Raw genomic sequence first — 44,191 nt, 5'->3', positions numbered from 1 at the left:
CAGAAGTTTATTAAGCTTACCAGAGAAGCGGAAAAGCTCTAATAACGTTCCGTACATTTTGCGGAGGACTGCCCCTTTTGCAAACGCCCTCTTTGCAAATTGTGAAAGAGAGACGCTTACAAAACATATCTATAAGAGACTTATGAGAATAAATTTTGTATAGTACCCTACTCTTGTGTTCTACATTACCTGTTCCAAGATGACAATATCCCCAGGATTCCACGATTGTGCAATAATATAGAACTTGCCATCAATTTTGCGGATCACTGCGCCGTGCAGATGCTGGAAGGTCTCTACCCCTAACTCTTCTTTTAGCATAACGGTTGAGACGAGATTATTTCCCTCCAATATATAAAGCGGCGCGCCTTTATCTCTGTTCGGTCCGAAGAGACACGCAACGACAGCATACCCTGCCTCGTAATCAATACTACATGGAAATGAGCCTTTGATAAGCGAAAGCGTCTCCAGATAGGTGCCGTCCGGTGAATAACGTTCGATTTCTGCGTTCGCCCGATCGGAAGCATCCAATCGATTGGTTCCATAAGGCACTGTAATGTGATGTCCTGTCCCGAATTGCCCGGGTTCATCGCCTTTGCCACCGAACGCCAACGGATACCAACTTGCCTTAAGGGGTTCAAGACTTGTGAGTTTCGCTCCGAGAATGTAGTCTAAATCAGAGTAACCTGTTGTAACGTAAAGCATTCCGTCAATATGTGTTACGCCAGTGGGTACAAACTTACCTCCCTCACTGAAATAGGTGTTGACTGCCTGATGTTTGAAATCCGTCATTGCGTCAGGTGCTTCCAGCGTATGAACGAGCTTTCCATCCATGGTTGTCGTGAAGATTTTACCGACATCATTAGCAGGAAAAGAGAGGTAGGGGGTACCAGCAGCGGTCGTCCAGACGGTTACATAGTGCGCATTCGCCGGTTTTAGCCCAGCAGGTGTTTCAATCAGTCGCGTTGTTTTCAGATCAGCACTAATTTGGATAATACCAACGCCGGGGAGTGCGAAGTAAGTTTCACCTTGTCCATCTCGCCGATCCACGTCGAACCCACCGTGTGCTTTGTCAATTGCGGCGACGACTTCTGCGGGGAAATGGTCGCGCGTATAAAGAACTTTGAACTTAAGCGCGCCCTGCCCGCTGGTGAGTTTCATATCAGGTGCTTCATGGTGTGCAACGAATTGAAAGTTTTCCGTTTCAGCCGATGGATGTCCCGTCACATGTGCATGAACGTGTCCAATTATAAAGGTAAGGACAAAAATTAAAAAAACAACCTGTCTCATTCCGCAATCTCCTCTCTATGCTTGTATCATCGCTCGAAACTTTTTGGTAAATTCGCAGCTGCGTTTGATGCTTGCTACATCCTCCATCTTATACTGAACAACGAGCGGACCTGAAAAACCGATCTCCTTCAAGCCTTGCGCAAACGTTTCAAAATCGAAAACGCCGCCACCGGGTTCACCGCGATTGCTTCCCGATATATGTACATCACCGAGGCATGCCTTCATCGCGTGTGCCGCTGTGTGCGGTTCAGCACCATCGTTGAAAAGATGGTATGTGTCACAGGTCAAATAGACTGACAACCCTGTGTCCTTGATAAATGCGATACCTTCGCGATAGTTATCAAGCGGACATCCTTTCTCAAATTCAAGCGCGATCTTCATTCCGTTTTCATTGCAAGAGGGAATCATCTGAGACAGATTATCGGCGAGTGCGTCCAGAGATTCTTGTCGCGACACACCCTCTGATGGATTCACCCACACGCCGATGACATCGGCGTGGAATCGTCGAGCGACTTCAAGGACAATCTCAAAGTGTTGCAACGCCTCATCTTTTCGGGCAGGGGTTGTCAAAATGTGATTACCGAAGCCGATTGTTGGTGCGACAAGTTCGTGTTTTTCGGCGAGGTTTACCGCGTCGTCTATCTCGGCAGTTGAGAGTTCACCGAGAAAACCAGAATGGACAGGAATGTTGATGCCTTCGTAGCCTGCCTCAGCGACAAGTTCAAATACCTCGGCACGCGCAAACCTACCTAATGTACCCGAGTACGGATCGTAACAGACAGTTAACATTTTTCCTCTTTTGAATCCGTTTCTTTTGATAACGGATACGGGTCTTCTTTCGTTAGTTCACCATTAGGGAGTTCATAGTAAAGATGCCCGTTGAAATCATACACATTCGGAATCCCTTTTTTGCGGTTCTCCTCTTGTGCTCTTTTAACAGCGCGATTGCCGATTCGTAGGAGTTCGAGGGTCTGTTTATGAATATCAACAGAATCCGATTTGTCTTGGTGCATTATGCTTCTCCATCATGAAGGTCTCGTATAAACAGTTGAAAATAATCTTCGTTTATCACTGTAACCTGATTGTATTTACCAAAGGCAACCGCCTGAAAATATTCCACAGAATTGTAAAACATGTGCCACTGATCTACCAGGTTTCTATAAGTGTTCCAAAAGTTTTGCTTGCTCCGGTAGAAGCGACGCACAACATCTTCTGTTGGCACATGGTGTCCGCCAGCACTTACTCGATTTCGCACACGAGCAACGCTCGTCTCAGGGGATTTAAGAAAAATAAAGACGATTGTGACTGTATAGCCAGCACGTTTCAATTGAGAGATAGTTCTTGCAAACCCTTTTCCAGCAAGCGTCACCTCTACAATAAAATCTGTCCCTGATTGGATAAGCCCATGGATTTCTCGTATAAAGAGCCGACCTGCCTGAATTTTGACGCTGTCCATGTCCTCCGGTCGGGATACCAGTCTTTCCGCGATTGCATCGGCACTGATGTATTCAGAAATCTCTGACTCTCGAAGATATTCGGAAACAAACGTCGTTTTGCCGGACCCGTTTGGACCCGCTACGACTATTACATTTTTTGACAAAATTGTGCCCTTTCACGCAGGAGGCTGGCTTACGTTTTGTTTAAACAACACTGTTTATACTTTCGACCGCTGCCACACGGACACGGTGAGTTCCGTCCGACTTTCTGTGAGACTTTTGCGGCTATCGGGGTGTTGCCTTGTGCTTTTTCCTGCCGACGCTGCCGTAGAATCGGCATGATGCTATTTGCAGGTCGTCCTGCTTGCAGTGCAGCAGCCATCATCTTCATCGGTTCGTCGATGTGATTGAAAAATTGCTTATAGCCAGCACAGAGGTAGTTCAAACCGTCTTCACCCGTGGGCGTTTTGATGAATCGGTTTTTCGGACAACCGCCATTACAGACGAACTTCACTTCGCAGCTTCGGCAGTATTCGGGGAGCGTATCTCGTTTATCGGTCCCGAATTTGCGTTGGAACGTTGAATCCACCATCTCAGCAATAGTGTTCTCCTCAATGTTCCCAACGTGGTAGTCGGGCGTAACGAAATGATCGCAAGAGTAGAAATCCCCGTTATGCTCAATAGCGAGGGCATCACCGCAGGTTTCATTGAAAACACAGAGACTTGGGTTATAGCCCAACCACGCCTCTAACGCCACATCGAAAATCTGGACGAAAATTCTGCCAATGTCGTTCACGACCCATTCATCGAAGATGGCACACAGAAATTTACCGTACTGCCGTGCCGTAACGGAACGCGGGGACACGTTTTTTCCACCGAAATGCTCAACTGCAGGAATGAACTGCATAAACTCTGCGCCAAGCTCTTTGAAGTAGTTATAGACTTCCTTGGGATACTCGGCGTTGTGTTTATTGACGACACACAGTATATTATAATCGACGTTGTGTTTCTGCAAAACACGCAACCCCTTGATTACTTGCTCGGAGGAGGGTCTACCGCGTTTATCGTAGCGGTATTTATCGTGAGTTTCCGGCGGTCCGTCGATACTTACGCCGATTAGAAATTTGTTCCGCTTAAAAAACTCTCCCCATTCATCGTCAAGGAGTGTGGCGTTTGTCTGAAACGAATTCTGAATCTGCATGCCGGGACGTCTGTATTTCTGCTGGTATCTGATTGCTTGTCGGAAGAAATCCACACCCATCAATGTAGGCTCGCCGCCTTGCCATGCGAATGTGACTTCGTTGACCTCTTGTGCCTCAATGTATTGTTTGACGTAATTTTCCAAAATCGCATCATTCATTCGGAAGGAGCGCGTTTCGGGGTAAAGTTTCTCTTTATCGAGATAGAAACAATACTCGCAATCCAGATTACATATCGGTCCGATCGGCTTTGTCATTACATGAAATGCGCGCGGGGCATTGTGTTGAACCATCTGATTGTCCTCTTCTTGCGTGACCTTATAGTACGGATTCCAAACATGCGTTAAAGTTTAGCATATTCCGTGTGAATCTACAAGAGAAAATGTAAAATGCTTCTGGCAGAAGAAAAAGAAACGTGTTATAATGTTTTGTACAATGGGAATACAGGGAAACCTGTTCACTTAACATCTTAAGATTTTTTACCCAATAAGACTTTGGGATTTTCGTATCTCATGGAGGAATTCAGAATGAAATTGTTGAGTATAGGTGTCGCATTACTCTTATGTTTTTGCGCCGGTTCATGGGCATTAGAAGAAGACGATCCAGCGATTGTTGGTGTATGGCTCTTTGAAGGCGACGTTAAAGACTCATCGGGCAACGACAATGATGGAAAGATTGTTGGAAATTTTAAATTTGAGAACGGCAAATTTGGTAAAGCCGTCGTCGCTGGGGGCGGTGGCAGCATTGACGTCCAAGATTCAAAAAGCATCCAGAGCGTCAGTGACGAATTGACTGTTGCAGCTTGGTTCCGAGTAGATGCCGATTCAGATACCGGTGTCAGAAAAAATGGTGCCTATCTGCTGGAGGACCAGTCCGGTGGTGAACCAATTCCTGATGGCTTCTCCTTCAGAGTTTGGACAGCCAATGGAATTACACCCGGGTTCTACGGCAAAACAGAACTGGAACAGGGAAAGTGGCACCATGTTGCTGGAACTTATGACGGTAAAAATGTTGAGATGTACGTTGATGGTGAACCCGAAAGTAAAAAAGGGGCATTGGATTCCGGTAAGGCAGATTGGAAGCCGGAATGGGGTGGCAAGGTCGCCGCAGGACAGACTTTGCAACTTAAATTCGGACCAGAGTCTTTCACCGGTGGCATTGACGAGATTGTCATTCTCAGTCGCGCCCTTGAGGCTGATGAGATTGCACAATTGTTGAATGGTTGGGATGAGGCTTTCGCTGTTGAACCGGAAGGCAAATTGGCGACAACTTGGGCACGGGTAAAGACTTCCCGATAAGTTGATAATGGAAAGGCGAATTAAGCAGAAGGTCGCGGTTCGGGAATTGTCTCGGCAACAAAGAATCGCGACGTGAAGGTCGCTCCTACATGGATAAATCGACTGGAATTGGAGAGGTTTTTACGCCACTGAAGTGGGCAGAATGGCTCATCAACAGGTGGGCCATCTTCGAGGCGTGGCTTGATGGCGCACATATCTGTGATCCAACTGCGGGGAGGGGCTCGTTTGTACTTGCACTGCTCCATATCGCAAGGGGCAAAGGTATCCCTATCACCCCAGAACGCTTGTCCCGCTTAACGCTCATTGAAATGAACGCTGCACATCTGGCGTGGTTTAGAAAGAAGGTTAAGCAAGAATTTGGTATTGACTTTCCAGTGACGCAATTCTTCTGCCAAGATGTGATTATGGAATCGCACGCGAGAAAGTATGACATTCTTGTCGGTAATCCACCGTGGGCGAATTTCGGAGATCTACCATCGGATTACAAAACGCGTGTAAAGCCTTTTTTCCTCACAGAGGAACTGGTGCCAGACAAGCAGCAGTTGCTCTTAGGCTCTTCCCGTATTGATATAGCAGCACTCGTTTTAAAGATTGTTCTTGGTAGATTACTCAAAAAGGGTGGGGTTGGGTATTTCTATCTGCCTCTATCTCTCTTTTTCGGTGATGGCGCGCATAGAGGTTTTAGAAACTACAGCGCGAATCAACGTGACTTTGCTGTGGATACGGTCTACGAATTCACGTCGTCCCAGGTGTTTAAAGGCATTAACACGTCATACTGCTGTGCCAAATTCCGGTGCGATATGCGCCAGATTTTCCCAGTTTCATATTTCAGAGAATCACACGGAAAATGGACTGAACACAATGCGGTACCACTTAAAGATTTGGCAGACCCATGGCGGGTCGTTCGGCACCTTAATCAACTGAAAACAGATCCAAGGCTTGACATTAACTTGTCGCCGACGCAAGTGCCTCGACAAGGTGTGAATACATGTGGTGCCAATGGCATTTTTATTTTTCAGGACAAGCCTTCGGATCTTCCTGAAGAGTTTCTATATCCGCTCGCGACAAAGGATATCTGGCAGCAAGACGCTTCATCATCTCCCCGCAAGTGGATACTTCTACCGTATCATCAGCAAACTGGAAAGCCGATGTCGTGGCATCAGATTCAAGAGCATACCGCCTTAAAGGATTATCTTGAGAGTGCGCAAGAAGTCTTACAAACTCGACGGGGAACGCTCCTCCGATCGGCTATTGATAGAGGATATTGGTGGGCATTGTTCGGTGTCGGTCCCTATTCGTTCGCGCCTTTCAAAGTAATATGGGAAGCGTATGGAAAAAGACAATTTCGTCCAATTGTGTTAAGTGGCATAGATGGACGGGTTTGGCAGGGCAACCAATCGATGCATGCATTTATTCCTTGCTGGTCTGAAGGTAGCGCACAAAGGATTAAGAGTGCCCTTGAAGATCCTGAGATTCCGACGCTATTACGGCAGCTCAACGGCGCGGGTAAATGCAATTGGGCACAACCGGGTAAAATGAAAAAAATTCTATTTCGTGAATAGTACAGCCGAACAACAGTGGTACGGAAGATAATGCTGGGCGGAGTCCTATTTCCATGCGCCGAGACAAATTGCTGGAAAGAATGAGAAATAATCCACATGATGACTGGCGGATTACTCATATTGAGACGTTAGCAGAGCGATATGGATTTTCAATGAACCGACCGAGAGGTGGCAGTAGCCATGTCACACTACGCCACGATTCGGGAGAACGACTGACTATTCCCGCTCGTCGCCCGATAAAAGCAGCATATATTCGACAACTTGTGCAGGCAATTGATCAGTTAGAGAGATAAATTATGAGAAAGTTTGAGTATCCGTTTAAGATAAGTATACTGCCACCTGAAGAAGGCGGTGGTTATCTAATTGAATTTCCTGACTTGCCGGGGTGTATCTCTGATGGAGAGACAATTGATGAAGCGATAACCAACGGGAAGGACGCGATGTTCTGTTGGATAGAAACATCAAAACAGTACGGCGATGAGGTGCCTCAGCCCAGCTCAGATGCACACTCATCTGTACTTTTTGAAGGTGGAACGCAGCAGCAAGAAGATCCATTCGATATTGACATTAACAATGTAATTCATGAGTACGAACCTTTCCCTGGAAATATACATCCAACTTGGCAGTTTGATTGGACTGTAACTTGCCCTTGAATTTCCTTAACAACAGAGCTGAAACCGTTACTCAATGCTGTGCTTTCAGTATGATAAAATTGAACAGAGAGGAGGACAACGTGGGAAAAATAACTGACGCGACATTTAAGGGCAAATTCGGGATCTATGCCTTTGAGGTTTATACTACGGATACAATTTTTAATTCTGCTGGCGGGGTCTACATCTTCTCTAAGCGGAGCGTGGGTTTAGATGGGAAGGGCGCACACACGTTTCTATACATTGGCCAAACAAGTTCGTTAAAAGAGAGAATTCCAAATCACCAGAAGTTGCCTTGCATAAGAAGGCACGGGGTTAATTGCATCTGCGTCCATCGAGATAATGACGCTAACTCTCGCCTGCGTAAGGAAATTGATCTTCTTTCTGTAAACAAAACTTTATGTAATGCCCAATAGCCTCCCTTGAAATGTTGGTGCTGCCTATTGCCTCTTTACACCTGTACGCATTGAATACACGAGAAAAAACGGTTATGACACAAAAAACAGGGTTCGCCTATCATCCAGACTACCTTAATCACGATACCGGTCCGGGACACCCAGAGCGACCAGACCGGCTCCGCGCGAGTTTAGCAGCACTTCAGGAAAGCGACATCTGGGACCAATTGCACGCTATTGAACCTATTCCGGCAAGCGTAGATCAACTCTGTTACGCACACAATCCTGCCTATCCAGCACATATCCAGCAACACTGCGAACGAGAAATCCCGCTCACTTACGACACCACCGTTTGTCACGAATCGTTTGATATTGCGCTGCTTTCGACAGGTGGTGTCCTGCGTGTGGCGGATGCAGTCGCAACGGGAACCGTGAAAAATGCTTTTGCTATGGTGCGTCCACCGGGACACCACGCTACGCAGGGACAAAGCATGGGTTTTTGCTTATTCAACAACATCGCGATTGCTGCTCGGTATCTTCAGCGTGAACACGGGATCGGGAAAGTTGCGATTGTTGACTGGGATGTTCATCACGGGAACGGCACACAAGACATTTTTTATGAAGATGAGACGGTCTTCTTTTTCTCTATCCACCAGTCACCGCTCTATCCCGGGACGGGTTCAAGTCGCGAGCGTGGTAACGGAAAAGCGCATGGTACAACGCTGAATGTACCGATGCCTACAGGGAGTGGTGATAGCGAATACACCGCGGTCTTTACGGATGTTCTCATCCCCGTCTTACAAGATTTTTCACCGGAAGTCATATTAATTTCGGCAGGCTTCGATGCACACTACCTGGATCCGCTCGCCGGAACTGAACTCACAGCGGACGGATTTGCCGCACTGACGGACCTAATTCTTGAGTTTGCCGAAGAGACCGCATCAGGGCGTGTTGTCTCGGCATTGGAAGGTGGCTATAGTTTAGAGGGGGTGTCCGAGTCCGTTGTGGCACATGTAGAGCGTTTGGTGAAGGCATAAGAGAAAACATCGCTACCATAAACACATACCTGCTGCTTTCACAATCCTGAAAGTCTTATAATCCTGTAAATCCTGATTCAGACGATGCCTTATCAGGTTTCTTACCAACGTGAATTGCCACGATACCGAACGTTTTTCGGTAATACTGTACATCCATCAATCCACACTGCTCCATTACCGTTTTCAGAGCATCACAATCCGGGAATTTCATAACTGAACGGGGGAGATACCCGTACGCATCGTCTTTGTTGCGTGAGATTAAGTTCCCGATGAAAGGTAAAATCTTCGTGAAATAGAAATAGTAGAGACTCCGAAATAGTGGATTTACGGGTTGTGTAAACTCCAAGATAACGACTCGACCTCCCGGCGCAGCAACGCGTGTCATCTCACGTATCCCCATTTCTAAATCCGCAACGTTCCGAATCCCGAAACCTACAGAGACAACATCGAAGGTATCGTCCAGAAAGGGCAGAATGAGGGTATCCGCTGCCAGGAAACGGGGGCTGGCAGAAGGGGTTGGAAGGAGGGAAGGCGTTGGACTGGAAGGGTGGAAAGGTGGAAGGTTGGGGTCCCCATCCTTCCCCTCTTCCATCCTTCCTCTCTTTTGTTCCCCTCTTCCAGTTCCGACTTTCTGATTTCCGATAACGAGCATCTCGAAGCAGAAATCTGAACCGATGACAAAACCCTCCGCCCCAATTTTGTCCGAGTATGCAAGGGCAAGTTCACCTGTACCTGTACAGACATCTAACACCTTGCTCGCCGGTTTGACATCACTGACCTTAACGGTTTCGTGCCGCCAACTTCTGTCGCGTTTCAAACTTAACAGCGAGTTGAGAAAGTCGTAATGACGCGCGATGACAGAAAATAGGTTTTTTATCCGGTGTGCCTGCATAACCCTACATCCGTAGTTCCGCACCAAGTTCCTGATTGAGACGTTCAACAACCTTGTTGTGAAGGGCATTGACGGCTTTGTCTGTCAAGGTCTCGGTTGCGGAATGATAGGTGATGGTATAGGCGAGACTCTTCTTCCCCTCCGGTACCTGTTCCCCCTCATAGACATCGAACAGACGAACCGATTCTACGATGTCTCCACCCGTCGTGTAGATAAGTTCTGTCGGCATATCTGACAATATCTCCTTATCTACGACAATCGCAAGGTCACGCGCAACCTTAGGATAGATGGAAATCGGCTCGAAACGTTTGGCAAACACAGCAGTGTCCACTAAGCCTTCAAGGTCGAACTCAAAGAGATAAGCCTTATACGGTAAATCGTAGTTTTCGAGAACTGTTGGATGCGCTTCTCCGAAAGTTCCGATTCGCCTATCGTCCAATAGTACCTCTGCATTTCTGCCCGGATGGAAGATTGGCATGTCCGTCTTCTGCAATGTGTAATCAACAATGCCGCACACTTCGAGTATACCCTCTACGAGCCCTTTGATGTCGAAGAAATCCGGTTGTCGGTACGGGTTGCTGTAGATGCCTTCTCCAATCTGTCCGGCGAGGATACCTGTAACGCGCGCCGGTTCAAGTGTCTCTATTCTACCGTTTTCGTCATTGCCGATGAAGATGCTTCCTATTTCAAAGAGTGTGATAGTATCTATCTGGTGATTGCGGTTGTGTTGCGCGTTCTCCAGTAGACTTGGCAGCAGTGTTGTGCGGAGCACCGACATTTCGGGGCTTAACGGGTTTCGGAGTTTCAGGGTATCACGAAGCGGATCATTCGCATTCAACCGAATTTTGTCAAAGCAGTTCGGATCACAAAAACTGTAGTTCACCACCTCCATCATTCCGGCAGCGAGGAGAAAACGCTTTATGCGGTTGTGCACTTCTGTCTTTGGGTTTGGCGGTGGTATGGGAATATCGCCTTTGGGCAGTGTTGTCGGGATATTGTCATAGCCGTAGACCCGTGCGATTTCCTCAATGAGGTCGATTTCGCGGGTAACGTCTGACCTGAACGTCGGTACAGTGACCTGATAAACATCCCCTGAAGTTTCTACATCAAAGTCGAGACGATTCAAAATCTGCACCATTTCCGCCGTTTCAATTGTAGTCCCTAATACGAAATTGACGCGTTCGGGACGCAGTTGAATTCGGGTTAAGGGCTGCTGTCCCGGGTAGACATCAACGACACCTTCACAGACGGTGCCGCCTGCCAACTCGGCGATGAGTTGCGCTGCGCGGTCAAGAGCTGTAATGACTACGCCCGGATCGGCACCACGTTCAAATCTATAGGAGGCTTCTGTGCTTATGCCCAATGCTTTTGCGGTAGCACGAACACTTGACGGATTAAAGTAAGCACTCTCCAGTAGGACATCGCGGGTCGTTTCGGTGATCTCGGAATCGTAGCCACCCATAATTCCAGCGAGTGCAACGGGCTTTTCGGCATCAGCGATGACGAGCATATCAGCGGTGAGTTCGCGTTCAACTTCGTCAAGCGTTGTTAGGTGTTCACCGTCCGCTGCGCGGCGCACAACGATACGCCTCAGGGCGCAGCTTGCAAGCCCATATTTAACGGCTGTGAGTTTGTGATAATCGAAGGCATGAAGGGGTTGCCCGTACTCCATCAAGACGAAGTTTGTAATATCAACAATGTTGTTAATAACACCGATACCCACAGATTCAAGCCGTTGTTGCAGCCATGCAGGGGATTCCCCTACTTTAACACCTTGAATGACGCGTGCTGCGTAACGCGGGCAGAGATCTGGCGCGTCGATCGTCACGGAGGTTAGTTCTTGGATATCGGTTTCACTTTCCTTCAGATCGCCAGATGGAAGTTTTAAGGGATTTCCGGTTTCCGCTCGGATTTCGCGAGCGACACCGATCAGGCTGAGGCAATCGGGACGGTTAGGGGTAATTTCCAGTTCAAACACAACATCGTCCAATCCGAGAGCCTCTGAGAGCGGTGTACCGAGAGGCGTATCCGCTGGCAATTCCATTAAACCGGCGGCATCGTCAGAGAGTCCTAATTCCTTTTCAGAGCAGAGCATTCCTTGCGAAGTTTCGCCGCGCAGTTTCGCGCTTTTGATTGTTAAACCGATGGGCAGTGTCGCCCCGATTGTAGCGACGGGGGCAAGCATGGCCTCTCGGGCGTTCGGTGCCCCGCAAACGATCTGGAGTTCTTCCGCCTCGCCAACATCTACCTGACAAAGAACGAGTTTGTCAGCATTTGGATGTGGTCGAATAGAGGAAATACTGCCGACGATGACACCTTCAAGTCCAGCTCCGAGCTGCTTGATGGATTCAACCTCAATCCCTAACATCGTTAGTCGATCAGCGAGTTCACTTGGAGAAAGGTCAAAGTCGATGTAAGTTTTAAGCCAATTCAGGGTTACGTTCATGATAAAGTCCGTAAAGTGTTCTAAGGTGAGCTAAAGTTGTACATGGGTCCGAAGCAACTTTACAGACTTTAGCACACTTGCTAACTTTACGCGCTTCCTCCTTCTAAAACTGACGTAAGAAACGGAGATCGTTCTCATAGAGGGTGCGGATGTCCGGGATACGGAATTGGAGGTTCGCCATCCGCTCCACCCCTATACCGAAGGCGAATCCTGTGACCTGATCTGGATCGTAGTTCACGGCTTCAAATACCGCTGGATCAACAGCACCTGCACCAAGGATTTCGACCCACCCGGTGCCACCACAACTCCGACACCCTTTTCCCTGACAGACAGCACACGAGATATCCATCTCTGCACTCGGCTCTGTGAAAGGAAAGAAATGCGGACGGAACCGCATCTGGGTCTGGTCGCCAAACATCTGCCGTGCGAAGGCGGTTAGAATCCCCTTTAACTCACTAAAAGTGGCGTGCGTATCCACGAGAAGTCCTTCTACCTGATGGAACATCGGTGTGTGTGAGACATCATAATCTACACGATAGCATTTCCCCGGTACGATAATTCGGACGGGTGGTTTCTGATTTTCCATGGTGCGGATCTGAACAGGCGAATTATGCGTACGCAAGAGGCGTCCATCCGTTAGGTAAAAGGTATCATGTAAGTCGCGAGCGGGGTGGTCAGCAGGCGTATTCAGGGCATCGAAGTTGTAATACTCGGTCTCAATGTTCGGTCCTGTCACTACTTCAAACCCCATTTGACAGAAAATCGCCTCAATCCGTTCCAAGGTCTGCATGATAGGGTGTGCTTTCCCGTAAGCAGGCTTCCGTCCGGGAAGGGTGATGTCAACGGCTTCTGCTTCAAGCTGCTGTTCCTGTTGTTGACGATGCAATGCCTGCGTCGCCTCCTCGAATGCTTCTGTGAGCGTAGCACGGACCTCATTTGCGAGTTTGCCAATTATTGGACGCTCCTCTTTGGAAAGTTTACCCATGCCTTTCATGACATCGGTTAGTTTTCCCCTACGTCCGAAATACGTAATCCTGAGCGATTCAAGCGCGTCCGATGTTTGCACCGATTTCAAAGCTTCAAGGGCTTCTGCTTGAATCGCTTGTAATTCTGCCTTCATAGTTACCTCTGTTTTTTTGGCTCTCAGAGTTAAAGGATGTCACAGGCATAGTTGTCAGTCCACTTGTTGTGTAGACTTTTAGGCATCAGTTAATCGTGTAGCAAGCGAGAGTATCTTTACCACCACAAACAAGTTACCAACAACCGACAACCATAAAAAAACGCCTATCACTTCGCTCCATAAGGATTGATTTCCTTATGGGGACGAAAGCGATAGACATCTACTTCCGCGGTACCACCCCGCTTGACAGATTCGTGGAATCTGTCCGCTTCATTATTTCTTTTCAAACAGCTCCAGGATGAAATTCAGTAGTTGCTCTCAAAACCGTGCTTCCAGCCGATGACACGGTCTCTCTGGTTGAGAGATCTCAACTACTTACATAGGTCCCTTCGTAGCTTTTTATGTATTAATTCGTTACGATATGCAAATTAACGGCAGTTGTGTTAGCCTACCCTTTTGCGAGGGTAACAAGCTGCCCGAAACCAGCCTCGTCATTCACTGCGATGTCGGCGAGGACTTTTCGATCCAGTTCAATACCGGCGGTTTTGAGTCCATGGATAAACCGGCTATAGGTGAGTCCGTGCAATCTGGCGGCGGCGTTAATCCTTGCAATCCAAAGTCGCCGAAAATCGCGTTTCCGTGCACGTCTATGTGCATAGGCGTGGTTCCAACCTTTCTCTACCGCTTCTTTAGCGGTTCGCTTGAGGTTATTCCTGCCCCCGCGATAGCCTTTGGAATGCTTAAGTATCCGGCTACGGCGTTTACGGCGGACACTCCCTGTTTTTACTCGTGCCATTTAAAGCTCCTATTGCGACCATCAATGTTATCAGTGATCGCATCCACAATTCACCCGGATACGCGCGTAGATACCGGGTATTCACGATTTATTTATGAATGAGGCGTTTCAAACGTTTCTCGTTGCTGGAATCAACAAGGGTTGCTTGTCGCAGTCTGCGTTTGCGCTTTGCTGATTTTGAAATGAACAGGTGTCCTGCATAAGCGCGATTGCGACGAATTCTACCTTTTGATGTGAATTTGAAACGTTTCGACGCGCCTTTATGCGTTTTAATTTTCGGCATTAAAATATCCTTCCAGGGGTCGCGGCTACAAAAAGAAAGTGTCGTGACCGGTGGGTCGCCCCTATAAAAAATTACGGGAAGAAACACGAATGCAACGACAGAAATATTACGCAGATTTCGGCGCGAGGATCATTGACATGATGCGGGTCTCCAAGCGTGGAGGTTGTTCCACATCAGCAAGTTCTCCAAGATCGTCTTTGAGGCGCGCGAGTAAATTCTTGCCAAGCTCAGTATGGAGCATCTCGCGTCCGCGAAATCGGACAGTTGCGCGCACCTTCCAGCCATTTTTGAGGAAATCCTCTACATGCCGTTTCTTGAACTGGTAGTCGTGTTCGGCAGTATCTGGACGGAATTGCATTCCTTTCAGTACCACCTTCGTCTGTTTCTTTCGAGCCTCACGAGCGCGTTTGTTTTTTTCATACTGATACTTCCCGTAATCCATAATCTTACAAACCGGCGGAGTGGCGTTCGGTGAAACCTCGACCAAATCCAATCCGACCTCTTCGGCAAGTTTCATGGCATCGCGGGGAGACATGACTCCTAACTGCTTGTTCTCGTGATCTATCACTAAAATCTCTTTGGCTCGAATCTGATAATTGGAACGACTCTGTCTTTCCTTCGTCCTCTGTGTACGTCTGCCTTTGTAGTGTATTTTTCACACCCCCAAGTAAAGGCGCTACCGCTATAGTGCGCCGCTTGCAAGCCCATGTTAACTGTAAAGTACCGTTTGCAAACCCATATTAAAACGAAAGCGATCAACTTATTCGTTGTGCTTCGGTATACAAGATGAACTCTATCTACAAAACGTTTTGTATCGACTCGGACGTTGTGAAGCACGTCAAAAACGTTAACTTCAACAGGTTCAGGAAATGACAAGCCAAGTATTGGCTCATCTGTCATTAGAAGCCGGACATCCGAATGAATTAACTAATTATACCATATCAGTAACAGAAATGCAAGTTAAAAAAAACCGATTGTCCACAAAGTCCGTAAAACAACCAATCCACCTGCTAATCCTCCGAAAACAACGATAAAACTGATACTGACGACAAGGGCAAGCCGGATAATCTGTTCGCCAAGTTCGGGGTGTTCACTTACCCACGCGCGTGCTAACCAGAAAGTTAACGCAACACTTACCAAACTCAGGGTACACGCGCCTAAAACTGATAGCAAGATCCCTGAAAAGTCTACCATCTGTATCGTCTCCGGGATCGACCCGTATTGGGAGTAATGTCGGATGACCCCGATCAAAACTCCTCCCAAAATCACGATGAACCCGATAAAAACGATGATAACTTTTTTAAAAGCAGTTCCCATGTTTGATCCAAATTTATGATATACAACCTCGATTCGTATTTTCAATTATATCACACTCCAGTTTAAATAGCAACTTTGCCTGAAAATGCTTGTTGGTTCCTAATTGACAGTCCCTGTAAAAATGTGCTATAATTGCCATATAAGGGCGGGAAGTTAGAACTCTGAGGTGCAACATGTTCAGTGCCAATTTTCGATATCCAGCGTATTTGGTTTTTTGTGCTCTGTTTTTTGGGTTAGTGGGTTTGTTTACTGTCCTGGCAGAGGAAGAGGATGCTCCCGTGCAATTGGAAAGAATTGTGGTAACCCCCGGTCGATTTACGATTTACGACGGCACCTCGGCAAAAATTTCCCTCTCTAAGGAGGCGATTGAGCGTTTTCCATTAATTGACAATGATGTCATGCGCGCGGGGCATGTTTTTCCCGGAGTGGTTTCGAGCGATTATAGCACGCGGTTCAGTGTCCGAGGGGGGGAAAAGGACGATATTTCGGTTAGATTAGATGGGATGGAACTTTATAATCCTTATCATCTTCAGGACTTTGGTGGGGCTGTCTCGCTGATAGGTCTGGAACTTGTTCAAAACACTGAGTTATTGATAGGTGGATTCCCCGCAGAATATGGAGAGAAGATGTCCGGTGTTTTTGACATCACGACAAGGACACCAAACACCGAAAAATTCGCTGCGAACTTTGGTGTCGATCTAATTAATGCGACTGCCGCTCTTGAGGGACCTCTCTCCGAAACAGGGAGTTGGCTTCTATCCGCCCGTCGTGGGTATATTGACCTGATTCTCATGCTTATGGATATTGACGAAAACTATAAACCACAATATGCTGATGTCTATAGCAAACTGACGTATCAGGTGACACCGACAGATACAGTTACACTTAATGGGTTGTACGGTTGGGATAAAAATCGGATTCGTGTGGACGATGTAGACAATAATTTAGATTCCCAATACGACAATTCGACGGCTTGGGTGAAATGGCGGCGGACGTTTGGTAGTTCACATTGGACGGATCTCTTTGTTTTCGCTGGTACCTCCAGTCAGGATAGAACAACAGGGAAAGCGGATTTTGATAATCGCGATTTCCGATTTTTCGGTACCAAAGCCGAACTTACGGCAACCCTTTTCGACAAACACACCTTTCGTAGTGGTGTTACATGGCGTTGGTTGACCGCGCAGTATCAATACGATGTTCAGGAACGGCAGGCAGGTATAAGTATCTACAAGCCAATTCTCGCTGATATTGATGGCAGTGGAAGTGAAATAGATCTGTTTCTACAAGATGAGTGGCAGCTGCATCCTAAATTCGCGCTCAATGTTGGTGGGCGTTATCTCTATCAGGATTATCGTGAGGAGGGTATCCAGCGTTATGAGGTCGGACCACGGGTGATGCTCGCTGTAAAACCGACAAAAAGCCTCACCCTAAGAGGGGCCTGGGGGATTTATCACCAACCTGTTCACCTGATGGGAGTTCCGGTAGAGGATGGCATTGAAACTGTCGGGCGAGCGGAGCGAGCCGTGCATCATATTCTCGGAGTCGAGTATACGCCTACCAGTCGTTTCTTGGTGCGCGTTGAAGGATATTACAACACCTTTAATAATCTTGTCGGACGACTCCGCGAGTTCGGACGACAGAATCAAGTTTTTACCTCACCTGAATCTGCGGATGCCAAAGGTGTTGATGTCTTCATGACGCATGCGGTTTCAACTCGATTGACGTGGACACTCGGCTATGCGTTCGGTATCGCTGAAGAGATTGCTAATAAGATCAAACGCTTCCGCCAATATGATCGACGACATTCTTTCGCTATCAGTAGTAGTTATCAGTTTGCGCCGACTTGGCACCTTTATCTCAGTTGGCGTTTCCATACAGGCGAACCGAGAACGCCGTTGATTCATAGCGGAGTCCGGTTATCCAATGGCGGTATCACTTGTGATCGGCAGTTTGGTGATGTGCACTCGGCGCGAATGCCTGCATATCATAGTCTCGATTTTCGTATTACGAAACGGAGTTCCAATCGAAGGTGGGAGCTGTCTTGGTATTTCCAGATTTTAAACTTATATAACCATGCGAATCTGGATCAGTACGCCTTTAGTGAAGTCCGAGACGAAGGGACGAATACTATTGTTGAGTGTGCTATTGAGGAAGAGCCGCTCTTTCCGATTGTTCCCACACTTGGGGTTACGGTAACCTTCTGAGGGCATAGGACTGTAGTCTTTCTTTGTAGAGATAATCTCTGGACTTTGTAGAGATAATCTCTGGATCGCGATTTTTCCTGAATGATGAACCTATTTTTTGTGAATCTCACCGACCTTCAAGAAAAGTAAAATGTTCAAGCGTATTAAAAAATCACTCAAGAGAAGCTGGCGACAGTATATTAGAAGTTTTCGGGATCGAAAGCTGCCGAAGGTCGCGCCCAGCGTCGCAGAAGCGATCCTTCCCTTGGAATCGGATACGTATACGATCGCACCAGATCAGCTCAAAGACATGATGGACAAAGATGTCCGTTTCGTTTTGTTAGACGTTCGGGAGGAGTGGGAATATCAGATGGTTCACCTCGACGGTGCTATGTGGATTCCCTTCGGTGAGCTGCCGAGGCGTTGTGGCGAGATTACCCCGGGCGTTGAGGTTATCGTCTATTGCCATTGGGGTATGCGGAGCCTTGATGCGGCGTTCCTTTTGCAACAGCTCGGTTTTAAATCGGCAAAGAGTTTAGTCGGTGGTATTGATCGGTGGGCGCAGGAAATTGATACGCGAATTCTGCGATATTAATCGCGAAGTAAAGCGGGATTTAGGGTAAAAGGGGACGCTGTCTACGATTCTGTTTTGAAATCTTGGCTCTGAAGTTCATATTTCTGCATCCGGTGCTGCAGTTTACGACGCGAAATACCAAGCAATTTTGCGGCTTGAATTTGATTCCCGTTGCTTTTTGCTAACGCACTGCAAACATATTCCTTGATAATTTCGTCAAGGGAGACCCCTTCTTCCGGTATATCGAACTCGACATCAGTCGTAGGGAGGGACGTGTCTAAGATTTCCGGCGGCAGTTCGTCTTTATCAATCACTTCATTTTCTGAAAGCACAAAGATCCGGCGGAGGTAATTTTCCAATTGTCGGATATTACCGGGCCACTGATACCGCCTGAGCACCGACATCGCTTGTGGTGTGACCTGTTTAGGTTGTGCCTCAGCATATTCGTTGCTGAATTTCTGGATGAGAAAATCTACCAACAGGGGAATATCCTCTGGATGTTCCCGAAGTGGTGGAACGTGGAGCGGAATAACATTTAGACGGAAATAAAGGTCGTCCCGAAACGCATCGTCTCGCACTGCTTGAACGAGATTTTTATTTGTCGCAGCAATCACACAGACATCTACTTTTACGCTTTCAGTGCCACCGATTCGCCGTATCTCGCGCTCCTCCAAGACGTGCAGCAGTTTACTCTGTGTTTGAATCGGAAGGTCACCGATTTCATCAAGGAAAAGTATTCCGCCGTTTGCAACCTCAAAAAGTCCCTTTTTCTGTTGTGCAGCGTCTGTAAATGCTCCCTTTTCGTGTCCAAAGAGTTCACTCTCAATAAGGGTATCTGGGATGGCACCGCAATTTACGGCGATGAAGGGTTTGCTTTCGCGCAGCCCGTGTTTATGAAGTGCACGCGCAATCAGGCTTTTTCCCGCACCTGTTTCGCCTGTGATGAGAACTTGTGTCACACCACGGTGCAAAATCCGAGCCATATTTTTCAAAAGCTCCTGCATTTTCTCGCTTTCACCCACGATTTCATCAATCTGAATTTCTGGCGTTGGATCCTCACTTTCACCTTCAGGACTGCGGAGCGCACCGCGTGCCTCTAACGCGTGTTTTACTTCCCGTTTCAGGACTTCAATTTGGATCGGTTTTTCGAGATAGTAGAACGCACCCTCGTGTGCGACAAGATTAACGGCATCATTCAGCTCCGCATACGCTGTCATGATAAGTACTGGTAGATCTGGGTCTGTTCGCTTGATTTCACGAAGCAGATCTCTGCCCTCAAACCGTGAGGACATCCACATGTCACTGATAACGAGATCGAACATCTGCATCTCTAAACTCTCAAGGGCGGCTTTGCTGTCTCCAACGGTTTCAACCGTGTACCCTTCGCGTTTTAAAATGCGCTGTAAAATCGTTAGTTGGGCTTGATCGTCGTCTACAATCAGTATTGATGCCATCGTCTTAGTTCTCCTCATTTTAAGCTGGAAGTTTGTGGGAATTATCTTCACTCAGCGGGAAACTGATTTTGAAAGCGGTTCCCATTCCCATTTTGCTTCGGACTTCAATCTTACCTTTATGAGCGGTGATGATTTGGTGTGAAACGGCAAGTCCCAGTCCTATGCCTCCGGTAGCGTCCTTCGTTGTAAAATATGCATCGTAAATCTGTTCCTGAATTTCTTCGGGGATACCAATGCCAGTATCTCGGATTTCGATCACTGCGTCTTTTGTATCTTGTTCTATCTTTTCAGTCAGGGTGGTTATGTAGATGCTACCCCCTTTCGGCATTGCTTGGATACTGTTTTGCACAAAGTTAAATATAGTCTGTCGCATTAAGGCTTCATCTAATGGGACATCCGGCAGATTTTCATCGTAGTTTCTGATGACCTGAACTTTGGCTTCTTCGGCGATGAGTGTGAATTCCGCTAAAACTTGCTCTACAAGAGTATTGAGGTTTACCGATTCTACATTTAATTTTCTCGGTCGATTTAAAGTAAGGAATTGCTCTGAAGTCTGTTTCAGTTCCGTTATTTTTTGGTCAACGATCTCTAAAAGTTCTTTCGCTTCTTCAATGTCGTCTTGACTTACCTTTCGTTGTGAGAAAACAGATTTCAGATGCTGAGCAGTCATCCCGATGGAATTAAGCGGGTTCCGGATTTCGTGTGCCACACCAGCGGCAAATTGCCCTAAAGCAGTAATCCGTTTTGAATGAGAGTCCCGGAGTTGCCACAGCATCCGTGCGAGATTGTAAGTTGCCCTCCCAATTTCATCTGATGAATAAACCTCCTGCGGCGATAAATCTCCGCTTTCTGCGCTCTGAATAATACGAGTCATCCGCTCTAATGGCTTCATAATTAGGTGATTTGTGGTTAAATCTATCAGAATCACGAGCAGTGCCCCAACAATTACGATCAATATTGCGTGCATTAGCAACGAATATCGAATTGATCTGCCGATATAAGGAACATCGAAAAGGACTTGTATGTAGCCGGTTAATGCTTTTTGAATCCACAAAGTCTCATCTTGCTTCCATAAATTATAAACCTCACCTTTTGCTTGATCTGTCATTCGCCAGCGTCTACCTTTTTCTTCGGTTATCACTGGATCCTCTGGCACATAGACCTTTTCGCCAAAGGCTCTCACCCAGACTTCATACGGTAGCGTCCCGGCATCGAGTTCACCAAAGGCTCTCACCCAGACCTCATACGGCAGCGTCCCGGCATCGAGTCTTGGTTCATAAGCGAAATCGATTGGCTTCAACTCAATTGACTTTGGTCCGGTCAAAACGGCAATATATTTAATAACAATAGCCGTTGCGTTCTGTCCCTCAACGGCGTATATCGTCGCGCCTTTCGTTTCAATTTGTTCAAAGTCCGCTGAATCAAGATTTATGTCACCGGTATCTTTACCGGCGAGCAGACTGGAGCGAATACGGGTATCATTTAAGGAGACGTGGATATTCAGCACATTTTGCATATCCGGATGTTCACGCTTCAGTTTATTCAGCACTTGATCGAGTTGCTGTGCATCAAACACTCTTGTGGTTTCGATCTCCATCTCAACAGCATCAAGGATTGCGTTTTCAGCGATTTTCCTCAGTTCAGCACCACGTTCTGCCCCCAAGGCGTGAAGCGCATTCATATCATTTCGGACCCGGATGCTATCAAAAAGGTAAAACGCCACAAGGATCGCTATAACAGAAAGGTTGATAACGAGGGAGTATTTCCATTGGAGTCGCATTTTAACCCATAACCCGTTGCACTGCCTTTTTCCACTGCGCGAGTTTTTCGTTACGTTGCTTTGCGTCTATTTGTGGTGAAAATACATGATTTTTAAGAGGATCACCATCAAGTGTTGCTTGGGCGGATCGATTCGCTTCTAATTCTTCAACGTTGTTCCACATACCGGTTGTGATACCAGCAAGGTATGCAGCACCGAGACCTGTTGATTCTATCTGTGCTGGACGTTCTACGTTTATCCCCAGTATGTCCGCTTGGAACTGCATGAGAAAATTGTTCGCGGCTGCCCCACCGTCAACACGTAATCTGTCGAGTGTCATCTCTGCGTCGGTTAACATAGCACTGACAACATCCGCGGATTGATACGCAATTGACTCCAAAGTGGCGCGGACGATCTGTTCACGCGTGCTTCCTCGTGTTAAACCGAGAATGGCGCCGCGCGCCTCAGCGTTCCAGTGCGGCGCGCCAAGTCCTGTGAAGGCCGGTACAACAAATACACCGCCTGAATCTGGTGTACTGGCGGCAATTTCTTCCGTTTCCCCCGCAGTATCAATGATCTGGATACCATCTCGGAGCCACTGGACAGCAGCACCGGCAACGAATACGCTTCCCTCCAATGCGTAAACAGGATTCTCATCTAAACTGCAAGCGAGTGTCGTCAGTAACCCTGTCTTTGTTGTTATTTTTTCGGCACCTGTGTTGAGCATAAGGAAACATCCTGTCCCGTATGTGTTTTTCGCCATGCCGGGTTCGGTACACAATTGACCGAAGAGTGCCGCTTGTTGATCCCCAGCGATGCCAGCGATTGGAATACCATCTAAGGATATATTTTTACCGAAGGTTTCGAGCCAAAAGTTGCGGTAGAAATTTGCTGTACCGAAGTTGCTTGCAGAGGGACAGACTTCGGGTAAAATTGCTTTCGGGACGTTCAAAATTTCTAAGAGGGTTTCGTCCCATGAAAGGGTATTGATATTAAAAAGCAGCGTACGCGATGCGTTTGTGTAGTCGGTTTTATGGACTGTGCCATCTGTTAATTTCCAAAGGAGCCATGTATCTACAGTACCGAATGCGAGTTCCCCGCGTTCTGCACGTTCTCGGGCACCGCTAACATGGTCGAGAATCCACGCGACCTTCGTTCCGGAAAAGTAGGCATCAATTACAAGTCCCGTTTTCGCTTTTATCTCTTCGGCAGCCCCCTCTTTTTCGAGGAGAGCGCATCTGTCTGCAGTGCGCCGACACTGCCACACAATTGCAGGATGGATCGGTTTTCCAGTGTGTCGATCCCAAACGAGGGTGGTTTCACGTTGATTTGTAATTCCGATAGCAACAATGTTCAGTGCATTTTCTTCGGCAAAAAGTGCGTCTATTGCTTGTAAAGTGGCGTTCCAGATTTCGCCTGGGTCGTGTTCTACCCAACCAGGTTCGGGATAATATTGTGTGAATTCTTGGTACCCTTGTGCGATAATGTTCCCCTGTACATCAACGAGGAGGGCAGTAGTACCTGTGGTGCCCTGATCGATTGAAAGGATACAAGCGGTATTCGACATACTGTAAGTGCTGCTCCTGGCGTGTTTTTTTAAGGATAGCACCGACTCGAAAAAAAATCAAGGTGAAAAGTTGACATCAAGTCTATTGTGCTGCTATACTATATTATCATATCTTGAATGTATTGTAGCACTATAAATTACACGGAGCCATTTTCGTTCTCTCGGTAAGTATCATAAGCAGTTCAGTTCCTTTAATCCCTTCTATCAAACGGAGATCTGAGTTTCCAAAACAGAGTTACACGGGGATGAACGAGACGGTTCTACGCTTTAAAAAGTTAGTGATCGAGTAAGATTAACCTAAGTTGCTATCTTAATCTTAAATAAACAAGAATTGTAGGGACAGGATACCATAGAACACCAGAGTTAGAGGAAATTCCTTATATTTTCAATCAAAAATGGGATATATCTGTCTAAAATCTTGTGAGTACCAACTTGGGTTAAGATTATTGTTGTGAATGTAACAGATTTTCAATAGTTCAGAGAGGAGTAAGCGTTGTGAAAAAAGCTTTGCTTTGTGCGCTTGTTGTGTTCTGCTTCGCTGCCTATCATAGTGATGCGCAGATTCAGTGGGATGCTGCAAAGTTTATGCCGTTGTCTGAGGTGGAACCGGGTATGAAAGGGAAAGGCTACACGGTATTTTCCGGAACGACGGTGGAAGAATTTGATTTTGAAGTTGTGAGTATTGAATACAACTATTTTCCAGAGTGGCACGTGATATGGTGTAAAGGTTTTAGCGACAACTTTAAACGCACCGGAGTCGCAGGTGGCATGAGTGGTAGTCCAATGTATCTTAATGGGCGGCTTATAGGTGCCCTCTCGCTGGGGTATTTCAATCAGCGGGAGCATGCCAATCTTTTTGGGGTCACTCCGATTGAAGCGATGGTTAAGATAGCAAAATGGGGTATGGAACCCAATCTCGCCTATGAAGGTACGCAACTCTTTAATCTCGATTCTGCTGTGATACAGGAATATGGGCTGGATATGGGACCTTCTCTGCTTCGCGATGGTAAGATTACACAGACCCCTCGCAGTTTTGATGAAGCGTGGCTTGAGGGCATTTCCAGTACCCCTTCCCGAACCCGCCCTGCGGAGTTGTTAAAACCTCTCGCTTTTCCGCCATTAAACCCGGAACTCATGCGGTTTGTTAAACCGATTTTTGACAAATTCAATTATACCCCTGTTCAAGCAGCGGGCGGTGGAGGTCGTGTTAAGGAGTCACCGGTTGAGGAAGGGCAAATAATCGGAACGGAGTTAATTCGCGGCGACGTTTCCTTCTTTGGCTACGGCACTATCACCTATGTAGATGGCAATGAGCTGCTCGCTTATGGGCACGGCGATTCACAAGAAGGTAATGTCAATCTGCCTCTTTCTGGAGGTCATGTCCACTTTATCATGCCGAGCCGTTCACGTTCCTTCAAAGTCGCAGCACCGACGCAGCCTATCGGGACCTTAGTGCAAGACAGGGAGACTTCAATCGCTGGGATTATTGGGAAGCACCCGAGTTATATTCCCGTCAATGTTAATCTCCAAACCAGCGATGGGAAACAGCACGAGAAGTATTATGAAGTGATGCGCCACAAGGGGCTGGCACCGTTTGGTCTTGGTATAGGGGTATGGTTCCTTTTGGATTCACTTGAATTCTATGTCGGTGACTATACAATGAATGTTGAAGCGACCATCACCTTGAAGGAGCACCCCGACCTCAAAACTCGTGAGTTAGTTTACAAAAACATCTATTCTTCCAGTTTTTCGCCAGGGCTTGCTGCCAGACAGACAGTCGTGATGCCACTGTTACAGTTAATCGACAACCCCTACACAAAGGTTCAGGTTGAGAATGTCTCCTTTGATGTGAAAGTAGAGGATAAACGGCGGACAGCGAGGATCCAGAGCCTCCGGGTGGATAAGCTCCGCTATCGTCCTGGGGACACTGTTGAGGTCGAAATAACGCTGCAGCCCTACCTTGAAGCACCTATTGTGCAAACAGGAACGATTACGATTCCTAAAGATGTTCCAGATGGGCTTGTCACGCTCTTAGCTACGAATGCGAGTTTCCACGAAGTTTGGCAGCGTAACAGGGCACCTCTGAGTTTTCGCCACAGAAACATCAACCAATTAGTTGAATTGTTGCAACGCGGCGAAAACAACACGAATATTATTATGGAACTCTTTGTGCCTGAACCGGGACTCACCGTTCAAGGTAAAGAATTCGCGCATCTGCCACCTTCAGTCATGTCTGTTATGAACACTGCGAAACAGATCGGCAATAGTGGATATACGACAGGCACAACCTTACACGTTGACAAAACGCCGACGGATTATGTTGTTTCTGGAAGTGGTATCATTCGATTTGTCGTGGATAGGAACGCAGAGTAATGCCCAAAAAAAGCGGAGTAGAGAAACCGAGACGCAGAAATCTCGCTCTATGGCATCCGTTAACAGGGTAAAGGCAGGAAGACCTCGTTCGATAATACGGGTGAACGCTTAATCATAAATACAAAAACTTAAATTTGGTGGCTTGCAAACATTGACGTTCAAGCTTTGCCTAAGTAACCCTACAGGAGGGTATTTTCAATGCGCCGTGTCATCTCCTTTTGGAGTCTTATTTTAACCGTCTTTATTTACGCAAATGTTGCATCCGCAGTCAAGACCTCTTTATGGGAACAACAAAACCATGAGGATTTTGAGGCTGGCAAACCTAAAGGTCTGTCATTTACGAGTACCGGAGATGTTATGTTGTCTCCGAAAATTGATTCTTTCACCAAACTTAAAGAGACTCAGGTCTGGGCACTTGTGGAAGATTCAGCAGGAAATCTCTACGCTGGTACTGGGAATGAAGGGAAAATCTATAAAATTGCTGCTGATGGTGACGATGCTGAGCTTTATTATAATTCGCCCGAGGTTACCATTTACAGTCTCGCTGTTGGACCCGACGGTGCCCTCTACGCTGGTACTGGACCCGATGGGTTAATTTACAAAATCACTGACGCTACAACGCCGCCTACAACACTTCTGAATGAGGGCGACAAATATGTATGGGCGTTGCAGTTTGATGATGCCGGTAATCTCTACGCAGCGACAGGCACCGATGGCAAGATTTACAAAATTACACCGGATGGTGAGTCCAGCGTCCTATTTGATGCCGAAGAAAAAAATATAATGACCCTCCTCCTACATGAAAACGGTTTCTATGCCGGCAGTAGCGAAAACGGTATTATCTACCATATTATGGAAGATGGGACCGCAAAGGTCATCTATCAAGCCAAAGAGAAAGAGGTTCGCGCCCTTGAAATGGATACCCAAGGTAACCTCTACGCGGCAGTTGTTACATCTCAGCCTGCTGAACCCTCAAGGGGACGCCGTGATTCAAGTGGACCCCCGACACCTTCTGGTCCGCCACCACCGGGGGGAAGGGCACCCCAGGAAAACAAATCTAACATCTACAAAATTCGTCCGGACGGAACTGCCGTTTCAGTTTGGAATTCGCCAGAGCCGCTTATCTTGGCTATCGTCCTTGAAAGTGACTCACAAATCTTGGTGGGCACCGGAGATGAAGGGAAACTTTACCGCGTCAACCCGATGAGTGGAGACTCTGTTGAAGTTGGCAAGTGTTCAGCGAATCAGGTTGTAGCGATACACCAGAAGATGGCGGATGGGAACACCAAGACATTCCTCGCGACTGGTAACCCGGGTAAACTTTTTAACCTCACGGCAACTTACGTCAAAGAGGGAACCCTTGAATCAGAGGTTCACGATGCCAAAACCCTGTCCCGTTGGGGAAAACTCTCTTGGGAAGGTGAGATGGCAGAAGGAACCGCAGTAGCCTTTTCGACCCGCACCGGTAACACCAAGAAACCGGATGATACATGGAATGAATGGTCCGATGAACTCACGACAGCAGAAGGCTCCCAGATTCCAAACGCGGATGCTCAGTACATCCAATGGCGCGCTAAATTCACCACCAGCGACACCACACAAACACCCATCTTGAAGAAGGTCACCCTTGCTTCTGTGCAGACGAATGTTGAACCACGGTTTACCAGTATTGAGGTAAATGATGGCACTGGCAGTGGGAACCAGGAAACAGGGCGGCGGTCTTCTGGTGGTAACTTAGCACCGCCAAGTAGGCGCGGTGGAGATAGTGGCGGATCCAGCGGTGGAGGCGACGCACCTTCTAAAAAGTGGAAAGTGAGTTGGAAGGTTGAGGACGCAAATGCTGATACACTTCAATATACGCTCTACTACAAGGCTGTTGATGAGGATAACTGGCGTCTCCTCAAAAAGGAATTGTCCAGTGCAAATTATGAATGGGATATCACCACCGTTCCAGATGGACGCTACACCTTAAAAGTCGTGGCAACCGACAAGCTTAGCAATCCGGTCGGATGGGCGAAATCGACTGAGAAGATGAGTAAACCCCTTAGGGTGGACAACACACAACCTTCTATCGGGGAAATCCAAGTTACTGCGAACGGCGATGGCACCTACAAAATTGCCTGTGACGTTACGGACATGACAACACCGATCCAGAAAGCGGTCTATAAGATTGACAGTGATGAGCACTGGAAGGCGATATTCCCTGAAGATGGTATCTTTGATTCCAAACAGGAGAAGCTTTTATTGGAAACCGGTGAACTCCCTGAAGGTGCGCACACGATTACCATTCAGGTAACAGATAGAGCGCAGAATATGGCAGTGAGCCGTGGAAGTTTCTAACAAATTTAGCGAATCGTAGGGCGGGTTTCAAACCCGCCCTATTTTTTTGTGCCTGTCTCAATTGAAGTATAAACGATGTCCAACAGAGCATCTAATTCTGAAATCGATATTTGCAAGGGTGGCATCAAGACAATGGTATTAACAAGCGGTCTGAGTATCGCTCCGCGAGTGAGTGCCTCTTTACAAACCCGGATACCCACTTTATCTTCAAAAGGGTAAGGTGTACCGGTATCTGGATCTTCCATTAATTCTACACCAGCGGCAAGCCCACACACGCGCACATCGCCGACGTATGGAAGTTTATAGAATTCTTGGAGTCTATTTCTGAAATGTTCAATCGTAGGTTGGAGTCGGGACAGGAGATTCTCGCACTCGAAAATAGTGATATTTTCCAGTGCGACAGCACACGCTAATGGGTTTCCGGTGAAAGTATGCCCGTGAAAAAAGGTCTTGAGGTCTCTATATTCACCGAGGAAAGCGTTATAGATGTCATCTGTCGTTAACGTCGCTGCCAGTGGAAGGTAACCGGCGGCGAGACCTTTTGCTGTGCATAAAAGGTCGGGTGTAACGCGCTCATGCTCGCATGCCCACATTTTACCCGTCCGACCAAACCCCGTCATCACTTCATCAACGATGAGAAGTGTTTCCCACTGTTTTGCCAATGCAGCGAGTTCCTTTAAAAACCCTTTTGGCGAAATGAGCATACCACCCGCTCCCTGAATGAGCGGCTCTAAAATAATACCCGCAATCTGTCCTGCCTGCTCGGAAAGGGCACGTTCGACCGTATTGAGCCAATGGGTTTTAACTTTGGAGTCGTTACCAGAAGCGTTCGCAGTATGAGAGAAACGGTAGGGTTCTGGGGCGGATACACGGATACCTTTGAAAAGGAGGGAATCAAAGGTGTTATGAAAGCTGTCGATACCGCCTACACTCATGGCACCTATCGTGTCGCCGTGGTACGCGTTATCGAAATGGATAAACAGTTTGCGTTGCGATTCACCCTTATGTTGCCAGTACTGATACGCCATCTTCAAGGCGACTTCGACAGCGGTTGAGCCGTTGTCGGAGTAGAACACCTTGTTCAGTCCAGTTGGCGTGATTTCCACCAGTTTTTGGGCGAGTTGAATCGCCGGGATGTTGCTGTACCCAAGCAGGGTGGTATGTGCGATTTTATCCAGCTGCGTCTTGAGCGCGGTGTTCAATTCGGGATGGTTATGTCCGTGAACGTTTGTCCATACAGAAGCGATGCCATCAATATATCGGTTTCCATCAATATCGATGAGATAACACCCCTCGCCACGTTCAATGATGACTGGATCCTCCGTCAGCCAATCTTGCATCTGCGTGAACGGATGCCAGAGGTAACGCTTATCCCAAGCAACAAGCGTTTCTTTATCGATCATAGCCTATAGCTGCAAGTTTCGCTATCCCTTCAATTTTGCGTAGTGGACTGGCGGTTCCAAGCCGAGTTCACTGTAAGTCCCCGTTTTCGGAACGATAATTTCAAGCACCCGGTTCCGATAGTGTGTATAGAAATCCTCCGGTTGTGCTTGAATGGGAAAGATATTTGTAAAGCCGTTAGGGAAGGAACTGGCACGTCCGACAACGTTTTCAAACCGCGGATCCTCCATTTCACCTGTTTCAGGATTCACAGGGAGTTGCGTCTGGACCGTCACAGTGGTGTCAGGGGTCGGTGTGGTATCTACGGCAGCGTATGGAGAACTTAAATGGACTTCGTAGTCGTAGTGCGGCATCCTATCTGGAAGGTTGAACGCTTCCTTCATCGAAGAATTGGGCACCCATCGTGGGAATTCAATTTCGATTCGGTAATAGTCCGCCATTTCTGAGACTTGATTAATCATTCCGTAGCGTCGGTATCGTTCCTTGATATCATCGGCGTAAATTGCACCATCTACATCTACTGCTCCCGGAACCGTTGTACGTTGTGCTGAGGGATCCGTAACCAGAGCAGAACGCGCACCGATAAGCAGCGGTGTCGCAACAAGTGACAAGAACCAACCGTAGAACGCTGCACCGTAACGTGGCTGTTCTTCCGTTGCGCTGAAGTCGTCTTTAAACCGGTAAATACCCTCGGTGACTGCGATGACGACCCCGAGGAAAATCATCAAGTTGCCTCTGCTTGAGAAAAGGTCGGGAGTTTGTCCTTGGAACCCAACAAAGAAAAGGATGAGCGGATAGAGTATCAGGTTAAGTAGGCTATTAATACCTGTGGATACAGCGGCACTAAAAATACGCGTGTTCCCTGCCATCTCCTCAAGTCGCGCCTTGAATTTCGCTGAGAAGGCGCCAAGAATAGGCTGTCCAAGGAGTGCTAACAGATTGAATGGGGTACGGAGTCGTGAATCTGGCTGTTCTGGTATCTGGACAAATTCTTCTGGAATGCCTTGTTGTTTTCCTTGTTTGGTTTTTCCTGCTTCGTCGTCTCCGCTATCTGTGGTTTCAGGTTTAACGAAGGTCTCAAAAAATTTACTATTTACTTCAATATATGATTCCCATTGGCTGGGAACATCACTTTGCATGAAAATCGCGTCAACAGGACACGCAGGTTCGCACGCAGCACAGTCGATACACACATCTGGGTCAATGTAAAGCTGCTTTTCGCCTTCGGTGGTGTGTATACAGTCCACGGGACAGACATCGACGCATGCGGTGTCCATCACGTCAACACACGGTTCACAGATTATATAAGCCATCTTTCCCTCCTTTTTGTTGATGCTTCCGTATTAATTATACCACAGTTAATTGATGATGGCAAGGAATATTTCCATTTTTCGCAGTTTGACAAATGGCGTAATAGTCGCTATAATGGCGTAGAAACTAACATTCACAAGGCAGATCAGATGTTCAAAGAACCCGAAGATTTTATTGTTGAAGAATTGCCACTTTATGAACCCTCTCAGACAGGGACGCATACCTTTTTTGCGGTTCGGAAACGCAATTTGACGACGCTGGAGGCGATTAACAGAATCGCACGAGATCTACAGGTACAGAGTCGGCAGTTCGGTTACGCTGGGTTGAAGGATAAAAACGCAGTCACAACACAAGTACTGTCTATTGAAGGAGTACCGCCGGAACGGGTTCTGAAGGTTCAACAACCGGATATTGAGGTTCTATGGGCGGAACGGCACACGCATAAATTACGAGTGGGGCACCTTCGCGGCAACAGGTTTGAGATAACCCTCCGCGATATTTCACATAACACACTGTCTTTTGTCGAAAGGACGATGACACGGTTGATGACTGTAGGCGTGCCGAATCGCTTCGGGGCGCAACGGTTTGGAAATAAAAACGATTCACATCTGATCGGGAGGGCATTGGTGAAGGCGGAGTGGGAGACGGTTGTCCGTTACATGATCACAGATGAAATGCTACAGACTGATGCTGTGGCACGGCGAATGCAACGGGAATTGGCACGGAAACCCGTCGAAAGAGTGGTGTCCTCTATTCCGCATCGGCTGCGGAAGCTATTTTTGTCGGCGTATCAGGCATATCTCTTTAACCGCATCTTGGCGCGGCGAGCACCCGATTTAGGCAAACTCCTTGAGGGTGATATTGCCGTGAAACATGATAATGGTGCCCCCTTTCTTGTTGTGGATGCTATCCTTGAGCAACCGCGGGCGGAGGCGTTTGAAATCAGCCCATCGGGTCCGATCTTCGGATATAAGATGCGTCTACCGGCTGGCGATGTGCTCACGTTGGAGACATCGCTCCTTGCTGATGAAGGGGTTCACCTTAAAGACTTTCGTAAGGTTGTCGGTATTCGGTTACTGGGAACGCGTAGACCTTTGCGAATGTCGATGCAGTTGCACGAAGTATCTGCTGTTGATAATGCGGGGGTCCGCCTCAGTTTCACGCTGCCTGCAGGTGGGTATGCGACGGTGGTATTAGAAGAGCTTTTGTCTAATATGTAGTCTTTGAGTCGTATGCCGTTACCACTATTTCTGAGGAGGTCAATTTTCCGGCGCAGTGCGCTTGGATCTCTGATATCTGTAAAATGTCCATGCACCCGACGCAAGTAGCACGACTAACAATACGATAAGACCGATGTTGAGGAGATAGCGTCCACGATTCATCTGCCAGAGTCGCTGGCTTGCGAGTTCAGCAGCAGTGCTTCCTTTTTGCGCTTTCGTTTTCACCTCTTCCCAATACCGTTTTGCAAGATCAGGTTGTCCGTGTTGCTCAGCAAGTTTCGCTGTAACAACCAGATAAGTTACGTCTTGAACGTCCTGTTTTTCGAGAGCGTCGGCGAAGGAACTGAGGAGTAGGACTGTCAGGTCGGGAGACATTTGCGGAAAATCTGGCGTGAGTTCGATCCCGTTCTGAAAAGCGGTGACAGCCCCTTGATGGTTCTGTCGGTCAAATTCGATTTGTGAGACTTCAAACCAAGTGTGCTTAATAAGCTGCAGCGGTTGTGCGATATCGGTGTACCCATCAAATGTGAAAGTCGCCGATCCGTAATTCAGGTCTCCCTGTTTTACAGCGAGCGTGTAAGTCTCACCAAATTTCAGTAGACCGGTGTCTTTCCACTCGTCGAAGCGATAGGTGCCATCTGCTTTGACAGTCTGTTGATGTGTTGTGCCCTCAATCCAAACGACAGCACCATCAACGGGTTCACCGGCGACTCCGGCAACGCTGCCGTGAAGAGCAATTGGCTCAAGTGCCCAACCGGTATAGGCGGATTCTCCAAGAACTAACTGCAATTCAACAGTCTTCGCTGGTGGGATAAGGTACCCTGTTTTCTTCACAGATACTGTAGAAGTCCCCTGTTTCAGATTCTCTGTGATGAGTTTGGGTGTACTGCCGACCTCTACATCGTTGATGGAAATTTCTGCGCCTTCGGGAAACGTCTCAATCTTAAGTGCCGGGCTCAATTTAAGCAGTGCAGCTTCAACATCACCCGTGGGTGCGAGAATGCCGTCCATAAAATCCGGATTCTCCCGCAATAATTCGTAACTTTCGATGATGCTCAACTGCCGATTATCGTTTGTGTCGGTTGTATCTGTGGCGAGAGCGTCATGGAGTTGCTGAAGAAGCACTGTTGCATCCGCTGTCTCTGCCGACTGGATCACGTTTAGTGCAGCGGTTCCGAGTATCTCGCGGTTCGCGTAGTAGGCACTTAAGTTTGTATCCGCTGTGTAACCGTCGACAATAACAATGGTGTCCCTGCTTTCAGTCTCTCTCAACCACTGGTTAAGGGTGACATCTTGGATCCCCTGCTCATTCTCTGACGTTAGCAGGTGCATTGTGTTCATCCCTCTCGGTTTGGTAACCATTCCGTGGTAGAGAAGGATCAGCGTGTCCTGAATCCCGGTTTGTCTCCCGACCTCTTGAAGCATAGCGTGGATTTCGTCAGGTGTCACACTATCGCCTTCGATACGATGTACCTGCTCACTTGGCACCTGTCCGCGCGTGGTTAGGAGTTCAATGAGCGTGTTGATCCGTTCGTGTGCGCGTGCCTCCGGCGTCGCGTCCACAATTAGCCAATGGGTGCCAGAATCAACCGAGAACGCTGGGGCTAACGCACCGGTGACCAATACAACACAAGTAAAGATAAGAGGAAAAATGGGATTCCGCTGTGACATATTTTTATTCCGAGAATTGCGTTTAAGAACATTCTAATGTATTAGTTTAACAGAAATTCGAGACGATTGCAAGAAAAAAGAACCTCTTTGGGTGTTAAAATGTCTAAACTTTTAATGAAAAGTTGCGTCAAAATATTATAGATAAAGTCTTTTTGACGGGACTCGTAAGTTAAAATTTGCTGGTTAAAAAAATTAGAAATATGTCTTGCATTAAAGCATGCGGTTTTAAGTTCTTAAACTTCATGGAAGCACATATATAAGCGTCGGAACGGACAAGGAGATGTTAATGATTCACGGGAAGATTAAGTTCACTGTTTTGTCAAAACTCACGGGTTTCCAAAACCTGCTCTTACAACAACAGACGCGGCGTGCCGGGTGCCAAAGCATGCTGTTAAAAGCGATCCTTATTGTTCAGTTTGCGGTCGTTTTTTGTGTCAGTGCCCAACAACCTATGGGTGAGGTTGATTTATCGCAGCCTTTGACACTTGAACAATGTATTCAGATAGGCCTGGAAAAATCGACAAGTATGCGAAACGCTCGGTTAAATCTCGCCATACAAGAGCTTCGAGTAAAAACCGCGCGCGCTGACTATTTTCCACGTATTTTTTCAAATGGCAATTACGATTTTTCTGACCGAATTGATTTCGGCTTTGAACCTGAAAATTACAACTTGGGACTAACTGGACAATATACCATTTGGGACAATGGACAGCGTGAAGGCGGTTTTGCACAGGCGAAGGAATCACTGAGTGCCACTGTCAGCCGCAATGAGGGAATTAAACAGAGCCTAATTTTACAAATTACTGAAGCCTACTATGATGTCCTTCAGTTTCAAGCACTCGTTGAAGTCAGTGAGCAGAATTTGGCGAGGGCACAGGAGAACACGCAACGCACTAAGGATTTTGTAGAGGCGGGGTCACTCATTCCAGCAGATGTAGCAACTGCGGAGTTGCAAGAGGGGAATAATAGATTATCGCTCCTACAGAACCAAAATTCCCTTCAAGTCGCAAAAGCCCGATTACCGCGACTCCTTGGTTTGGATCCGGGTGTGTTAATTACCGTTACGGAGGATGAGGCATATCAGTTATATCAACAGCGGGGCACTATTGAAAAAATAGAAATACCGGTTGAGGAAGCTATCCAAATAGCCCTTGACAATCGTCCAGAATTTAAGGAGACGGAAGCGCAATTGAGGTCACAGGAATGGTCGTTGACGCTCTCGAAATTACAGCGCTGGCCCCGGTTGAACGCGGATGTTGACTACAACGTGAATCTTGACGATTACCTCCGCGAGCGTGAAAATTTCTCCGACTTCCGAAGTTGGAGTGCTGGTGTGTCACTCAATTTTACGCTTTTTGATGGTGGTATTTTGGGGAATCGGGTCAAAGAGTTGACGATGCAATTGGAGCAAGCCCGTGAAAATGCAAGTGACTTGGAGCGTTCTGTCGCCTTGGATGTTCGCCAATCTTATCTAAATCTCAAACGTAGTGAAGAATCTGTTGATATCTCCAAAACACAGGTGGTCAACGCGCAACTTAGTTTGGAAGTCATTCAAGGGCGTTTTGATGTTGATAAAGCGATCCTGCTTGAACTCCTTGATGCCCAAACCAGTTACGCCCAGGCATTGACGAATGAAGTGAATACGTTCTACGATTACAAAATCGCACAAACTCGTTTACAGGATGCAATGGGAGTGTTACAGTAACCATGAAAAATCGGAAAAAGTGGATTATCATCGGGGCAATCGCCGTTGTCGTTATCGCTGTTGGTGCGATTGGTGCCACCCGGATGAACCTCAGTTTCGGTCAAAACAAGAAGGAAGCCGAGGAGAAACAGGAGGTGGTACGTCGTGGCGAATTCCTTGTCCGTGTACGTGAATCTGGTAACCTGCGCTCCTTCCTTGAGGTGGATGTCCGCTCAAACGTGGAGGGTGAGATTGTTGAGATTTTCGTTGATGAGGCGGTGGAAGTTAAATTAGGAGATCCTTTGCTGCGGATTGATGAAAAGCAAATTCTGGAGCAGAAGAAACAGGCAGAAGCCAATCTTGATGCTCGAAAGGCTCAACTTCAACAGGCAGAGCTCCAAATTCAAATCACTGAGAAGCAGCAGGAGAGTAGTCTCGCACAGGCACGCAATTCTGTCGCAGTGGCGCAGGCATCTTTGGATTCATTTGTTGCAACGACACAGCAACGAATTACCGAAGCGGAAACACAAGTTGCCACGACGAAAAATTCCCTCACTCAAGATCAGATTGCCCTGAGACAGGCGAGAATTGCATTAGCGCAAGCGAAGCTAACCCTTCAACGTACAGAGGGAAATGTTGAATCCGCAAGAATCTCCTTTGAAACCGCAGAATCCGAGTATGAGCGGAATAAGGAATTGTTTGACAAAAAGCTCGTTTCAAAGAAAACATTGGAGGACTCTCAGAGGCAACTTGCTTTAGCTAAGTCACAGTACGAATCCTCCGAAAAAGAGGTTGAGTCTCAAAACGAGACTATTAAATCGCAGGAAGAGAATATCAATGCGATGAATCAGGCGATTGACAGCCGAAAATCAACACTCGCGCTAAATGAAAAAAATATTGAGACAATTAAAGAGTCAGAGGAAGAACGGAAGAAGCAATTGGAAGCAGAATTGGAAAACGCTCGCATACGGCTCCAACAATTAGAAGAGACAACTGAGGAAGAGAAGGAACTCACCAGACATGCGAAGGTGGGTGCGGAGGCGAGTCTACTCCAAGCGGAAAGTCAACTCAAGTCTCAGGAAGAGCGCTTTGACTGGACAACAGTAAGGGCTCCAATGTCTGGCACGATTACGCGTATTATTGTAGAAGAGGGTGAAATTATCACCTCCGGTCGTTCAGCGTTTTCACGCGGTGAGGCGATCATGCGTATTGCGGACCTCGACCAAATGATTGTGAGAACGCAAATTAATCAGGTCGAAATCGGGAAAATAGACGAAGGACAACGCGCTGAAATCACCGTTGATAGTTATCCCGGTCGTGTTTTTCCCGGTAGAGTGAGCGAGATTTCACCGAGCGCGACACCGCGCGGTCCCCAGAACCAAAGTTCCGTTATTACCTTTGAGGTGGATGTAGAGGTCATCGGTTCGCCATCGGAACTACTACCCGGTATGTCCGCTGATGTTGACATCATCGTGTTTGAAGAATCCGATATCCTTCAACTTCCAATACCTGCTGTACTGAGTCCAAAGGTTTTCACTGTTAAGGCGAAAGTAGACCCGGCAAATCTCGGACAATTTCAGGAGGGTCAGGAACTCAAAATCCGAAATCCGATCGGAAAGGAGTTCACTGGACGTGTTGGTAGAAAAACGTCGGAAGAGAGTCGTAGCAATCTTGAAATTCTGCTTGAGGGTGAGCAGAAGGGCTTACGGACCGGACCGACACAGATCTCTATTGTTGTCTCCGGGCAAGAGGTGCTTCGCGATATAGAAGCTGCAGTGAGTAGCGAACGACAGTACTTTGTCATGCTGGATACGGGTGAAGCGAGTAAGAATAAAGACGGGAAAAAAGGGGTCAAAACTCACATTACAATTGGGCAACGGAACAATACTCACTTTCAAATTACAGGTGGTTTGAAGGAAGGGGACCGCGTTTTTGTGCCTTCTATGCAGGAGTTGGCAAAGGAACAGGAAAGCACAGAGAGAGAGGAAGAATAAAAGGTGCAGCATTGTTAGCATAAAAATGCTAAGTTCTGTGTTCTTGTCCATTGCTTGTTTTCATAATATAAACGTTAAGGAGGAAACGCTGTGTTAATAGACGTAAGAGATCTGACAAAAGTCTATCAAATGGGTGATGTACAGGTGCATGCCTTACGAGGTGTGAGTTTCAACATAACAGAAGGTGAATTCATCGCGATTATGGGACCTTCCGGCTCCGGCAAATCGACGATGATGGATATTCTGGGCTGTCTCGCGACACCGACATCTGGAGAGTATTACCTTGAAGGTGAAGAGGTCGGAAAACTTTCCGATAATCGTCTGGCGGACATTCGGAATAAGAAGATCGGTTTTGTATTCCAATCCTTCAATCTACTGCCACGAACCAGTGCGCTCAACAATGTTGAATTACCGCTTATTTACTCCGGCTTAGGGCGAAAAGAGCGGAAACGACGTGCCTTTGAATCCTTGGAAGCCGTCGGTCTGGCAGACCGCGTTGATCACAAATCGACGGAGTTATCTGGTGGACAGATTCAACGCGTCGCGATTGCCCGTGCTTTAGTCAATAAGCCGTCGATGATCTTTGCTGATGAACCAACCGGTAACTTGGATACCCGTTCTGGTACCGAAATCATGGCAATTTTCAATCGCCTGAACGAGGAAGGAAATACTATCATCATGGTGACACACGAGGCTGAAGTCGCTGAGCACGCCAAACGTGTGTTGCATATTCGAGACGGTTTAATCGAGCGAGATGTTATACAGAATGGACATAATGGTGATGGGGCTGAGTAATTAGAGACCTCAATAAAAAAGGGTGCCTTTTTACCCTTGTTGTGTTCTGTTTTGCTGTCTATTATGTCCAAGCGCAGATTAAGTGGGACGCGGCAAAGTTCGTGCCTTAACATACCTACAAAAAATCTAAACTAATCCAATACAGTTATGTCCCACGTCCGAATTACGACCCCGTCCCGCTTACATTTTTCCCTGCTTGACTTGAACGGCGTATTGGGACGAATTGATGGTGGCTTCGGTCTCGCGATTGATGAACCCAATTTCCAAATCATTGCTGAACGGGCGACCGATGTTCATGTGTCATCTTCTATCTATCATGAGCGAGCTTGTAATGTTATTGCACGACTCCAAGAGACCTATCCCTTTCCTGGCATTAAATTGACATTTGTGTCTGAAATCCCGATGCATTGTGGCTTCGGGTCCGGGACGCAACTCGCTCTGGGCATCGCACAGGCTGCCAATGTGCTATATGAATTCGGATTGGATGTGCAAGAATTAGCAACGGCTGTTGGGCGTGGCGGCACTTCAGGTATCGGTGTTGCAGCGTTTGATGCGGGTGGATTCATCGTTGATGGTGGACATCGTTTCCCTGAACAGAAGGCATCATTCCTACCCTCTTCTGCCGTTGGTGATATTCCGCCGCCGCCAATTTTGCTCCGTTACTTGTTTCCAGAAGTCCCACTGTTAATTGTCGTACCGAATTGCTCACGGATTTATGGCGATGAGGAAGTTGAGTTGTTTCGCACGCTCTGTCCACAACCGGAATGGACTGCTCAGAAACTTTCACACATCCTATTGATGCAGATACTTCCTGCCCTGGTTGAGGGAGATATACGCAGCTTTGGGGAGGCCTTAAATCAGATTCAAACGTTTGGGTGGAAGCGGGTTGAGATTGACGCACAGGGTGCTGAGTTACAATTGACGCTTGACTTCTTGCAAGACAGCGAGGCATTTGGGGCAGGCGTTAGCAGTTGGGGTGCAGCGATTTGCGTGATAGGTGAGGACGTCAATAGATTAAAACAGGATACTGAGGCGTTTCTAAAAACGCTTCCGAGTGGTGGGAGTTGTTTTATTACGCAAGTGAACAACGTTGGTGCCCACATTGTGTCGGATTGAGTGTCGGTCTAAAAAAAGAGGCGGATGTCACCATCCGCCTATCTTCTTTACTATCCGTTGCTTGATGAATAATACGGATTCATTCCAGCCTCGTGATCGGTGGTATCGATCACATGTTTGATCTCGGGGAAGACTTCTTGAATCATGGCTTCAATACCGTGTTTGAGGGTAGCATTCGCCATGCCGCAGCCTTGGCAACCGCCCCCCATGTGAATGTACACAGCGTCATCTTCGACGTTCAAGAGTTCTATCTGTCCACCGTGTGCAGCAACGGCTGGGTTAATCCGTTCATCAATCAGCTTCTGTACCTCTTGTGCCTTTGGATTGTCCCACGTCGGCGTGTTCGGATTCTCAATGTTGAATCCACTTGAATTCAGGTCGTCAACATAGTCAATCACAGCACCTTTAAGGTCAGGCGCACTTTCAGCATCGACAAGGACGTTGAAATTCTCACATTCAACAACAATGTCGTCTTCCTGTGCTTCAGTAGCTAAGCCAAGACTGTATTGGAAAGCAGTGGCAGTTCTGCCTTGGATGCTAATGCGTAGTCCCTCTACTTCAACCTCTTCGGTTTCTATCACTGCCTGAATCTTCTCTTGTGCAGTTTCTGTGACTTCGAGCAAAGGGGTTTCGTCTCCCTTGAGCTTCTTCAAGAAATTCTTCATAATTGCCTTCCATAAGTAGTGTCTATGCGGCGGTTTTTCCTACCCAAGATTGATCTGATCGAAATTCTCCCATTTCGTCGTAAAGGTCATGCAACCGCTTGATTGCGTCTATTTCGAGTTGTCTGACCCGTTCTCGGGTAACTTTCAGGGCAACACCAATTTCGCGGAGTGTTTTCCGTTCCCCATCTTCGAGTCCAAAGCGCATTTTCAGCACTCTCTGTTCTCGCTCAGGTAATCTTTTAAGAAATTGGGCGGTCAGATCTTTGTTAATTATTTCTGCGATCGGGCCGTCTTCTCCGCTGGTTGTTGGGTCTTCGATTAAATCACCTAATGTTGCGGCGGAGCGCTCATCACTGAGTGGTAAATCCATTGAAATAGCGTCAGCGTTGAACGTTAAAATTTCCTCGACCTGTTTTACTGTCAGGTCTAAGGCTTCCGCTATTTCCTCGCGCCGTGGTTCGCGTTGCAGTTCTTGGCACAAGGTCGCATAAACCGCATCGAACTTATTCATCTTCGCGACCACGTAAGAAGGCAATCGAATTGAGCGGGAGAAATTATCGAGTGTACGCATAATTGCCTGTTTAATCCACCAGATGGCGTACGTGCTGAACTTAAAACCCTTCTGGTAATCGAACTTACTTGCTGCTTTAATCAATCCAATGTTTCCCTCTTGAATCAGATCTTCAAGTGGAACGTTGTGCCCCTGGTATTTGACGGCAATAGAAATAACAAGTCGTAGGTTCGCTTGAACGAGTTCATCTCGTGCTTTTCGTGCTTCGCCTTCCGCAATTTCAATCCGTTTCGCCAGTAACTCTTTTTCTTTACTGGATAATGAATTCACTTTCACGAGTGCTTTTAGTAGTTCATCTACGAGTGCTTTCCGTGCTTCACATCTGCCAGCTTCAATCTGTTCCGCCAGTAGCTCTTTCTTCTCGCGAACTAATAAATCTGCTTTCACGAGTGCTTCCAGTAGTTCCTCTAGGGCTTTGGCTTCCGCGGCTTCAATTTGCTTGACCAGTAGCTCTTTCTTCTCGCGAACTAATAAATCTGCTTTCACGGATGCTTCTAATAGTTCATCTAATGCTTTGGCTTCCGCGGTTTCAATCCGTTTTGCCAATTCAACTTCTTCCTCACGGGTTAACAGACGGTGTCCAGCTACACTCCGAAGCCAACTCGTTAAAGCATTCTGATCGCTTCCTTTGTAACTCTCCGAGGGCTCTGTTTCATCTGGATATGATGCGTCCATGTAAGGATCAACACTTTCAATACCTGCTGTTTCACCGAAAAACTCGGCTTCCATCGTTCTCCTCTCCTTAAATATGAGATTCTAATAAATAAACACAAGAGTTAATGATACATTATGTTAAAACGTTTTGTCAAGTAAAATGTTTAAAAAAAAGTGAAATTTCCCCATAAAACCTGACAAACAAGGCATTTTAACAAATTTTCCCCCTAAAAAGCAACATAAAAACGTAAAAATTTGGATTGAATACTTTGTTCCAGACGATAGACTGGAATGTACTTATGTCGCATGCCCAATCAATAGCACTGCTGCTGGCAGGGAGGTTGCTGCTGTCTTTTCAAATGCTCTCTGAATACACAGAATATCCGCGTCTGTTTCCAGCATTTCATAAGGTAGGTTCCACGCTTTCAATGTAGGTTCAAGGAAGGTCGCAACGGAATCGATCCATTGTCGATCTTCATCTCGGTTGTGATATCCACGATACCCGATGAATACTACTACCGGCACCCGCATATTGACGACAGTCCCACGGATCGCATCGCCTGATTCTAAGAATCCGGTATTTTGAATGATGATAACAGGTTTCTTGCCCCCGACGTACAACCCTGAAGCAATCGCAAATGCTTCCCCCTCGCGGGTTACTGTGATGACTTCTATATCCGGTTCTGATCGCAAGAGTTCGTAAATCCGTGCACTCCCGTTATCTGGAACACCTATAACGTGGGTAATGTCCTGTTTTTTCAGTTCGTTTACAATCTTCTGTGCTGATGCCAATTTGTACCCCTACTTCTTGTAAATTTAATGCACAATGAATTACGCGACCACGACCCCAAATGCTTCAATGTTATCAGTTAAGAAATATACTGTGGCAGTTACAGAATATGGTGCTACCACAAGAAGTCTCTTAACTGATAACCGAAAACTGAAAACTATTCTACCGTCTACCTTCTACGAGGGCATCCACGACTGTAGGATCGGCGAGGGTCGAAGTATCACCAAGTTCAGAGATGTCGCCTTCAGCAATTTTGCGGAGGATACGCCGCATAATCTTGCCCGACCTCGTCTTCGGCAGTGCGGGTGTAAACTGGATCTTGTCCGGTGTTGCGATAGGTCCAATTTGTTGTCGGACTGCTTGTTTGATGCCTGTTTCTACATCGTCAGATGCGGACTCACCGGTCATGAGGGTGACATACGCGTAGATGCCTTGTCCCTTGATATCGTGTGGGTAACCGACGACAGCTGCTTCAGCCACTGCCGCGTGTTGACCGATTGCGCCTTCGACTTCCGCTGTCCCTAAACGGTGCCCAGAAACGTTCAGGACATCGTCCACGCGCCCCGTAATCCAGTAGTAACCATCTTCATCGCGTAGCACGCCATCGCCCGTCATATAGTAGCCGGGGAACCTACTAAAATAGACATCAACAAAACGTTCGTGGTCGCCGTAAACGGTGCGCATGATACCGGGCCACGCTGTTTTAATACAGAGATAACCCGTCGCGGGGTTCCCTTCAACCTCATTTCCTTCCTCATCTAATATCACTGGCTCAATGGCAAAGAATGGGAACGTCGCTGATCCGGGTTTCAGCGGTGTTGCAGCCGGTAGAGGTGTCATCAGAATCCCACCCGTTTCGGTCTGCCACCATGTATCCACGATTGGGCACCGTTTCTCGCCGACGATGTTATAGTACCACAACCATTCCGGCTCTTTAATCGGTTCACCGACTGTGCCGAGCAACCTGAGCGTAGATCTGTCATACTTCTCGACCCACGAATCACCCTCCTTCATCAGGGCACGCAAAGCCGTTGGAGCGGTGTAGAAGATGTTAATATTATGCTTCTCGACAACTTGCCAAAAACGTCCGAAGTCTGGATAGTTCGGCACACCTTCAAACATGATGCTGATCGCGCGGTTCGCAAGGGGACCGTAGATAATGTAAGAGTGTCCCGTAATCCAACCGATGTCGGCGGTACACCAGTAGACATCGCCTTCGTGATAATCGAAAATTTGTTGATGCGTGTAAGATGTATAAACGAGATAGCCGCCTGTTGTATGTAAAACGCCCTTCGGTTTTCCAGTGGAGCCGGAGGTATACAGAATAAAGAGCGGATCTTCCGCATCCATCACTGTTGGTTCACATTCTGCGCCAACATCTGTCATTGCTTCATGCCACCAGATATCGCGCGAGGCATCAAAATCGACTGCATCCCCAGTGCGTTCTACGACGACCACTTTTTCAATAGAGGGGCATTCTGCCACAGCGGCATCTGCATTCGCTTTCATCGGTATATCGCTGCGGGGACCGCGCATTGCAGTGTCCTGCGTTATGAGCATTTTACACGCTGAGTCATTAATCCTGTCTCGAAGGGATTCGGCTGAAAAAGCACCGAAAACGATGGAATGGACAGCACCGATCCTCGCACACGCCAGCATCGCAATCGCCAACTCTGGCACCATTTGTAAATAGATACAGACGCGGTCGCCTTTTTCAACGCCTTGTGCTTTTAGCACATTGGCGAATTTTTTGACCTCGGCGAGGAGTTCGTTGAAACTGAATGTCTTATCTTCGGACGGGTCATTTCCCTCCCAAATAATAGCGGTTGCATCACCGTGTCCAGTTTCTACATGTCGATCAAGGCAATTATAGCAAGCGTTTAGTGTGCCACCCTCAAACCATTTAATCTCGGCGTTAACAAAGTCATAATCGCTAACCGTATCCCATTTCTGATACCACGTCAATCGTTCCGCAACCGTTGCCCAGAATGCTTCTGGGTCTTGAATTGATTCGGCGTATTGTGCCTGATATGTATCCAGACTGTTGACGTGCGCTTTATTGATTGGATAAGCAGTTTCTACCGGTGAAAAAATATTATTAGCCATTTTATATTTTGATCTCCTCTACAAATCAATCTCCAGTTCTCAAAATGCCTCTACAAGTTGTATAGGACATATTTTATTGGAAAACGGTGATCATGTCAACTGCAATTATCCGAGCAATCCCGAAATTGTGAACATACCTTGCGTTTTTAATAGAAAATGAAGTATAATTATCAGAATATAAGGAGACACACCGATGAGAGAGATGGGGAACTGGCGCGAGTATTTTATTGGATACCTTGCCGCCG

At 47.2% G+C, this 44,191-nt stretch carries 35 protein-coding genes and 1 pseudogene; 14 read left to right on the top strand and 22 right to left on the bottom strand.

Annotation, left to right across the window (positions count from 1 at the left end):
- Positions 1–180 precede the first annotated feature (180 nt).
- Genes OXH39_21300 through OXH39_21280 form a run of 5 tightly spaced genes read right to left on the bottom strand, consistent with a single transcriptional unit; the run spans position 181 to position 4,215 of the window.
- Entirely contained in the window at positions 181–1,287 is a 1,107-nt protein-coding gene (locus OXH39_21300) for a hypothetical protein (GenBank protein ID MCY3553005.1), read from the bottom strand.
- A gap of 15 nt (positions 1,288–1,302) precedes the next feature.
- Complete coding sequence (locus tag OXH39_21295; GenBank protein ID MCY3553004.1) at positions 1,303–2,076, bottom strand: sugar phosphate isomerase/epimerase; 774 nt, start codon at positions 2,074–2,076, stop codon at positions 1,303–1,305.
- A complete protein-coding gene (locus tag OXH39_21290) occupies positions 2,070–2,300 on the bottom strand; it encodes a hypothetical protein (protein MCY3553003.1) in 231 nt (76 codons plus the stop codon). Before OXH39_21290 ends, OXH39_21295 begins: the two co-directional genes overlap by 7 nt.
- Positions 2,300–2,887 carry an AAA family ATPase gene (locus tag OXH39_21285; GenBank protein MCY3553002.1) on the bottom strand — a complete coding sequence of 196 codons (588 nt, stop codon included), beginning with the start codon at positions 2,885–2,887 and terminating at the stop codon, positions 2,300–2,302. The genes OXH39_21290 and OXH39_21285 overlap by 1 nt, the downstream gene beginning before the upstream one ends.
- 29 nt (positions 2,888–2,916) lie before the next feature.
- Positions 2,917–4,215 carry an anaerobic sulfatase maturase gene (locus OXH39_21280; protein ID MCY3553001.1) on the bottom strand — a complete coding sequence of 433 codons (1,299 nt, stop codon included), beginning with the start codon at positions 4,213–4,215 and terminating at the stop codon, positions 2,917–2,919.
- Between the two features lie 234 nt (positions 4,216–4,449).
- Here OXH39_21280 and OXH39_21275 point away from each other — a divergent pair, with 234 nt between their 5' ends.
- The 5 genes from OXH39_21275 to OXH39_21255 all read left to right on the top strand — a co-directional run bounded on the left by OXH39_21275 (position 4,450) and on the right by OXH39_21255 (position 8,864).
- Positions 4,450–5,220: a LamG domain-containing protein gene (locus tag OXH39_21275; protein MCY3553000.1), complete on the top strand. Its 771-nt coding sequence runs from the start codon at positions 4,450–4,452 to the stop codon at positions 5,218–5,220.
- Between the two features lie 89 nt (positions 5,221–5,309).
- Positions 5,310–6,782: an SAM-dependent DNA methyltransferase gene (locus OXH39_21270; protein MCY3552999.1), complete on the top strand. Its 1,473-nt coding sequence runs from the start codon at positions 5,310–5,312 to the stop codon at positions 6,780–6,782.
- Positions 6,783–6,835: 53 nt separating this feature from the next.
- The gene (locus OXH39_21265; protein ID MCY3552998.1) at positions 6,836–7,075 is read left to right on the top strand and encodes a type II toxin-antitoxin system HicA family toxin; all 240 of its coding nucleotides are present in this window, start codon (positions 6,836–6,838) and stop codon (positions 7,073–7,075) included.
- Between the two features lie 3 nt (positions 7,076–7,078).
- Entirely contained in the window at positions 7,079–7,435 is a 357-nt protein-coding gene (locus OXH39_21260; protein ID MCY3552997.1) for a type II toxin-antitoxin system HicB family antitoxin, read from the top strand.
- Between the two features lie 487 nt (positions 7,436–7,922).
- A complete protein-coding gene (locus tag OXH39_21255; protein MCY3552996.1) occupies positions 7,923–8,864 on the top strand; it encodes a histone deacetylase in 942 nt (313 codons plus the stop codon).
- Between the two features lie 55 nt (positions 8,865–8,919).
- Here the strand turns inward: OXH39_21255 and OXH39_21250 are convergent, their stop codons facing one another.
- The 7 genes from OXH39_21250 to OXH39_21220 form a co-directional block, all read right to left on the bottom strand.
- Complete coding sequence (locus OXH39_21250; GenBank protein ID MCY3552995.1) at positions 8,920–9,756, bottom strand: class I SAM-dependent methyltransferase; 837 nt, start codon at positions 9,754–9,756, stop codon at positions 8,920–8,922.
- Between the two features lie 4 nt (positions 9,757–9,760).
- On the bottom strand, positions 9,761–12,202 hold the full coding sequence (gene pheT / locus OXH39_21245; protein ID MCY3552994.1) for a phenylalanine--tRNA ligase subunit beta: 2,442 nt from the start codon (positions 12,200–12,202) through the stop codon (positions 9,761–9,763).
- 103 nt (positions 12,203–12,305) lie between these two features.
- Complete coding sequence (gene pheS, locus OXH39_21240) at positions 12,306–13,322, bottom strand: phenylalanine--tRNA ligase subunit alpha (GenBank protein ID MCY3552993.1); 1,017 nt, start codon at positions 13,320–13,322, stop codon at positions 12,306–12,308.
- Positions 13,323–13,770: 448 nt separating this feature from the next.
- Positions 13,771–14,118, bottom strand: a complete 348-nt coding sequence (gene rplT / locus OXH39_21235; protein MCY3552992.1) for a 50S ribosomal protein L20 — start codon at positions 14,116–14,118, stop codon at positions 13,771–13,773.
- An 88-nt stretch (positions 14,119–14,206) separates the two neighbouring features.
- Entirely contained in the window at positions 14,207–14,401 is a 195-nt protein-coding gene (gene rpmI / locus OXH39_21230; protein ID MCY3552991.1) for a 50S ribosomal protein L35, read from the bottom strand.
- Between the two features lie 106 nt (positions 14,402–14,507).
- Positions 14,508–15,053 (bottom strand): translation initiation factor IF-3, encoded by a 546-nt coding sequence (infC, locus tag OXH39_21225; GenBank protein ID MCY3552990.1) that lies wholly within the window; start codon positions 15,051–15,053, stop codon positions 14,508–14,510.
- 308 nt (positions 15,054–15,361) lie between these two features.
- A complete protein-coding gene (locus tag OXH39_21220; GenBank protein MCY3552989.1) occupies positions 15,362–15,763 on the bottom strand; it encodes a hypothetical protein in 402 nt (133 codons plus the stop codon).
- A gap of 233 nt (positions 15,764–15,996) precedes the next feature.
- Here OXH39_21220 and OXH39_21215 point away from each other — a divergent pair, with 233 nt between their 5' ends.
- A complete protein-coding gene (locus tag OXH39_21215) occupies positions 15,997–17,922 on the top strand; it encodes a TonB-dependent receptor (protein ID MCY3552988.1) in 1,926 nt (641 codons plus the stop codon).
- Positions 17,923–18,052: 130 nt separating this feature from the next.
- Positions 18,053–18,496 carry a rhodanese-like domain-containing protein gene (locus OXH39_21210; GenBank protein MCY3552987.1) on the top strand — a complete coding sequence of 148 codons (444 nt, stop codon included), beginning with the start codon at positions 18,053–18,055 and terminating at the stop codon, positions 18,494–18,496.
- Between the two features lie 41 nt (positions 18,497–18,537).
- Here the strand turns inward: OXH39_21210 and OXH39_21205 are convergent, their stop codons facing one another.
- The 3 genes from OXH39_21205 to glpK are packed head-to-tail and all read right to left on the bottom strand — an operon-like array spanning position 18,538 to position 23,255.
- Positions 18,538–19,929, bottom strand: coding sequence for a sigma-54 dependent transcriptional regulator (locus OXH39_21205; protein ID MCY3552986.1), 1,392 nt, complete (start codon positions 19,927–19,929; stop codon positions 18,538–18,540).
- Positions 19,930–19,948: 19 nt separating this feature from the next.
- Entirely contained in the window at positions 19,949–21,709 is a 1,761-nt protein-coding gene (locus tag OXH39_21200) for an ATP-binding protein (GenBank protein MCY3552985.1), read from the bottom strand.
- 1 nt (position 21,710) lies between these two features.
- Entirely contained in the window at positions 21,711–23,255 is a 1,545-nt protein-coding gene (glpK, locus tag OXH39_21195; GenBank protein MCY3552984.1) for a glycerol kinase GlpK, read from the bottom strand.
- 495 nt (positions 23,256–23,750) lie between these two features.
- Between glpK and OXH39_21190 the strand changes: the two genes are divergently transcribed.
- The gene (locus OXH39_21190) at positions 23,751–25,628 is read left to right on the top strand and encodes a hypothetical protein (protein ID MCY3552983.1); all 1,878 of its coding nucleotides are present in this window, start codon (positions 23,751–23,753) and stop codon (positions 25,626–25,628) included.
- 198 nt (positions 25,629–25,826) lie between these two features.
- Positions 25,827–27,968, top strand: coding sequence for a hypothetical protein (locus OXH39_21185; GenBank protein ID MCY3552982.1), 2,142 nt, complete (start codon positions 25,827–25,829; stop codon positions 27,966–27,968).
- A gap of 38 nt (positions 27,969–28,006) precedes the next feature.
- Here OXH39_21185 and bioA read toward each other — a convergent pair whose 3' ends face one another.
- Positions 28,007–29,371: an adenosylmethionine--8-amino-7-oxononanoate transaminase gene (bioA, locus tag OXH39_21180; GenBank protein ID MCY3552981.1), complete on the bottom strand. Its 1,365-nt coding sequence runs from the start codon at positions 29,369–29,371 to the stop codon at positions 28,007–28,009.
- Positions 29,372–30,445: 1,074 nt separating this feature from the next.
- Positions 30,446–30,682 (bottom strand): annotated as a pseudogene (locus OXH39_21175) (ferredoxin family protein).
- Positions 30,683–30,829: 147 nt separating this feature from the next.
- Between OXH39_21175 and truD the strand changes: the two are divergent.
- Positions 30,830–31,900, top strand: a complete 1,071-nt coding sequence (gene truD / locus OXH39_21170; protein ID MCY3552980.1) for a tRNA pseudouridine(13) synthase TruD — start codon at positions 30,830–30,832, stop codon at positions 31,898–31,900.
- Positions 31,901–31,939: 39 nt separating this feature from the next.
- Here truD and OXH39_21165 read toward each other — a convergent pair whose 3' ends face one another.
- Positions 31,940–33,571 carry a PEGA domain-containing protein gene (locus OXH39_21165; GenBank protein MCY3552979.1) on the bottom strand — a complete coding sequence of 544 codons (1,632 nt, stop codon included), beginning with the start codon at positions 33,569–33,571 and terminating at the stop codon, positions 31,940–31,942.
- Positions 33,572–33,857: 286 nt separating this feature from the next.
- Here OXH39_21165 and OXH39_21160 point away from each other — a divergent pair, with 286 nt between their 5' ends.
- The 4 genes from OXH39_21160 (at position 33,858) to OXH39_21145 (ending at position 39,160) form a co-directional block, all read left to right on the top strand.
- Positions 33,858–35,276, top strand: a complete 1,419-nt coding sequence (locus OXH39_21160; GenBank protein ID MCY3552978.1) for a TolC family protein — start codon at positions 33,858–33,860, stop codon at positions 35,274–35,276.
- Positions 35,277–35,278: 2 nt separating this feature from the next.
- Complete coding sequence (locus tag OXH39_21155; GenBank protein MCY3552977.1) at positions 35,279–37,249, top strand: HlyD family efflux transporter periplasmic adaptor subunit; 1,971 nt, start codon at positions 35,279–35,281, stop codon at positions 37,247–37,249.
- Between the two features lie 129 nt (positions 37,250–37,378).
- The gene (locus tag OXH39_21150; GenBank protein MCY3552976.1) at positions 37,379–38,044 is read left to right on the top strand and encodes an ABC transporter ATP-binding protein; all 666 of its coding nucleotides are present in this window, start codon (positions 37,379–37,381) and stop codon (positions 38,042–38,044) included.
- A gap of 147 nt (positions 38,045–38,191) precedes the next feature.
- Complete coding sequence (locus OXH39_21145) at positions 38,192–39,160, top strand: beta-ribofuranosylaminobenzene 5'-phosphate synthase (protein MCY3552975.1); 969 nt, start codon at positions 38,192–38,194, stop codon at positions 39,158–39,160.
- 50 nt (positions 39,161–39,210) lie between these two features.
- On the opposite strand, the gene OXH39_21140 is transcribed toward OXH39_21145, so the two are convergent.
- The 4 genes from OXH39_21140 to acs form a co-directional block, all read right to left on the bottom strand.
- Positions 39,211–39,825, bottom strand: coding sequence for an iron-sulfur cluster assembly accessory protein (locus OXH39_21140; protein ID MCY3552974.1), 615 nt, complete (start codon positions 39,823–39,825; stop codon positions 39,211–39,213).
- Between the two features lie 22 nt (positions 39,826–39,847).
- Positions 39,848–41,125 (bottom strand): sigma-70 family RNA polymerase sigma factor, encoded by a 1,278-nt coding sequence (locus OXH39_21135; protein ID MCY3552973.1) that lies wholly within the window; start codon positions 41,123–41,125, stop codon positions 39,848–39,850.
- Between the two features lie 222 nt (positions 41,126–41,347).
- Complete coding sequence (locus OXH39_21130; protein MCY3552972.1) at positions 41,348–41,842, bottom strand: thiamine pyrophosphate-binding protein; 495 nt, start codon at positions 41,840–41,842, stop codon at positions 41,348–41,350.
- 160 nt (positions 41,843–42,002) lie between these two features.
- A complete protein-coding gene (acs, locus tag OXH39_21125) occupies positions 42,003–43,946 on the bottom strand; it encodes an acetate--CoA ligase (GenBank protein ID MCY3552971.1) in 1,944 nt (647 codons plus the stop codon).
- Between the last annotated feature and the right edge of the window lie 245 nt (positions 43,947–44,191).

The organism is Candidatus Poribacteria bacterium, from assembly GCA_026702755.1.
Taxonomy (GTDB): Bacteria; Poribacteria; WGA-4E; order WGA-4E; family WGA-3G; genus WGA-3G.
This window is presented reverse-complemented; position numbering and strand designations above follow the sequence as displayed.

What these genes read in the sequence shown, in the direction of transcription:
- OXH39_21300 (MCY3553005.1), bottom strand. Translation starts at nt 1,287, where the DNA reads ATGAGACAGGTTGTTTTTTTAATTTTTGTCCTTACCTTTATAATTGGA.
- OXH39_21295 (MCY3553004.1), bottom strand. Translation starts at nt 2,076, where the DNA reads ATGTTAACTGTCTGTTACGATCCGTACTCGGGTACATTAGGTAGGTTT.
- OXH39_21290 (MCY3553003.1), bottom strand. Translation starts at nt 2,300, where the DNA reads ATGCACCAAGACAAATCGGATTCTGTTGATATTCATAAACAGACCCTC.
- OXH39_21280 (MCY3553001.1), bottom strand. Translation starts at nt 4,215, where the DNA reads ATGGTTCAACACAATGCCCCGCGCGCATTTCATGTAATGACAAAGCCG.
- OXH39_21275 (MCY3553000.1), top strand. Translation starts at nt 4,450, where the DNA reads ATGAAATTGTTGAGTATAGGTGTCGCATTACTCTTATGTTTTTGCGCC.
- OXH39_21270 (MCY3552999.1), top strand. Translation starts at nt 5,310, where the DNA reads ATGGATAAATCGACTGGAATTGGAGAGGTTTTTACGCCACTGAAGTGG.
- OXH39_21265 (MCY3552998.1), top strand. Translation starts at nt 6,836, where the DNA reads ATGCGCCGAGACAAATTGCTGGAAAGAATGAGAAATAATCCACATGAT.
- OXH39_21260 (MCY3552997.1), top strand. Translation starts at nt 7,079, where the DNA reads ATGAGAAAGTTTGAGTATCCGTTTAAGATAAGTATACTGCCACCTGAA.
- OXH39_21255 (MCY3552996.1), top strand. Translation starts at nt 7,923, where the DNA reads ATGACACAAAAAACAGGGTTCGCCTATCATCCAGACTACCTTAATCAC.
- OXH39_21250 (MCY3552995.1), bottom strand. Translation starts at nt 9,756, where the DNA reads ATGCAGGCACACCGGATAAAAAACCTATTTTCTGTCATCGCGCGTCAT.
- pheT (MCY3552994.1), bottom strand. Translation starts at nt 12,202, where the DNA reads ATGAACGTAACCCTGAATTGGCTTAAAACTTACATCGACTTTGACCTT.
- pheS (MCY3552993.1), bottom strand. Translation starts at nt 13,322, where the DNA reads ATGAAGGCAGAATTACAAGCGATTCAAGCAGAAGCCCTTGAAGCTTTG.
- rplT (MCY3552992.1), bottom strand. Translation starts at nt 14,118, where the DNA reads ATGGCACGAGTAAAAACAGGGAGTGTCCGCCGTAAACGCCGTAGCCGG.
- rpmI (MCY3552991.1), bottom strand. Translation starts at nt 14,401, where the DNA reads ATGCCGAAAATTAAAACGCATAAAGGCGCGTCGAAACGTTTCAAATTC.
- OXH39_21210 (MCY3552987.1), top strand. Translation starts at nt 18,053, where the DNA reads ATGTTCAAGCGTATTAAAAAATCACTCAAGAGAAGCTGGCGACAGTAT.
- OXH39_21205 (MCY3552986.1), bottom strand. Translation starts at nt 19,929, where the DNA reads ATGGCATCAATACTGATTGTAGACGACGATCAAGCCCAACTAACGATT.
- OXH39_21200 (MCY3552985.1), bottom strand. Translation starts at nt 21,709, where the DNA reads ATGCGACTCCAATGGAAATACTCCCTCGTTATCAACCTTTCTGTTATA.
- glpK (MCY3552984.1), bottom strand. Translation starts at nt 23,255, where the DNA reads ATGTCGAATACCGCTTGTATCCTTTCAATCGATCAGGGCACCACAGGT.
- OXH39_21185 (MCY3552982.1), top strand. Translation starts at nt 25,827, where the DNA reads ATGCGCCGTGTCATCTCCTTTTGGAGTCTTATTTTAACCGTCTTTATT.
- bioA (MCY3552981.1), bottom strand. Translation starts at nt 29,371, where the DNA reads ATGATCGATAAAGAAACGCTTGTTGCTTGGGATAAGCGTTACCTCTGG.
- truD (MCY3552980.1), top strand. Translation starts at nt 30,830, where the DNA reads ATGTTCAAAGAACCCGAAGATTTTATTGTTGAAGAATTGCCACTTTAT.
- OXH39_21165 (MCY3552979.1), bottom strand. Translation starts at nt 33,571, where the DNA reads ATGTCACAGCGGAATCCCATTTTTCCTCTTATCTTTACTTGTGTTGTA.
- OXH39_21160 (MCY3552978.1), top strand. Translation starts at nt 33,858, where the DNA reads ATGATTCACGGGAAGATTAAGTTCACTGTTTTGTCAAAACTCACGGGT.
- OXH39_21155 (MCY3552977.1), top strand. Translation starts at nt 35,279, where the DNA reads ATGAAAAATCGGAAAAAGTGGATTATCATCGGGGCAATCGCCGTTGTC.
- OXH39_21150 (MCY3552976.1), top strand. Translation starts at nt 37,379, where the DNA reads ATGGGTGATGTACAGGTGCATGCCTTACGAGGTGTGAGTTTCAACATA.
- OXH39_21145 (MCY3552975.1), top strand. Translation starts at nt 38,192, where the DNA reads ATGTCCCACGTCCGAATTACGACCCCGTCCCGCTTACATTTTTCCCTG.
- OXH39_21140 (MCY3552974.1), bottom strand. Translation starts at nt 39,825, where the DNA reads ATGAAGAATTTCTTGAAGAAGCTCAAGGGAGACGAAACCCCTTTGCTC.
- OXH39_21135 (MCY3552973.1), bottom strand. Translation starts at nt 41,125, where the DNA reads ATGGAAGCCGAGTTTTTCGGTGAAACAGCAGGTATTGAAAGTGTTGAT.
- acs (MCY3552971.1), bottom strand. Translation starts at nt 43,946, where the DNA reads ATGGCTAATAATATTTTTTCACCGGTAGAAACTGCTTATCCAATCAAT.